Source organism: Dehalococcoidia bacterium, from assembly GCA_021295915.1.
In the GTDB taxonomy this organism is placed as follows: Bacteria; Chloroflexota; Dehalococcoidia; order Lucifugimonadales; family UBA1123; genus VXRN01.
Window position 1 is genome coordinate 1 of sequence record JAGWBK010000041.1, and the last position, 40802, is coordinate 40802.

Annotated in this window: 41 protein-coding genes and 1 pseudogene; 18 read left to right on the forward strand and 24 right to left on the reverse strand. The window is 60.1% G+C overall.

Annotation, left to right across the window (positions count from 1 at the left end):
• Positions 1-120 precede the first annotated feature (120 nt).
• The 8 genes from J4G14_11450 to J4G14_11485 form a co-directional block, all read right to left on the reverse strand.
• Positions 121-1590, reverse strand: a complete 1470-nt coding sequence (locus tag J4G14_11450) for an IS1182 family transposase (GenBank protein MCE2458410.1) — start codon at positions 1588-1590, stop codon at positions 121-123.
• Positions 1591-1758: 168 nt separating this feature from the next.
• The gene (locus J4G14_11455) at positions 1759-2913 is read right to left on the reverse strand and encodes an acyl-CoA dehydrogenase (GenBank protein MCE2458411.1); all 1155 of its coding nucleotides are present in this window, start codon (positions 2911-2913) and stop codon (positions 1759-1761) included.
• A gap of 189 nt (positions 2914-3102) precedes the next feature.
• Positions 3103-5262 carry a S9 family peptidase gene (locus tag J4G14_11460; GenBank protein ID MCE2458412.1) on the reverse strand — a complete coding sequence of 720 codons (2160 nt, stop codon included), beginning with the start codon at positions 5260-5262 and terminating at the stop codon, positions 3103-3105.
• 146 nt (positions 5263-5408) lie between these two features.
• The gene (locus J4G14_11465) at positions 5409-7862 is read right to left on the reverse strand and encodes a CoA transferase (protein ID MCE2458413.1); all 2454 of its coding nucleotides are present in this window, start codon (positions 7860-7862) and stop codon (positions 5409-5411) included.
• 109 nt (positions 7863-7971) lie between these two features.
• Complete coding sequence (locus J4G14_11470; protein ID MCE2458414.1) at positions 7972-8568, reverse strand: metallophosphoesterase family protein; 597 nt, start codon at positions 8566-8568, stop codon at positions 7972-7974.
• Positions 8569-8601: 33 nt separating this feature from the next.
• The gene (locus J4G14_11475) at positions 8602-9993 is read right to left on the reverse strand and encodes a glutamine synthetase (GenBank protein MCE2458415.1); all 1392 of its coding nucleotides are present in this window, start codon (positions 9991-9993) and stop codon (positions 8602-8604) included.
• Positions 9994-10148: 155 nt separating this feature from the next.
• Positions 10149-10955 (reverse strand): SDR family oxidoreductase, encoded by an 807-nt coding sequence (locus J4G14_11480; GenBank protein ID MCE2458416.1) that lies wholly within the window; start codon positions 10953-10955, stop codon positions 10149-10151.
• Positions 10956-10985: 30 nt separating this feature from the next.
• Positions 10986-11381 (reverse strand): DNA-binding protein, encoded by a 396-nt coding sequence (locus J4G14_11485; GenBank protein MCE2458417.1) that lies wholly within the window; start codon positions 11379-11381, stop codon positions 10986-10988.
• A gap of 222 nt (positions 11382-11603) precedes the next feature.
• Between J4G14_11485 and J4G14_11490 the strand changes: the two genes are divergently transcribed.
• From J4G14_11490 to J4G14_11515, 6 genes are all read left to right on the forward strand, one after another.
• On the forward strand, positions 11604-12797 hold the full coding sequence (locus tag J4G14_11490; protein ID MCE2458418.1) for a thiolase domain-containing protein: 1194 nt from the start codon (positions 11604-11606) through the stop codon (positions 12795-12797).
• Between the two features lie 62 nt (positions 12798-12859).
• Positions 12860-13282 carry a Zn-ribbon domain-containing OB-fold protein gene (locus J4G14_11495; GenBank protein ID MCE2458419.1) on the forward strand — a complete coding sequence of 141 codons (423 nt, stop codon included), beginning with the start codon at positions 12860-12862 and terminating at the stop codon, positions 13280-13282.
• An 11-nt stretch (positions 13283-13293) separates the two neighbouring features.
• The gene (locus J4G14_11500; protein MCE2458420.1) at positions 13294-14526 is read left to right on the forward strand and encodes an acyl-CoA dehydrogenase family protein; all 1233 of its coding nucleotides are present in this window, start codon (positions 13294-13296) and stop codon (positions 14524-14526) included.
• Between the two features lie 62 nt (positions 14527-14588).
• The gene (locus tag J4G14_11505) at positions 14589-15704 is read left to right on the forward strand and encodes an acyl-CoA/acyl-ACP dehydrogenase (GenBank protein MCE2458421.1); all 1116 of its coding nucleotides are present in this window, start codon (positions 14589-14591) and stop codon (positions 15702-15704) included.
• A gap of 147 nt (positions 15705-15851) precedes the next feature.
• Positions 15852-16052, forward strand: coding sequence for a hypothetical protein (locus J4G14_11510; protein MCE2458422.1), 201 nt, complete (start codon positions 15852-15854; stop codon positions 16050-16052).
• Positions 16053-16307, forward strand: a complete 255-nt coding sequence (locus tag J4G14_11515; protein ID MCE2458423.1) for a hypothetical protein — start codon at positions 16053-16055, stop codon at positions 16305-16307.
• A gap of 12 nt (positions 16308-16319) precedes the next feature.
• Here the strand turns inward: J4G14_11515 and pth are convergent, their stop codons facing one another.
• The 5 genes from pth to rnhA form a co-directional block, all read right to left on the reverse strand.
• The gene (pth, locus tag J4G14_11520) at positions 16320-16940 is read right to left on the reverse strand and encodes an aminoacyl-tRNA hydrolase (protein MCE2458424.1); all 621 of its coding nucleotides are present in this window, start codon (positions 16938-16940) and stop codon (positions 16320-16322) included.
• A gap of 338 nt (positions 16941-17278) precedes the next feature.
• Complete coding sequence (locus J4G14_11525) at positions 17279-17701, reverse strand: TIGR03618 family F420-dependent PPOX class oxidoreductase (GenBank protein ID MCE2458425.1); 423 nt, start codon at positions 17699-17701, stop codon at positions 17279-17281.
• Between the two features lie 27 nt (positions 17702-17728).
• Positions 17729-18898: an aminotransferase class I/II-fold pyridoxal phosphate-dependent enzyme gene (locus J4G14_11530; protein MCE2458426.1), complete on the reverse strand. Its 1170-nt coding sequence runs from the start codon at positions 18896-18898 to the stop codon at positions 17729-17731.
• On the reverse strand, positions 18895-19335 hold the full coding sequence (gene moaC, locus J4G14_11535) for a cyclic pyranopterin monophosphate synthase MoaC (GenBank protein MCE2458427.1): 441 nt from the start codon (positions 19333-19335) through the stop codon (positions 18895-18897). Before moaC ends, J4G14_11530 begins: the two co-directional genes overlap by 4 nt.
• Positions 19336-19404: 69 nt before the next feature.
• On the reverse strand, positions 19405-19893 hold the full coding sequence (gene rnhA / locus J4G14_11540) for a ribonuclease HI (GenBank protein ID MCE2458428.1): 489 nt from the start codon (positions 19891-19893) through the stop codon (positions 19405-19407).
• Positions 19894-20235: 342 nt separating this feature from the next.
• Here rnhA and J4G14_11545 point away from each other — a divergent pair, with 342 nt between their 5' ends.
• Complete coding sequence (locus J4G14_11545; GenBank protein MCE2458429.1) at positions 20236-21153, forward strand: enoyl-CoA hydratase/isomerase family protein; 918 nt, start codon at positions 20236-20238, stop codon at positions 21151-21153.
• A 311-nt stretch (positions 21154-21464) separates the two neighbouring features.
• A complete protein-coding gene (locus tag J4G14_11550; protein MCE2458430.1) occupies positions 21465-21686 on the forward strand; it encodes a DUF2283 domain-containing protein in 222 nt (73 codons plus the stop codon).
• Between the two features lie 14 nt (positions 21687-21700).
• Here the strand turns inward: J4G14_11550 and speB are convergent, their stop codons facing one another.
• The 4 genes from speB to J4G14_11570 are packed head-to-tail and all read right to left on the reverse strand — an operon-like array spanning position 21701 to position 23666.
• Complete coding sequence (gene speB, locus J4G14_11555) at positions 21701-22675, reverse strand: agmatinase (protein MCE2458431.1); 975 nt, start codon at positions 22673-22675, stop codon at positions 21701-21703.
• A gap of 19 nt (positions 22676-22694) precedes the next feature.
• A complete protein-coding gene (locus J4G14_11560; protein ID MCE2458432.1) occupies positions 22695-22991 on the reverse strand; it encodes a DUF2442 domain-containing protein in 297 nt (98 codons plus the stop codon).
• 9 nt (positions 22992-23000) lie between these two features.
• A complete protein-coding gene (locus tag J4G14_11565; protein ID MCE2458433.1) occupies positions 23001-23270 on the reverse strand; it encodes a DUF4160 domain-containing protein in 270 nt (89 codons plus the stop codon).
• Positions 23271-23666: a VOC family protein gene (locus J4G14_11570; protein MCE2458434.1), complete on the reverse strand. Its 396-nt coding sequence runs from the start codon at positions 23664-23666 to the stop codon at positions 23271-23273.
• 159 nt (positions 23667-23825) lie between these two features.
• Here J4G14_11570 and J4G14_11575 point away from each other — a divergent pair, with 159 nt between their 5' ends.
• Positions 23826-24326, forward strand: a complete 501-nt coding sequence (locus J4G14_11575) for a RidA family protein (GenBank protein MCE2458435.1) — start codon at positions 23826-23828, stop codon at positions 24324-24326.
• Positions 24327-24414: 88 nt separating this feature from the next.
• Here J4G14_11575 and J4G14_11580 read toward each other — a convergent pair whose 3' ends face one another.
• Entirely contained in the window at positions 24415-25581 is a 1167-nt protein-coding gene (locus tag J4G14_11580; protein ID MCE2458436.1) for an FAD-binding oxidoreductase, read from the reverse strand.
• A gap of 253 nt (positions 25582-25834) precedes the next feature.
• Between J4G14_11580 and rpsF the strand changes: the two genes are divergently transcribed.
• The 8 genes from rpsF to J4G14_11620 all read left to right on the forward strand — a co-directional run bounded on the left by rpsF (position 25835) and on the right by J4G14_11620 (position 32741).
• The gene (gene rpsF, locus J4G14_11585; protein MCE2458437.1) at positions 25835-26569 is read left to right on the forward strand and encodes a 30S ribosomal protein S6; all 735 of its coding nucleotides are present in this window, start codon (positions 25835-25837) and stop codon (positions 26567-26569) included.
• A gap of 30 nt (positions 26570-26599) precedes the next feature.
• Positions 26600-27013: a single-stranded DNA-binding protein gene (locus J4G14_11590; GenBank protein MCE2458438.1), complete on the forward strand. Its 414-nt coding sequence runs from the start codon at positions 26600-26602 to the stop codon at positions 27011-27013.
• A 116-nt stretch (positions 27014-27129) separates the two neighbouring features.
• Positions 27130-27588: a 30S ribosomal protein S18 gene (rpsR, locus tag J4G14_11595; GenBank protein ID MCE2458439.1), complete on the forward strand. Its 459-nt coding sequence runs from the start codon at positions 27130-27132 to the stop codon at positions 27586-27588.
• A 15-nt stretch (positions 27589-27603) separates the two neighbouring features.
• Positions 27604-28740, forward strand: coding sequence for a SurA N-terminal domain-containing protein (locus tag J4G14_11600; protein MCE2458440.1), 1137 nt, complete (start codon positions 27604-27606; stop codon positions 28738-28740).
• Positions 28741-28755: 15 nt separating this feature from the next.
• Positions 28756-30081 carry a homoserine dehydrogenase gene (locus tag J4G14_11605; protein ID MCE2458441.1) on the forward strand — a complete coding sequence of 442 codons (1326 nt, stop codon included), beginning with the start codon at positions 28756-28758 and terminating at the stop codon, positions 30079-30081.
• A gap of 122 nt (positions 30082-30203) precedes the next feature.
• Positions 30204-30503, forward strand: a complete 300-nt coding sequence (locus tag J4G14_11610; GenBank protein MCE2458442.1) for a hypothetical protein — start codon at positions 30204-30206, stop codon at positions 30501-30503.
• 215 nt (positions 30504-30718) lie between these two features.
• Positions 30719-31873 (forward strand): magnesium/cobalt transporter CorA, encoded by a 1155-nt coding sequence (gene corA, locus J4G14_11615; protein ID MCE2458443.1) that lies wholly within the window; start codon positions 30719-30721, stop codon positions 31871-31873.
• 82 nt (positions 31874-31955) lie between these two features.
• Complete coding sequence (locus J4G14_11620) at positions 31956-32741, forward strand: SDR family oxidoreductase (protein ID MCE2458444.1); 786 nt, start codon at positions 31956-31958, stop codon at positions 32739-32741.
• Between the two features lie 639 nt (positions 32742-33380).
• Here J4G14_11620 and J4G14_11625 read toward each other — a convergent pair.
• Entirely contained in the window at positions 33381-34571 is a 1191-nt protein-coding gene (locus tag J4G14_11625) for an AAA family ATPase (protein ID MCE2458445.1), read from the reverse strand.
• Positions 34572-34624: 53 nt separating this feature from the next.
• Here J4G14_11625 and J4G14_11630 point away from each other — a divergent pair, with 53 nt between their 5' ends.
• Positions 34625-34801 carry a hypothetical protein gene (locus tag J4G14_11630; GenBank protein ID MCE2458446.1) on the forward strand — a complete coding sequence of 59 codons (177 nt, stop codon included), beginning with the start codon at positions 34625-34627 and terminating at the stop codon, positions 34799-34801.
• 85 nt (positions 34802-34886) lie between these two features.
• Here the strand turns inward: J4G14_11630 and J4G14_11635 are convergent, their stop codons facing one another.
• From J4G14_11635 to J4G14_11655, 5 genes and pseudogenes are all read right to left on the reverse strand, one after another.
• Positions 34887-36119 carry a CoA transferase gene (locus tag J4G14_11635; GenBank protein MCE2458447.1) on the reverse strand — a complete coding sequence of 411 codons (1233 nt, stop codon included), beginning with the start codon at positions 36117-36119 and terminating at the stop codon, positions 34887-34889.
• The gene (locus J4G14_11640) at positions 36119-37348 is read right to left on the reverse strand and encodes a CoA transferase (protein MCE2458448.1); all 1230 of its coding nucleotides are present in this window, start codon (positions 37346-37348) and stop codon (positions 36119-36121) included. The genes J4G14_11635 and J4G14_11640 overlap by 1 nt, the downstream gene beginning before the upstream one ends.
• Positions 37349-37484: 136 nt before the next feature.
• A complete protein-coding gene (locus J4G14_11645) occupies positions 37485-38762 on the reverse strand; it encodes a hypothetical protein (GenBank protein MCE2458449.1) in 1278 nt (425 codons plus the stop codon).
• Positions 38763-38764: 2 nt separating this feature from the next.
• Entirely contained in the window at positions 38765-38980 is a 216-nt protein-coding gene (locus J4G14_11650) for a hypothetical protein (protein ID MCE2458450.1), read from the reverse strand.
• Between the two features lie 312 nt (positions 38981-39292).
• A pseudogene (locus J4G14_11655) lies at positions 39293-40601 on the reverse strand (DNA-packaging protein).
• Between the last annotated feature and the right edge of the window lie 201 nt (positions 40602-40802).

Below are 40802 nucleotides of genomic sequence, written 5' to 3' on the forward strand. Positions count from 1 at the left end.
AGCCTGTCTCAGAAGGCCGCAAATGGACTTGCCGGAGACCGGCATCGCGGCGAATTTACTCGCTATGGTCGAAAAGGGGAGAGGGAAGGCAGGGCACTCGGTTAGCAGTCGTGTTGGCGACTATCCCGTTGGCACGGTTTTCCCCTCGAGGGACCTGTAATCCGGCTTCCGGGCACGCCATACACGCCACAGAGTCCGCAGGTTGAAGGCAGTGGCCAACAGGGTCCATTCGGCAGTGACGTTGCCGACGCCTCGCAGAAGGAACCTACGTACTCCCTGCTGCTCTTTTATGATTCCGAATACGGGTTCCACCAGTTGCTTTCTCTTTTTGAACGCAGACTGAGCTTCTTCTGTGGCCATCCAGGCGCGATGTTGGCGCAGGGCAGCGTCATAGGGACTTATTGCCAAGCTCCGTCTGGGCGAACCACGGGTGAGGCAGGCTCCGGCAACTGGACACGCCTGGCAAGTGTCCTTGGGGGCTTGGTACATTCTCTTGTTCGTTTTCCTGGAGAACCTGCCGCGTACCAGGCTCAGCACCTGGCCCTGGGGACACCTGTATACGTCGCTGTCGGCATCGTAGGTGAACCGGTCCTTGTGGTAGGGATGATCCAGCGCCATTCCTCTGGGCGACTCCGGCATCGCCACCTGCTGGCCGCGGTCGGCGCATTCCTGTAGCGCCGCTGCCGAGTGATAGCCGCCATCGGCCAGGGTCAATGGCGACTTGACCCCTGTCATCTCTTCCGCCCTCTGCATCATCGGGGTCAGCCTGGCATAATCCGCCGGTTCGTCCACCAGTTCAACGGCCGTGATCAGCATGCCGGAGGTTTCCTGGCCGGTCTTTACTGGTGAAACCATGGCTTGGGCATTGTAAGCAGGACAGAAGCCCTGCTTCATTTTCATGAACCGGGCGTCCCGGTCCGTCAGGTTAATGCTTTTCGGTCCTTTTCGGTCCTCCAGTTGCTCCATGGCCTGGCGCACCTGCTCGCGCAATTTCCTCTTGTCGGCCAATTCCTCCGGGAGATGCACCGGTGCCCGGTCGGTTTCCCCTTCGTTCTGGTTCTCCAGTTCGGCTATGGCCCGGTCCAACCGCTCCAACAGCTTGGCCAGTCCCTTGGCATCGTAACTGCGGCAAGACGATGCGTTGGCTGGTACCTTGGTTCCGTCCACCGCCTGTACCGCCAGGTCCACCAACTCAATTGCCACTGCCGTTCGCACCGTTCGCTTGAGTAGTCCTCTCATTGCCTGGCGATGATCCTTGTAGAACCGCCACAGCGTGTTGTGGTCCGGGTGCTGCCAGCCAGTCAACCACAAGTAGGGTATATGGTCCCGGCAGGCCGCCTCCAGCTTGCGGCTGGAGCGTATTCCAGTCACGAAGCCAAACAACCAGACGCTCAGCAGTGCCTTGGGATGATAGGCCGGTGCTCCCAGCGGGTCGCCCTCTATATCCACACCGAGTTCCCTCCAGTCCTCGCGGCCCAGGGCGTCGACGAACTCGGCCACGAAACGGGCTGGATGGTCAAGTGGCAATAACTCATCAAGGGACGGCGGCAACAGCCAGGCTTGATCACGGGGCATGTCTCGAAGCGGCACTCTCTACACTCCTCTCACAGCGTCTCCCCATAGTGTACACCTCGACTTCTGAGACAGGCTGGAGGTTCTGGGTGGACGAATGCGGGCGAGACGCCCGCGCTCCGCAACGTGGCCGGATGTGGCGCACTTGCAGAATCGTTGCGGGCTCCAATTCCCAGAGCTGAAATCCTAGAAGATGCCTTCGGGCTCCAGGTCGAGGTAGTACTGGCCGGCGGTGTCGTAGTGGGTTGGGCGTCCCTGGATCTGCTGGGTGAGGGCGTGGGCGTCCTGGAATCGGCGCTGGATCGGGTTGACGGTGAAGATCGCGCTGGAGCCGCAGAGTGTGTAGGCGATGTCGACGACGCGGGCCGACTCGCGTATGGCGTGGGTACTTGCTAGACGTACTCCGACTCGCTCTTCGACCGTGAGGTCCAGATTGGTCTTGGCCCCCTGCCACATTGCGGCGGCGGCCTCGTCCAGATAGGCGCGAGCGGAGTTCCAGATTGCCTCGGCCTGACCGACCATTCGTTGCGTGGTCGACTCATATCGCATTGGCGACTCGCGTCCCTGCTGAGTCTTGCCTATTACGAGGTCTTTGGCAAAGTCGAGACCGGCTCGGGCATTGCCGAGTGCGACGGTCGCGAAGCCGGAGCAGAACAGCAGCGTAGTCGGAATGACGTAGAGCGGACCGGGCTCGCGTGAAGTGGCCGTTGTAGGATAGGAACGGGCCGCTGGAATGAACAAGTCCTCGATGGCGAATCCCTGGCTGCCGGTACCCTTGAGACCTCCGACCTGCCATATGTCCACGAGGTCGGCCTGGTCCTTGGGCAGCAGCATCGTGCGCATTTCAGTTGGCTCGGTCTCGCCGGGCCTGTATACCGGCGTCAGCGCGGCGAGCCATGTCGCGTGCGGATAGCCGCTGCTGAAGTTCCAACGTCCTGACAGGCGATAGCCGCCGTCGACGACTTCGGCCCTCGTTTGCGGCATGGGTGGGCCGTTGGTGACGACGTTGCGCTGGACTGTCCAGATCTCGTCCGCCGTTTCCGGAGGCACGCGCACGGAGTTGGTTGAAAAGACGTTGTTCTGGTTGACACACCACCCTGCGCTGGCATCGGCCTCGGCGATAATTCGGACGATTCTGCGGAAGTCGGGATGCTCGAGTTCGGCTCCACCCAGAGACCTGGGCAGAAGCAGCCTGAAGTAGCCGCGGTCGGCGATCTCGTTCGATACTTCGACTGGAATCCGGCGTTGCTCGGTGATCTCGTCGGTGACGGCCCTGATCATGTCGGCCAGTTCGTGTGCGCCTTCTATGTAGCTGTCAACGTCTGTTTGGAGTGTCGTCATTTTTGCCCTCACCCCAGCTCACTCCCCCAGGGAGCTAACAGGGGTTTGTATTCGACCTTTTCACCCTCACCCCAACCCTCTCCTCCAGGGAGACGGGTCTGTTGGTGGTACTTATGACTATGTGTGTACCTTTACATACGTCTATCAGCCCTGAGGGAGAGGGGGCGACGTGTCGGTATGACCGGGATTCTACAGGTTTCGCTGGAAGAAGTCGGTTATTCGCTCCTCCATGTAGATGCGGTCAGCCTGGCTTCGTGGCATGTGACGTTCGTCGGGGAACATCATGAGCTCGTAGGGCTTGCGGGCCTTGATCAGTGCGTTTATGAGCCTGGCGGTGTGCCTGAAGTGGACGTTCTCGTCGATCAGGCCGTGGACTATTAGCAGGTCTCCCTCAATGCTGTCGACGTGGGTCATGACGCTGCCGGACGCGTAGCCGTCAGGGTTGGACTGGGGCGTGCCCATGTAACGCTCGGTGTAGTGGGTATCGTAGCCGTCCCAATGGGTCACGGGGGCTCCAGCGACTCCCATCTTGAACACGTTAGAGGTCTTGGCAAGGCACATGAGAGTCATGAACCCGCCGTAGCTCCAGCCGTAGACGCCGACGCGGTCGGGGTCAGCCAGCCCGTTGTCAATGAGCCAGCGAACGCCGTCCACCTGGTCGCGGACTTCGATGTCGCCCATGTTGTGCTTGATGACACCCTCGAACTCCAGGCCCCGGCGTGCGCTGCCCCGGTTGTCGAGGCAGAACACGAGATAGCCAAGTGAGCGCAGGTACTGCGAGCGCATCGCACAGGTCATGGACCAGTGGTTGTTCACGACCTGGGCGTGGGGACCGCCGTACGTGTAGATGACCGTTGGGTGGGGGCCGTCGCCGAACTCAGGAGAGGGCCTGTACAACGCACCGTGGAGGGTTTCGCCGTCGCGGGACTCTATGCTGACGAGTTCCGGTGGGGTGAGAGCGAGTTCGTCTACCCTGGGATCGTCTGTCGAGTGGATGGTGTGGAGTGCCGAGCCGTCCTGCAGCGATCGAAGCGTTACCATCGGTGGCGTGTTCGTGCTGCTGAACGTGTCAACGAATCGATTGGAGGCGTGATCGAGGGTCACGATGTGGGTGCCGGCATCCTGAGTCAGGCGAGTAATCAAGCCGCCTTCCAGTGGGACGCTGTACAGGTGGCACTCAGTTGGCCCGTCCTTCGTGCCCGTGAAGTACACGAGCCCGGCGTCCTGGTCGACTCCTGCGAGGGTGTCGATGGCCCAGTCGCCTTCGGTGAGCTGACGGACGAGGTTGCCGTTGCTGTCGTACAGATACAGGTGCCGGAAGCCGGAACGCTCCGAAGCCCAGATGAAGTTGCCGTCCTTGAGAGATCGGAACATGTTGTGCAGGTTAATCCAGACGTCGGATATTTCGGTCAGCAGGGTCACACCCTGTCCTGTCGACGTGTCGAACCTGACCAGGTCGAGCCGGGTCTGCTCGCGGTTCTGAAGCTGAGCGCAAAGGGAGCCGTCGGGCATCCAGTCGACTCGGGCGAGGTAGATGTCGTCATCGTCGCCTAGGTCCATCCAGATGGGCTCTCCCCCAGTGGCCGGGACCACTCCGAGTCGCACTCGCGCGTTGGGGTCTCCGGCGAAGGGGTACCTGTGGTCTTCCTGGGCTGACGCTCCTGTGTCGTCCTTGCCCTGGTGGACGATGCGATAGACGGGGATGTGGGTCTCATCGACCTCTTCGAAGGCGATCTGTGAGCCGTCCCTGGACCACCAGAAGCCGTGCAGACGGTGCATCTCCTCCTGGGAGATGTACTCGGCCAGGCCGTTGGTCTTGCCAGTGCCTCTCGCGCCGTATGTCAGTTGGCGCGGTTCGACAGGCTCACCAGAGACCGGAGCGACGTAGACCTCCGCGTCTGTGACGTAGACAACCTGTGTGCCGTCGGGGGAAAGCTGCGGGTCCAAAGTTGGTCCAGACTCGGCAGATACGACTCGCCGAGCAGGAGCCTCAGGGCCATCTTTCACATATATGCCGGACTGTGCCGGGATAAGGATGACGCCGCCACTATCGGCCCACGAATACCTGACGATCCCCTGCCCTAACTGTCGCTGGCGTTGCCTCAGAAGCTGCTCCTCGATAGACAGGTCATCTGACTCGGGCTCGGCGGCTGCCTGGATGACTTTGGACTCGCCCGTCCGGGTGTCGAGTCCGTAGAGCTTCCTGACAGGACTTCCATCTTCGCCGTACAGGTATGTCAGCAGACTATCGTCCGGGCTGAACGAGAATGATACTGGTGCGGACATCCCCGGCGGGGGGAACTTGGCGATCTCTTCTACGGGGATTCTGGGGGGGTGGTCTTGTGGCATGTGTGGTGACCTGATTCTTATGACTTCAGGACGATGTCACAGGGAAGGTTACCTTGGACACACGTTCTGGATTCCCGCTTTCGCGGGAATGACGGGTTTGGACGTTGTGGGACGACCGCTTCACAGTCTGCTCATCACGGTTATCGTTATTCAATCTCTTCCCAGTCGAGGACTCGCTTTTCTCGCATCTTGAGGATCTGAGCGTCGGTGAATCCGAGTTCCCGGAGGATTGGGAAGGTGTGTTGACCGCGCGTAATGCCGCCTCCGGCGACGCACGGTGTCTTCGAGAACTCGAGGATCGGTGCGTAGCGCCAGAATTCGCCGTACTTCAGGTGGCTAACGTCGACCGTGAGACCTGTCTGTGCGACGTGTTCGTCTTCGGCGAAGAAGTGGTACATGCCGCGGTCTTCTGTCTGGACGCAGCCTATGTCGGCGGATGTCAGCAGCTTTTCCCACTCCAGCGCGGGGCGGTCGGCGAAAATGGTGGCTAGCTCGGACGCCAGGGCATCATCGTTGTCGTTTCGCGCGTCCGGCGTGATGAATCGTGGCTCTTCGAGAAGGTCCGGGCGGCCCAGGGCGCTACAGAGGCGGGGCCACTCGTCCTCGAAGGGACACGCCAGGAACACCCAGCCATCAGGGGTCTGGTATAGCCTGAACAGGGCGTTGGTACCGTAGCCGTCGGCGTCGATGACCGGCCTTTGAGGCCGGCCCTCGTAGTCGAAGAAGTCGTCAGCGTTGACGTAGGCGTTGGAGCCGATCATCGTGGTCTCGACGTACTGCTTATCGCCGTGTCGCTGGCGGCCGTAGAGTGCCATGGTTATCGCGGTGGCGGTGACCATCGCGGTGTTGGGGTCAGGGTTGACCTCGTTGGCGCGACCCAACTGGCGCGAGACGGAACGAAGCTCGTCCATTGTCATATCTGCGTTCTCGGCAGGGAGCGCGCCGTCGCTGATCTGGGCCATGACGCCACCACCAACTGCGCCCCCTATGGGATGCATTGCGGGGCGGTGGCTGTGCGGGCCGGAGGAGCCGTACCCACCGAGATAGGCGTAGACGGCGTCCGGTCTGAGCGCCCTGACCTGCTCAATACCGATGCCGACTCTCTCGGGGGCGCCGGGGCGCATGTTGTGCAGCACGACGTCCACGTTGGGTAGCAGACGGGTGAGTATGTCCTGTCCCTCGGCTGTCTTGAGGTCGATGGACAAGCCCTCAGTGCCGGCCATGGTCCGGTTAGAGGCGAGGCCGTTGTAGTGGCCACGCATCCAGTCGCCGGTCAGGGTCTCAATACGGATAACGCGCGCGCCCATTTCGGCGAGCAGCGATCCCGCGAGCGGGCCGGCGATGACTGTGGACATGTCCAGGACGGTGACGCCTTCGAGGGGGTGGGCTGGCGCATCAGCAGGTGTGTTTGTAGGGGCAGGTTTGAAACCTGCCCCTACCGCCGAAGGTGTAGAAGACAGCCTGGAAAGCACGTCGTCGGTGTGCTCGCCGACTTGGGGGGCCGGGCCCTGTATTTGCGGTTGGGATGCTTCCATGTGGAACAGCGGGCCAAGCTGGCGCATCTGTCCAACGGTCGGGTCGTTCACCTTCTTGACAGCACCGTTATGGACGAGCTGCGGGTGATCTAGCGCCTCGATGGAGGTCATGAACGGTTCGGCGGCGACGTCACCCTCGACGTTGATGAACAGGTCCATCCACTCTTCGAGGGTCTTCTCCTGCATCTTGTCGAGAATGAACTCGCGCATCTCCTCGCGTGGGTCGTCGTCGAGGAAGGGAGCCGAGGCGTAGCGGGGGTCTTCCAGCAGATGGCCCAGTCCGATCGCGTGAATCTCGGCGATGAAGAGTCTCTCCATCAGGTTGGCAAGCTGCAGCCAGCGCCCATCCTTCGAGCGCACAGCAAGGTACTGAATCGGCGCAGGCCTGGATGCGATAACCGTGGGATCGTCCGGGAAGTTTTCGGGGAAGTTGATCATCATCTGCCAGACTAAGAACTGGCTGAGGTCATAGTAGGTGATGGAGCGCAGCAGGCTGGTCTGGACGTGTTGGCCGACACCGGTGCGATCACGAATCATCAGCGCGGCCACTGCCCCGCGGACTGCGGCCATGGCCGCGCCGTGGCTGGCGACCTGCACTGCACCGTAGTTGGGCCCCTCGCGTCCGTTCTGTCCGGCGAAGGACATATAGCGGCCGGACTTAGCGCTGACGAGGGCCTCGTATGGTCGATAATGGGCATAGGGACCGGAGTCGCCGAATGCGGTGATCGACGTGTAGACGAGTCCGGGGTTGTCCGCCTTCAGGGTCTCGTAATCAACTCCCAGGGCGGCCGCATCGCCAGGTACGAAGCTCTCGACGACGGCATCGGCGGAGCGCGCGAGCGCCCGGGCTTGTCTGCGGCCCTCGGCTGTCTCAAGGTCGAGGACCACGCTCTTCTTGCCGCGATTCCACAAGAGAGATGCGGGATGTGAACGGTAGGGATCTCCGCCGGGCGGCTCGACCTTGATGACCTCGGCTCCGAAGTCCGACATCACCATGGTCGCGACGGAACCCGCCATACCCTGGCTGAAGTCCAGCACGGTGATTCCGTCAAATAACTGTGTCATGTGACCTCGTCCATTTGGAATTGTGAATTTAGAATGTCGAATGGTGAACAGGGCCGTAACGGCTCACTTTCTCACAATTCACTATTCTGAATTCACGATTCGAAAACTCTCAGGAGCCCTCCTGCGGGCTGACGCTGACGTGTCCGTCGCCGTTGCGGTGAAGCTCGAGGGCGATCTCGCGTCCAGGGTTAGGCCTTCCCTCAGTTTCCCCCAGTGGGAACACGCTGGCTTTGAGCTGATGCTGGGTCAACTCCAGCAGGCCGACGGTTCCCAGTCGCAGTTCCTTGTGGTGTGGGAACGTGATCGAGCCGCTGTTGATGAGTGTAACACCGTCGCGGTGTTCGAGACGCTCTTCGTGGGTGTGGCCTGCGATCATTATGTCGACCGGGCTTGGGAAGTACTGGCTGAGCACGGACATCGGTCGGAACTGGCCTTCCAGGCTATGTGTCATGCCGATTCGCCAGCCCTCTACGTCAAACACCTGCACGTCCTCGCAGCGCGAGTCCGGGATGGGATCGTTGTTGCCGGTGGAGCAAAGTACGGGGGCGAACTGTTCAAGCCAATCGAGTACGTAGGGAGCAGTGAGGTCGCCACCGTGCAGGATCAGGTCGACGCTGCTGAAGAACTCCGCCGGCTCGGGGCCGAGCTCTTCGAGTTGCCGTATCAGGTTGGGTAGGTGGGTGTCGGTGAGGAGTCCAATAATCATGCGCCGAAATATACTAAGTGGGAGGTTGGGCGGTCAATGTTGGGGACAGCGTTCTAATATCCGCTCGAAGTAGCGGGTGCGCTCCCAGTCGGTTACGGTGTTGCGATAAGCGCCCGCCTCGGTGGTGAAGAAGTGGGCGTAGTGAGCGACCACGTCTTCTCCGAATGCTGTGCGGGCGAGAGCGCTGTTACGGAAGCGATCGACCGCCTCTTCGAGGCTTCTGGGCAGCATCTGCTCTTCGGAGGCTGCGTAGACGTCTCCGATGTAAGCGGGTGGAGGTTCGATCTGGTGCTCGATGCCTGCGAGTCCCGACGCGATCACAGCGGAGTACGCCAGGTACGGGTTAACGTCGGCGCCTGGGATGCGGCACTCGATGCGAAGGCTCGGCCCCGTGCCGACGACTCGGAAGCCTGCCGTTCGGTTGTCCGGCGACCACGCCATTGCGGTCGGGGCCCAGCTTCCGGCCTGGAATCGCTTGTAAGAGTTCACGGTCGGCGCGTAGCACACCATCAGTTCGGGCACGTAGCGCATCCATCCGGCGAGGAACCAGCGAAACACGTCTGAGCAGGCGATGCCGGATAGGTCTCCGTCGCCGGGGAAGGCGTTGGTCAGCTCTCCGTCTGAGTCTGTCCATAGACTCACGTGGAGGTGAGAACTGGAACCCGCCTGCGAGGCGTCCGGCTTGGCCATGAAGGTGACGCTGCATCCGAGTTGGTCGGACACCTCTTTCACCGCCTGCTTGAGCACGAGGTGGCGGTCAGCCATGTCCAGGACCGGCGCGTAGCGGATGTTCAACTCGTGCTGTCCCCTGCCGAACTCCCCCTTGGTCGACTCGACGGGTACTCTGGACGCGGCAAGGTGTCGGCGGAACGTGCCGTTCAGGTCTTCGGTGCGTGATCCCTGCAGCAGGTTGTAGTCTTCAAGGTACCAGCCGACCTCGGCCAGGTCTCTATACCCGTTCCGGGCAGCCTCCATGTATGAGGTCCGATACTCGTAGTACTCAAGCTCCGAGCCAGCCATAGCCTCGAACCCACCTGAGCGCAGTCGCTCGATCTGTTTGCGTAGTATCGACCTCGGTGCTACGGCGACAGGCTCGTGTGAAGGTTCCAGTTCCGCGTCGCAGATTACCAGCGCTGTCCGGTCGAGCCATGACAGCTTGCGGACTGTCCCGAGGTCGGGAGCCAAGTGCACATCGCCGTAGCCGAGGTCCCAGTTGGAGAAGTCGTATCCAGCGACCGGCTCCATCTCCATATCCACTGCGAAGAGGTAGTCGCAGGCGTGAGTGCCGCCGGCCACGTCGGTCAGGAAGAACGAGGCGTCGAGGCGCTTACCCATCAACCTGCCGTAGAGGTCAGGGAAGCTGAGGATGACGGTGTCGATGGAGCCGCTGTCGACGGCTGAGCGGAGGTCGTCGACGGTCAGCATTCCGGGAACACTAGTCTGTTCCGAGGTCACGTTGTTTGCCTCCTGTTGGCTGGTACTGGCGCGTGCGGCGTCAATGTAGGTTACAGGATTGTTCTGAGTCCTACTTTTCACCCTCACCCCAGCCCTCTCCCGTCAAGGGAGAGGGGGCGATTCGTCTAGTTTGGGGCGCTGGTTAGGAGGAAGCCGCCGTCTACGGGGAGGGTTACGCCGGTGACGAAGCGGGCCTCGTCGCTGGCGAGGTATAGGGCTGCGTAGCCGATGTCCCAGCCCTGCCCTTCTACGGGGAGCGGTGTGGAGGTCTGACGCATCTCGCGGGCGTCGGGCGAACTGCTCTCTAGGCGGGGAGTCCACATCAGGCCGGGCATGATGCAGTTGACCCGGATGTTGTCGGCGGCGTGGTCGACGGCCATTGCTCTGGTGAGGCCGACGACGGCCGACTTGTTGACCGTATACGGGGCTGACGACCGCATAGCCTTGGGCCTGAGGGCCGTCACGGATGACACGTTGATGATCGAGCCGCCTCCGCTGTCTCTCATGCGGGGAACGGCGTAGCGGCCCATGTTGATCATGCTCATCAGGTTGACTGACATGCTGCGGGACCAGTCTTCGTCTGTAGCGTCCACAACACTGCCGGAGCCGCCTCCGCCTCCTACGTTGTTGTGCAGGATGTGAAGGCCGCCGTAGCGCTCGATAGCAGCATCGACGACGTTCCTACAGTCGTCGGGGTTGGTGACGTCCGCAGAGGCGGTCATGGCCTCTCCGCCTTCTTCCTGGATGATCTCGCGAGTCGCGTCGGCCCATTCGGGTACGGCATCCACCAGCACGACGCGTGCGCCTGCACGGGCGAACAGGATGGCGGCAGAGGCGCCGTTGCCGACGCCCTGTCCTCCGTAGGTGCCCGCGCCACTAACTATGGCGACTTTGCCGCTCAGACGGTTGGTTGGTGTGCTCTCTGTACTCATGGTGACAAGTCTCCCGAGACGCCGTGCGATCTATTCCTGTTCGAATACGTGGAGGTACATGAAGGCGCCGGTGAAGGTTGTCGCCTCCTCGCAGTGTCCTCCGACCATTTCGCCTGAGGGGCGAGCGGCGGCGAGGTGGATGTGGACGCGGATGCCGCCCTCGGGTAGGGGCTGGATGTAGCCGTCTGCGGTGACGAGTTCGAGGTTTTCGTCGATGACGGTCCTCTCGAACTCGGGGGAATTGTCATCGTCGAAGCCGCAGAGGTTGCGGAGTTTGAGCTGCCTGAGACTGCCGATGCAGGATGAGATGGCGGCCTCGCGGATGCCCTCTGAGAGGGCGAATTCTTCAAGGTCGGCGACGAGGTTCTCGCTGGCCTGGAAGCGTCGGTAGATGACGGGCGAGTTGGTTGGTTCCCATCTCTGCATGGCGTGCTCTCCTGAGGTGAAATCGCGGTTGCCGTATAGGTGGCTGAGTGGTGGGGCGAATATACAAAGTGGATGGAGAGGCGTCAATGTGGGGGCGGCTTGAGTTTCGTTGACGGTGTATTGGGCGTGTGGTAATTTTGGCCCACCCCCGTATCTGAGTACGGGGGCATGGTTTGACCATTGAGATGGGCGCGTCGTGGCGCGCGAAAGGAGCAACTGGATATGCCTCAAACCAGAGAGGCCGCGATCGTCGGTATTCACGAGTACCCGCTGAGGGTCGTTGGCCCCAACGTCAGCGCACTTCAGATCAAGGCCGCGTCGGCCGCCCGCGCGTTGGAAGACGCCGGGCTGAGCTGGAGCGACGTTGACGCTGTGTACGACAACGGCAGCCACCAGAACATTGGCGGGCTTGGAATCTCGGAATACTTCGGCCTCAAGCCGAGACTGATCGACAACACAGCGGTCGGCGGGACGTCGTACGAGTTCCATGCCAATCATGCCGCGACGATGATCGCTGCCGGCAAGTGCGACGTCGCTCTCATTACCTACGGCTCCACTGCCCACTCGGATAGGCGCCGGATCGGTACGGGCGGAGCTGCGGGAGGAGGCATACCCAACCCTGCGACGAACATGGAGGCGTCCTGGGGTCAGACGCTGATCGCCAACTACGCGATGGTCAAGAACCGGCACATGCACCAGTACGGTACGACCAACGAGCAGTTCGCTCACATCTCGATTGCGACGCGCAAGCACGCGATGCGAAATCCTGAGGCGGTCGAGGCTATGACCGACCTGGAGTTCGTGGGCATTCGCGAGCTGACCGTCGAGGACGTGGTGGACTCGCGGATGATCGCGTGGCCGCTGAGGCTTCTTGAGTGCTGCATGATCTCCGACGGCGGCGGCGCAGTAATAATGGCGTCCAAGGAGGTCGCCGCGAACTGCGCGAAGAAGCCTGTGTGGGTGATTGGCGGCGGAGAGGCGACCAAGTACCGCGAGAACGGCGGCGACATCACCGTCAGCGCGGGAGCGCAGTCCGGTCCGAGGGCGTTCGCGGACGCTGGTGTTACGCCAGACGAGATCGACGTGCTCATGGCGTACGACTCGTTCTCGATAACCGTCATGTGCATGATCGAGGACCTCGGCTTCTGCAATAAGGGAGAAGGTGGAGAGTTCGTCGCGCAGGGTCACCTGACATTCGACGACCCGCGCAAGCTCGCGATCAACACGGACGGCGGCGGACTGTCGTCGAACCACCCGGGAGAGCGGGGCATCTACCTGCTGATCGAGGCGGCAAGGCAGTTGAGGGGCGAATCCACCTCGCAGGTCGACGACGCGAAGCTGGCGGTTGCCGTGGGCAACGGCGGTCAGCTTGGGTCGAGGCACGCGACAGGCGTAACCATTCTCGCAGCCGACTAAGTCACGTATCACCCACTCCCCAGCGTCGAACCGCCGGGGGACTCACCAGGAGAATCAATCCAATGACAGAACAAGCACTGAGGCCACAGCCGAGATTCCCGGAGCAGGACACGGAGCCGTTCTGGGAGGCCACCAAGCGACGCGAGTTGACCTACCAGACGTGTGACGACTGCGACGAGGTGATCTTCTACCCACGCGCGCACTGCACCGGGTGTCTATCCGGCAACGTCTCGTGGAACGTGTCCGCCGGTAAAGGCGAGGTCTACACGTTCAGCGTGGTCATGCAGAACTACCACCCAGCGTTTAAGGACCTGGGGCCCTACGCGTTGGCGTACGTTGACCTCGACGAGGGGTTCCGCATCATGACCAATATCGTGGATGTCGACAACCCGATCGAGGACGTCAACTGCGGCATGAGGGTGGAGCTCACCTGGATAGACCAGGGCGAGGGCGAGATAGCACTGCCGGTGTTCAAGCCCGCATAGGGGCGGTTCCGATGGACTTTAGATTCACGCCAGAACAGGACGAGTGGCGACGGGAAGTACGCTCGACCATCGAGTCGCTGATCACTCCCGACCTTCGGGAGGAGATGGAGAGCGATGACGACGTAGGTCCCGGGCCTGCGGGCAAGCAGTTTATGCGCGAGCTTGGCAGTCGCGGGCTTCTCGGCATCTCCTGGCCCGAGGAGTACGGCGGACTGGGCCGGTCTCTCATGGACCAGTACATCTTCTCCGAGGAGGTCGGCAGCTTCGGCGGCCTGTACACCAACGGCACGGCGGTGAACATGGTCGGGCCGACGATCATGAACGTCGGAGACGACGAGCAGCGCGCCGAGTGGCTGCCCAAGATGCTCAGCGGCGAGGTCGAGTGTGCTCTTGGCTACACCGAGCCGGGAGCTGGGACCGATCTGGCCGGACTTCAGACACGCGCCGTCGTCGACGGCGACGACTACGTCATCAACGGACAGAAGCTGTTCACAAGCGCCGGGCACTTCTCGTCGCACGTGTGGCTACTGGCTCGAACTGACACCGAGGTCAGGAAGCACCGTGGGCTGTCTGTGTTCCTGGTGCCTATGGACTCGGACGGCATTTCCGTCCGTCCCCTGTGGCGCATGGACAGCGGGCGCACCAACGAGGTGTTCTTCGATAACGTGCGCATCCCACGCCAGAACCTGATCGGCGAACCCAACCGCGGCTGGTACCACGTCGCTATGGCGCTGGACTTCGAGAGGGTCAGCATCGGATCACGCTACACGGGTCTGATGCGCAGGCTCAACAAACTCGTCGAATACGCTAACGAGACCGAGATAGATGGCCAGCCGCTGTCACGCGATCCTCACTTCAGGACGCGGTTCGCGGAGATCGGCATGAAGCTGGAGACGGTCAGGTTGCTGTCGTACCGGACGGCCTGGATGATCGACCAGGGGATCGTGCCTAACTACGAGAGCTCTGCACTGAAGATAGTCGCGACTGACCTGATACAGGAGGTTGCTGACTTCGGGTTCGAGCTTCTGGGTTTGTACGGACAGCTCACGAAGAACTCGCCGTTCTGCATGCTCGATGGCGAGATGGAGCAGACATACAGGAGCGGGATCTTTCTGCGATTCGGCGGCGGCGCGAACGAGGTGCAGCGCAACATCATCGCTCAGCGAGGGCTGGGAATGCCGAGGGAAGGCTCAGAACCCAGGCAGGACCTCAGGTCGCCGCAGGCCGCTGCGGGCAGGACGTAGGTTAGGAGTGGTGGAGAGTAGTGAGGAGCTACACTTACGAAACTCTCTGCTAGGGACTACTAATGGATCTGTCGCTTACGGAATCGCAGCAGAAGCTGAAGGACACGGCCCGGGAAGTGTTCGAGGTCGAGTGCCCGACCAGCTTGGTGCGGGCTATGGAGCAGGACGACCGCGGCTATCCCGCCGATCTGTGGGAGCGCATATCTGGTCTCGGATGGTCGGGGTTGCCGTTCCCTGAAGAGCTGGGAGGCTCGGGCGGGACGCTCACCGACCTGGCGGTGCTTCTCGAGGAGTTTGGACGCTCGCTCGTGCCTGGACCGTTCTTCAACTCGGTGGCTGTCGTCGGTCTGACACTGCTGGACGCAGGTACTGACGCGCAACGCACAGAGTTACTGCCACGAATCGCCGATGGATCGGTCATCGCGACGGCGGCGTTGCTGGATGCGAACGCCAGGTATGGGCCTGATTCTGTCTCCATGACTGCGGAACGACGCGACGGAGGGTACGTGCTCAACGGCACCAAGATGTTCGTCGAGTACGCCAACTCGGCGGACCTGATGCTGGTACCTGCGAGGTCTGATGGCGGCGTGGTGCTGCTGCTGGTCCCGGCGTCGGCGGACGGCATCAGCCTGACTCGCCTGGACAGCATCGCTCGAGACCCGCAGTTCGCGGTGGAGTTCTCGGGCGTGTTTGTGCAGGACGGAGTCGTGGGTGATGCCAGCCAAGGTAATGAGGCGCTCAAGCGCGCGCTCGACAGGGCTGCGCTGCTCCACTGCGCTCACTGTATCGGGGGTGCGCAACACGTCCAGGAGATGACCGTCGAGTACACCAAGCAGCGGGTGCAGTTCGATCGTGCAATCGCCACGTTCCAATCAGTGCAGCACGACTGCGCTGACATGGTGATCGCGATAGACTCGGCACGGCTTGCGACCTACGATGCGATCACCAAGATCGAGGATGGCCAGTCGGCGGACAAGGAGATCGCGCTGGCGAAGTCGCTGACGAACCACGCCTACAAGTGGACGACGCTGACGGCGCAGCAGATACACGGCGGCATCGGGTTCATGGAGGAGTACGACCTCCAGCTATGGACGCGAAGAGCCAAGGTGGCGGAGCTCAAGTTCGGCGCATCGTCGGGGCACGTGGAGACGTTCGCACAGCAGATGGGGCTGAAATAGCTCGGCTCCCACTCTCATTCGATAGTCTTGGAAGACCTCAAAGTTCATCTGCGCCTTTCATCGATCTCGGAAATCAGCGACAATTGAAATGCTAGGTAGTTCCTACTGTCGTTCATCAGTCGACACCCAACAGGGAGAGCGTCCACCATGACCAACGTCACAGAGATTCAAGAGGCAATCCTGGCTCTTCCTGAACCGGACTATGCTCAACTCAGGCAGTGGCTCAGCAAGTTGGACTGGGACAGGTGGGACCGACAGATAGAGGCGGACTCAGAAGACGGGAACCTGGACTTCCTGATCGCCGATGCTGAGGAATCCAAGCGACAGGGCACGCTACAGGAACTCTAGGTGCATCGGGCTACTCCCCGCTTCTGGCGATACTTCGAACGCCTACCCGAACCAGTTCAAAGACTCGCGAGGCGCAATTTCGAGATTCTGAAAGACGATCCCAGATATCCGTCCCTCCAATTCAAGAGAGTTGGGCGATTCAGGAGCGTTCGAGTAGGCCTTGCGCACAGGGCACTGGCAGTCGAAGACGGTGAAGACTTCGTTTGGGTGTGGATTGGTAATCACGACGACTACGACAGGATGATCGAGTCATAGTCGGCGAAGGAGCTAGTTGAAGCGGCCCATTGCCCTGTCTATGCCGTCTTCCATCAGGCTGACTATGGCCTGGGATGCCCTGTCGATGGCGTCGTCGACCTGCTGCTGGTCCTCGGACGACATCTCACCCAGGACCCAGCCGACTCGGTCGGTGCCGGGAGGGGGCTGACCTACACCGATTCTGAGACGTGGGAAGTCCTGATTACCAAGCGCAGAGATGATCGACTTGATGCCGTTGTGTCCTGCGGCACTTCCCTGGGGTCTCAGCCTGAGCTTGCCGGGGGGCAGCGCGGTCTCGTCGTATACGATCAGCAGTCTGTCCTGCGTAGTGCGTAGGCGCGCGAGCAGGTAGGCCACGGCGTCGCCGCTGCCGTTCACGTGGGTGCGCGGCTTGGCGAGGGCGACGGTGCGCCCCTCTATCTTTCCAATGCCGAGTCTCGTGGTGTTGTGCGCGCGGCGGAGCTCAATCGAGTGCCTTTCGGCAAGCAGGTCGATGAGCCACCAGCCAGCGTTGTGGCGGGTCCTCAGGTAATGCGGCTCGGGATTGCCGAGGCCGACCACTATCAATTCCGGCGTCTCAAGCTGGCCCTTGAGTCTGCGGTTTCGTTTGAAGAGGTTCTTGAGGAGGGTCAATCTAGTTTTCCGTTATGCAGATTCACTAGTGTGGCAGCCTGTGGTGCCCTCTACAGTAGGCCTTTGTGTTTCCGGCAAAGGTCGGAATCCAAGCGGGTGCAGTTGGGATCTATGAGATTGGGAACAAGCAGCATTTTCGCCCTCACCCCAACCCTCTCCCCCAGGAGAGGGGGTTCAGTGGTAGGTGCTCATGCTTGTCTTTCAACCTTTACCTACCCCTGTCTACCCCTGTCTACCCCCAGGGAGAGGGGGCCGTTGGCTGGCACTCACAATTGCCTGTTTACATTTGCATGACTCTTTCAACCCTGAGGGAGAGGGGCCTAGGCACGGGCGAACGTTTAGCGTACCAGCCCGTAGACGCGCTCGGGCTTGACGAGCACGATTACGGCATCCTGGTCGATCATGGCCTGGTCGTACTCTTCCCAGTCGGGGTGCTCGGTGTGGCTGCATGCCATGTACACCTTGCGGAGCAGGACGCGCATCTCCTCGGCGTCGGTGTTGTGGTAGTCGATAAGCGTAGCCTGACCCTCGACAGAAGCCCACCCACGCCAGTCGTCTCTGACCGCGAGCACTGTGCAGTTCGGGTCACGGCGGAGGTTGCGGATCTTCTGTGAGCGCGGATACACCGATACGAATGCCGCGTTGCCCTCATACGCGCCGCATACCACGATGCTGGAGTGGGTCGCGCCGTTGGACCTGCGTGTCGCGATTACGCCTCTCTTGTGTGTCTCGAAGAACGGTACTACGTCGTTGAAGTCCATGAGTACTCCTTTTGGTGGCTGACAGCGCTACAGGGTGCTGAGCGCCTGGTCGAGGTCGTCGATTATGTCTTCGGCGGACTCGATTCCGCAGGACATGCGGATGAGTCCGTCGGTTATTCCGGCTGCGGCCTGCTCGTCCGGGGTGAGAGACCTGTGCGATGTCTTGGCCGGGTGGGAGATGGTGGTGCGGGACTCACCGAGGCTCGGTGAGAAGGGAATCGCCTGGAGGGAGCGGACAAATGACGAGGCAGCATCGCCTCCACCGTCCAGTTCGTACGAGACCATGTGGCCGAATCCACCGTCTAGGATTGACGAGGCAAGCTCGTGCTGCGGGTGATCGGGCAGGCCCGGGTAGTGGACTGCGGCGACCCTGTCATGGTCGGACAGGTAGGTGGCGACACGCATGGCGTTCGCACAAGATCGTTCGACGCGCATGGGCAGGGTACGAATGCCTCTCACGATCAGCCATGCTGCGAACGGGTCCAGTGTGCTGCCCAAGATGCGGTTGGCTCCCTTTATCTCCATCGCCACGCCGCCTGTCACGTCCGAGTGCCCGCCGAGGCTCTTGGTGGCGGAGTGCATGGTCACATCTGCGCCAAGTTCGAGCGGACGGAGCAGCAGTGGCGTCGCGAGTGTGTTGTCCACGATCACACGGGTACCACGACCTGACGCCAGCTTAGAGATTGCCTCGATATCTGCAAGTCTGAGCAGCGGGTTAGTAATCGACTCGACAAGTAGTACCTTTGGGCCGTCCATGATTGCGCTTTCAACCTGGTCCAGGTCTGCCATGTCGACAAATCGCGTCGCTATACCAAGTCTTGGCATGTACTGGCGCAACATGGCGTTGGTGCCGCCGTACAGTTCGCTACCTGCAATGATCGTGTCACCTGACTCGACGAGCGACAGCAGGGTGACAGCTATCGCTCCAAGGCCGGAGGCGAATCCTACGGAGTCGTCGGCGTCTTCAAGGTCAGCCACTACCCGCTCGAGAATAGCCACGTTCGGGTTGGCGTCGCGGGAGTAGATGAACCCGTCCTCCCTGCCCTCGTAGATGTCGTCGACCTGTTCTAGGCTGTCGATCTCGAAGACAGAGTTCTGGTAGATGGGCGCGGTGAGCGGCCGCGTGACTGACGGCATGTCCGAGCCCGCGGCGGCGCAGATCGATTCGATTGACTGGCGCGAGAGTCGGCGGTTCATTCGGACTCCAGGTCCACGTCCCCGCTCTGACCGCCCGTCTTGCGCGCGAGCCGCACCGACTCGATGCTCATTCCGCGGTCGACCGACTTGCACATGTCGTAGATGGTGAGCGCGGCGATGCTTACGGCAGTCAGCGCCTCCATCTCGACGCCTGTCTTGCCGGTAGTCCGCGCCGTGGCGGTGATGTCGACAGCACTGTCGGCCGAGTTGAGGTCGAAGTCGACGCCGATCTTGTCGATGGGCAGCGGGTGGCAGAGTGGGATGAGCTGCGATGTGTTCTTGGCGCCCATGATGCCGGCAATCCGGGCGACTGCTAGCACGTCTCCTTTGTCGAAAGCATTGGCCTGGATGAGCTCAAGTGTCTTCGGCTGCATGACGACACGTCCCTTGGCGACGGCTTCTCGCTGGGTGTCGGGCTTCCAGCCGACATCGACCATCTGGGCGTTTCCGCTCTGGTCTACGTGGGTGAGCCTGGTTTCGCGTGCGTCGTTCAACGGGTCATCACCTTAGATGTTCATTAGCGGGGTAGCGAGCTTCTCGTATTCCTCGTCAACGGCTAGGTCATCTCGCCTGGAAGCCGCGACGGCAAGCTTGTCGGCCAGTTCGTTGCCCGGGTTGCCGGCATGGCCCTTTACCCACTGAAAGTCAACGTCGTGCCTTTCAAGTTGCTTCAGGAGTCTTCCCCACAGATCCGGATTGACTGCTTTGTCCTTCTTGTTTCGTCGCCATCCATTGGCCCTCCAACGTACGGCCCAGCCCTTGTTGACGGCGTCGACGATGTAGCGAGAGTCGCTGTAGACGGTAACCTCGCAGGGCTGTTTCAGGGTTTCGAGTCCCTTGATTACGGCCAGCAACTCCATCCTGTTGTTGGTTGTGGAGCGAAAACCGCCGCTGAGTTCGTTGCGGTGTTCTCCAAGCTGGAGGACGGCCCCAAATCCTCCGGGACCTGGGTTGCCTGAGCAGGCGCCGTCTGTGTATAGGGTAATACGCTTCATAGTTTCGGGGACAATTGTACAGCAAGTGGAGGTGTGGGCCATGGTGATACGGAGAGCTTGAGAAGCCTCTACACTACCCTTTCACCCTCATCCCAGCCCTCACCCTGAGGGAGCTGACAGGGGTAGGTAAACTGGCAATTCGTTCGTCCTGAGCTTGTCGAAGGACATCCCCATCCCCTGGATTCCGGCCTATACCTACCCCTGTCAGCTCCCTCAGGGAGAGGGGGCTTGTGCAGAGGCCTCCTTTCGAGGGAGTGACGAGACTGGCCCTGTACTAGCCTCGTTGCTTTGATGCTTACGGGTCAATAGAATCCGACCACACATACAAGAAAGGGGAAGAAAATGCCCGTTGACTTCGAGAAGAAAGACAAGATCGCGTATATCACGATCAACAACCCGGCGAAGGCCAACATCCTGGACAGGCAAATCTCGCATGAGATCGCGGAGATATGGAAGGAGGTGTGGGACGACCGGGATATCCGGGTCTCCATCCTGACCGGAGTCGGAGACAGGCACTTCTGCGCGGGACACAACCTGGCATCGAGGCCGGACGTCACCGCAGAAGAGCGAGAGCGGCTGCGGGCCGAGGGCGTGTTCTGGCCCCTTAGCGGTACGGTGAACGGAGCACTCATCGGGGCTGACGGCAGGCTCGGCGATCACTATCCACAGGTATACAAGCCTGTGATCGGGGCGATCAACGGCTGGGCCGCCGGAGCAGGGTTCTACCTGATGCTCACGTCCACAGACATCAGGATCGCCTCTCGGGAGAACGCGCGGTTCAAGTTCGCGCTGCTCAGCCAAGGCTGGGTCGGCGGAGGCCCCGGCGCGACTTATCTCACCCGGCAAATCTCGCACGCCGACGCCATGAGAATCCTGCTGATGGACGAGCCGTTCGACGCCGAGGAGGCGCTGCGGATCAACCTCATCAATGAGGTCGTACCTCACGACGAGCTTATGAGCCGGGCCGAAGAGCTTGCCGACTACATTGCGGGCCTTCCGCCATTGGCAGTTCGGATGATGAAGGAGCTGGTGCTGCGATTCCGGGACATCCCTGTTACAGAGGCGTGGCGCGTGCAGACTCTCATGAACGCGCTGCTGACCCAGATGACCGGTGACGGCGACGAGGGTCGGGCGGCATTCCTCGAAAAGAGGCCACCGAACTTCACGGGATCCATCCGCCGGAAGGGCGAGGTGTTCGAAGAGGCCACGCCCGAAGAGCGTGCCAGGCTGGACGAGATACGGAGGGACCTGCTGGGGTAGATGACTCCCCAACTCGCATTTCTCGATTACACCGGAAGGCTGATCAGGTACCCGATCGAACGTCAGAGACACGTCGCAGAAAGACATCCCGAAATGTCCGAGCAGTCTGGATTGATCTAGGATACGCTCGCAGCGCCCGATGAGGTCAGGCGATCAACGAATGATCCCGAAACCGTGGTGCTATACTATCGGTGGTTCGACAATACGCCTGTGGGACCCAGATATGTAAGGGTGATCGTCAAGCTACTTGACCACGATGCATTCGTGCTGACAGCCCACGTTACCGACGACATTCGGAGAGGTGAGTTAGTATGGGCACGCGAATGAATGTCCGCTACGATAGCGATGGCGACATGCTGGAACTATGGTGGAAGAACGATCCCGGTTACTACACCGCTACGTCAGACGATCGTGTAGAGGTACAACTGGACTCGGAAGGTAACGTACAGGGTTTTCTGATTTGGGGCCTGTCTAACACCGAGTCGTCTATATCTGTAGAACTACCCCCTCAGGTACTGGCAGAAGGTACCTGAGGGATGAGCAAGATCTAGTCTTTCGGCGGGAAGATCTCGGTCAGGAAGTCTATGATCAGCCTTGCGGCGACCATGGACGTCAGGTCGGCGTGGTCATAGGGGGGCGCCACTTCCACCATGTCAAAGGCCACCACTTTGTGGTTCCTGGCGAGATGGACCAGTGCATCGCGTAGTTCCTCGTAGTAGAGGCCCCAGACTTCTGGCGTGCCAGTGCCGGGTGCGTGAACCGGGTCCAACACGTCTATATCTATGGTGACGTACAGGTTCTCGGACTCTGGCACGAGGTCTATCGCTGCCTCGGGCCCAAGCTCCTTGAACCTGCGCGTGGTGACGACCAAGTTGCCGTCAGCGATCGCCTCGTCGTAGACCTTACGGCTCTCCTTGCGGATGCCGATTGAGCTGATGTTGCGGACGAACGGCATCTCGTGGCAGCGCCTAATCGGGCTTCCGTGGGTGTAGAGCACACCCTGAGTCTCGTGAGAGTAGTCCATGTGGGCGTCAAAGTGGACGATGTCGAGAGGCTCGAAGTTCGAGAGTCCGCGCACGACAGGGAATGTGATGGCGTGGTCGCCGCCGACCACCACGGGCATCGAGTCTTTCGAGACGACCTTCTCGACGACGTTGGTCAGCTTCTGAAAGTTGTCGAGCACGTCTGAAGGGACTACGGTGATGTTGCCGCAGTCGGCCATCGTGACGCCCTTGAGTAGCTCGGTGCCTCGGTCGGAGTCGAAGTAGCCTGCGGCATCCTGGTCGAACTGCATGCCGCCGTAGCCGACGTACGAGTAGCCTCGGGCGTCGCGCACAGCGTCGGGCCCGAAGCGCGCGCCCGGCCGTCCGAACGTGCCCTGATCGAAGGGCATGCCGACGAAGGCTACATTGGCGTCGAGCGCGTCGAGGTCAGCGAGCAGAGGCGAGTCGAAGAACGTCCGCGATCTTGCCCTAATGTCTGGCCAGCGTTCTTCCTGCCCTGAGCGTGTCTCAGAGGTCATTGTTAAGCCTCCTCAGTAACTAGCTAGACACTGGAGACCAGCTTCGCGCAAGGTCTGCCATCGCCTCAGAGTGTTCTGGCCAGTCGTGAAGTACCGCCGGATCGAAGTCTGCCCCGTTGGGCCAGACTAGGGTATGGCATTCAGAATCTACGGCGACCTTCTTGAACACGGCCTGCTCTCTTAGTTCACCATACACCTCACCCTTCAACAACGGCTCGAAGTCTATGTCCTGTGAAGTCTGGTCATCGAACCTCACTCGTAGAGTGTACCTGTCCAGATATTCAACAGAAGCTACTCGATGAATTGGGTGCTCCATAGTCGACTCCTAGCTCAACGGCTCAATACGATTCGCCCTTCGCCCCGACTGAATCAATTCCCAATTGACTTGCAGTTCATCCAGGCGAATTACAGCCCATGCCTCTACAAGGCGACGTTGGCGTCGCGGGAGACTGCCCGCAATCAACTGCACATGATCCACGGCGTAAACCGCGGCAGAGTCTTGATAATAAGCGTGAAAGTGCGGTCGGTGGTGAGGGCCCCCAGATTCAGGATACATACGTATGAGAATACCCAGGAAGCGGGCAATCTCAGGCATCTACACCAGTACGCCGAAGCCGGACTTGGTGCAGATTTCGATGCGGTTGCCCTCGGTGTCTTCGATGAAGAAGACGCGCTGGCCGTCATGCCGGGTGGTGATGTCGGTCGTCTCGACGTCGTGGGCGTGCATGTACTTCTGCGCCTCTTCGATGTCCTCGACCTCGAACGCGCCGTGGTGGGATGGCACTGAGGGGGCGACATCGCCCTCTATCAGGTGCACCATCGTGCCGCTTGGGAGCTGGAGCCACACTATGTGGTCGGAGTCGACCATGCTGGGTATCTCTTTGACGCCCAGAACGTCTACCCAGAACCTGGTTGCTCGCTCCTTGTCCTTTACGCAGTAGGTGAGGTGGTTGACTCTTCGCAGCCTGATGGTGCCGATCATGCCTGACATCGTTGCATCCCTCCAATGTGGCGTTCGTAACGTTTGGCGACATGATAACAGGATCGGTGGCATGTGGCCGGTAGGGTCAGGTTTGAGACCCGCCCTACATCAGATGGTGTGTCGCGCCTACACGACTGCCTGTGATGTACAATCCGCCGTGCGACCTAGATGGTCCCAATGAGCTTTGAAGAGGAGACGAGCATGGCCGAGATCGAAGCTAGACTGGCGGAACTGGGAATCGAGCTGCCGGAAACGCCGCCGCCGATTGCCAACTATGTACCTGGGGTGCGGACCGGTAACCTCGTGTACCTGTCAGGGTTGGGGCCAGCGAGCCGAGCCGATGGCACCATTCCGGCTGGCAAGGTCGGGAGAGACCTCACCACCGAGGAGGGTTACGAGGCCGCCCGTCTGACCGGCCTGAACATCATTTCGCGCATGAAGGGCGAGGTCGGGGACCTCGACAAGGTGCGTCGGGTGGTCAAGCTCCTGGGGATGGTGAACTCCGACCCCTCGTTTAACCAGCAGCCTGCGGTGATCAACGGGTGCTCGGACCTATTGGTAGAAGTGTTCGGGGACAAGGGGCGACACGCGAGGTCGGCAGTCGGCATGGCTGGACTGCCTAACGACATCCCGGTCGAGATCGAGGTCATCATCGAGGTGGACGACTGACAGGGTTACGAGAGACTTGCGTCAGTCCCGACCCGGGGCGGTGACGGGGGTCTCTCACTCCTAACTACTCTCCACTCACTTCTCATGGCTACGCCAGCACCTGCATGGAGTAGCGCGAGCGCATGTGACGGCCCTGCTCGAAGCGGTCGAGTCCAAGCTGGGATATGTCGATGCTGCTGGCCTTGCCATCCACGATCAACTCCGACATGACCACTCCGATCATGGGGGAGAGCTTGAAGCCGTGTCCGCTGAAGCCGACCGACAAGTAGAGCCCCTCTATCCCATCGACGCGGTCCAGAACAGGGTGCCAGTCCGGCGTGGTCGTGAATAGGCCACTCCAGCCTCCTCGGAAGAGCGCCTGTGACATGCCGGGCATGCGACGGGTGAGCTTTTCGAAGGTCTGCTCGACCATGGACATGTCCACGCCCTGGTTGTAGCTATCGGGATCGGCAGGCTCGTCCTCGCCCACGCCTACCAGTGTCAGATTACCGAGATCCGGCCTTGGCGACATGTCGTTAACGACGTCGCCGATGATGGGGTGGTCGGGCACTATGTCCTGGGGCCTTCTGAGCATGATGACCTGGTGCCTGATGGGCCTGAGACCGGCATCCACACCAAGGGACTCGAGGAACGCACCAGACCACGGGCCAGCCGCCACGACGGCGATGGGAGTCTCGATCCGGCCTTCGGCAGTAAGTACGGCGGTCACTCGGTCGCCGGTGATCTCGATACCCGTGGCAGGGGAGCCTGCCAAGACGCGGGCTCCCCTGTCGCGGGCGGCGTTGGCGTAGCCGGTGGTGACCGAGTACGGGTCCGCATAGCCGGAGTCGGGTTCGTAGGCGAACGACTCGCCATCGAACGTCTCGACCATCGGAGCGATCTCGCGGACGTCCTCTGCGGTCACGATCGAGGTATCAACTCCGACGGACCGCTGCATCGCGACGTTGCCCTCCATTGCCTCCCTGTCCTCGGGGCCGACGATGACGAAGTAGCCTGTCTTCGTGTAGCCGGATGGCATCCCGACCAGGTCATAGAAGTCTCGGAACAGGGTGAGGCTGTCCCACGCGAGGCGTGTGGTGACCTCGTTCGAGTAGTGCATTCGCAGTATCGCCTGCGACCTGCTGGTGGAGCCGGACGCGAGCACGTCGCGTTCGAGCAACACGGTGTTGGTCACACCGCGCCTCGCGAGGTTGAAGAGGATGCTGCATCCCATCACTCCTCCGCCGACGATTACCGCGTCTGCTGTTTGTGGCATTGGAATCTCCTACGATCGACTGTGTCTCAACGGGTGCGCGTCCCTCGTACATTCATCCCCAGTTTACAACCATCGGGTACATTGGCGCGTCGGTGGCGACCCGGATGGTACAACCATCGAAGCAGTCTGACCGTTCCAGAAACTTGTCCGCAGAACTCAGTTCCCGTGGTGCTTTTCGTTCGTTGTTGCTCGTTTAGGGCGCGTGCTATACTTTTCTGGATATCCCCTCTCCCAGGTTTCAGGAGTATTTGGTTTGACTTCGGTACGGATGCGCGACTACGAACTGGTAATGATTCTCAGCCCTGAGGCTACTGAAGCCGAGGCGTCTGAGACTGTCGATAGAATAACGAGTCTCATCTCTGATGGTGGTGGAAGCGTCTCCGATCAGGACAACTGGGGTATCAGGAGGCTTGCCTACCCGATCCAGCGGTTCATCGAAGGCAACTACTTCATCGCCCGGTGCAAGATGGACGCGCAGGCAGCCGTGGAGCTGGACAGCACTCTGAACACTTCCCAGGATGTGCTCAGACACCTGGTGTTCAGGCTCGACCAGTCCGACATCGCCGCCATGGAGAAGCAGGCTGAACGAGAGCGTGCAGCCAGAATGGAAGCAGAGCGGCGGGCCAACGCAGAACGCGAGGCCAGAGAGCGCGAAGAGGCTCGCAGGCAGGCCGAAGCCGAGGCGCAGGCAGCCGAGTCAGCTGCCCAGGAAGGGGCTGAGGCTGAAGAGTCGGCTCCGGTCCAGGCCGAGGCCAGCGCTGAAGCAGAAGCGCCACCAGTCGTAGCCGAGGCTAGCACTGAGGAAGAGGCGGCTCCGGCCGTCGAGGCCGAGCCTGCAGCGGCAACTCCAGCAGTGGCTGAGGCCAGCACTGAGACAGAGGCAGTAGCAGAAGAGGCGGAGGAGACTTCACCCGTCGAGGCCGAGGCAGCAGCCGTGCCATCCGAAGATGCGTCCACTGACGAGGGCGAGTCCAAGGAAGGCGAGTAGCAGTCGCTGCGCCATCGTAGGAGCTGAGCTATGAGCATGAACAAAGTTCTGATCATCGGCAATCTGGGTTCAGACCCGGAGATGCGCTACATGCCGAGCGGCGATCCTGTAACCAGCTTCTCAGTCGCTACTAACAGGCGATACAGGACGCGAGACGGGGAGCAGAGAGACGAGACGGAATGGTTTCGCGTTAACGCGTGGGGAAGGTTGGCGGAAATCACCAACCAGTACTTGACCAGGGGCAGCAAGGTATATGTCGAAGGACGCCTTCAGAGCCGTTCCTGGCAGGGCCAAGATGGCCAGACACGATTCAGCAACGAAATACGGGCGAGCGAAATCCAGTTCCTGGATCCGAGGGGACAAGTTTCCGGAGACCCAGGCGGACAAGGGGCACCACCATCACACGGCGGGCCTGAAGAGGATGCGGACGACCTGCCCTGGTAACTAACTAGAACAAACACAATCGACTCACCCCGGCGGTCAGTGGGCACTTTGCCTCCGCCGCCGGCCCAGCAGAATCCAGCAATAGTCAGAGCGACGTAAATATAAGGTGAGTGAACATGACTACACAGACTAGCGGACCACCATCAACCGGCCCCAGGCCAGGCGGCCCATCGGGGCCGAGGCCCGGAGGCGCTCCCGGTGGCAGACCAGGGGGAGCGACGGGCTCGCGTCCTGGCGGAGGACCCGGAGGACGACCGGGCGGCGGTGGCAGACCCGGTGGTGGTGGACGACCAGGCGGACGATTCGGCGGCGGCAGGCGCGGCAGGCCCCGGTACTACAGCCGGCGGAAGATCTGCGGCTTCTGCGTAGACCACATCGAGTTCATCGACTACAAGGACACCGACCGGTTCCGCAGGTACATGACCGACCGCTGGAAGATCGAGTCTCGCCGCAAGACCGGTGTTTGCTCCAAGCACCAGCGCGCCCTGGCGACCGCCATCAAGCGCGCCCGACATTTGGCCCTGATCCCATTCAGCCCTGACCACGATGGTCCTTCCATGCGTTGGTCGAGGTAGAACGCTGCACTTAAAGTGGTTGACGAAGCTCAGGAGGTACCGTCCAGGCGGACGGTGAGAAGAGACAGCCGCAGGATCGCGGCGGAGCGCACTCCAGAGGAGCGACGCCGTCGTCGTATTGCGCTCATAATCATCGGCGTAATGCTGCTCGTTATTACGGGCATCATCGTTGCCGGCTACGTCATGATCTTCGTACTTCCTCCCCAGCAGCTTGTCGTTCGGGTAAATGACGTGGTCTATACCCGCGGCGACATGGTGAAGCTGCTCCGGCTCAGACAAAGATCGATGGAGTTGGCGCAGAGCCAGCAGTTACGTACCACCGATGACGTCTTCGAGGCGCTGCAGCTTATCGTCGAGAACGAAGTGATCGCACAGGCTGCGCCGTCGGACGGTATATCGGTCTCGCGCGACGAGATAGACAACTCGATCAGGGCAAGGATCGCTCCCTCAGCGGACGAATCCCTGGGAAAGTCGGACGCGCAGATCGAGCGGGAGTACCACGAACGGTACCGGCAGTTCCTGAACCAGGCACAGGTCAGCGAGGCTGAACATCGCGACCTGGTGCGGAAGTCGATCCTAAGGGACAAATACCGGCAGTTCCTTGGCGACCAGGTTCCAGCGTTCGCCGAGCAGGTCTACCTGCACCGCATCGGGATGGGACAGAACGACGAGATCGACATCATGCAGACCAAGCTGAAAGACTCGATCGGCGACAACAAGAGCCCTGAACACATACGTGGCGTCGTCCGTGCGATAGCGCGCGAGTTCTCAAGCGACCCGGATACGTACCAGTCTGCTGGAGACATGGGATGGACTCCACTAGGGATACTCGAAGACTACGAGGACAAGTTCTGGGAGTTGGAACCCGGTGTGCTCTCCAAGCCCACCCCTAACGTAGATAATCCCCAGCAGGTATTCTTCTTTGTGGTCTCGGAACGTGACGGCAACCGTGAGGTCAGCCGTCGCAATCGTGAGACACTGAAGACGCGCACTCTGCAGATATGGGTCAACCAGGAGCGTCAGAACCACGACGTGTATGCCACGTTCAACTCTGACATCTACGCCTGGTTCGTCGAGCAGCTCCGAATCAGTGCTTCGACGACGCCGACTCCAGTCAGTGACCCGATGCAGAACATTCTGAGCGGCCTCTAAAGTGCATGCCTGATGGTGACTAGAGACTCCATTGGAATCGGTCTGCTCGGAATGGGTGTTGTGGGTGGCGGTGTCGCACAGATCATCGAGCAGAAGCAGCCCCACCTGAGCAACATGGTTGGCTGTCCTGTCGAGCTCAAGGGAGTCCTCGTTAGAGACCCGTCGAAGTCCAGGTCGATAGATCTTCCTGAAGGGTTGATCACGACCGATCCGTCGAGTGTCCTGGACAACCCCGAAGTCGACATACTCGTCGAGCTTATCGGCGGCGAGGAGCCCGCGCGCGAGTACATATTCAAGGCGTTGTCCAGAGGCAAGCATATCGTGACAGCCAACAAGGAAGTCATGGCCAAAAGCGGCTTTGACATCCTGGGATATGCTCGTAAGCAGAGGGCAAGGGTGCTGTTCGAGGCCGCCGTCGCAGGCGGGACCCCAATCATCGCCCCGCTGACGAGAGACCTGGTCGCGAACGACGTGGTCACGATTCACGGAATCATCAACGGGACGACGAACTACATCCTGACCAGGATGGAGCAGGACGGGGCCGATTTTGGCGACGCGCTGGCGGAGGCGCAGAGGCTCGGTTACGCAGAGGCTGACCCTACCAATGACGTCGAGGGTATAGACGCAGCCTACAAGCTGGCGATACTCGCCACACTCGGCTTCAGGGAGCGTGTCACCGACGACGACGTCTTCCACGAGGGCATTACTCGCCTGACAGCAAGGGACTTCCAGTACGCTCGCGAACTTGGCTACGCGATCAAGCTGCTGGGAATAGCTTCCGCAGACGGCGGGGCACTCCACGCCAGGGTCCACCCCGCGTTCGTACGCGAGGACGCGATGATAGCCAACGTAGATGGCGTTCTCAACGCGGTCGAAATCCAGACCGACCTCGCCGGCAAGCTGCTGTTCCACGGTGCAGGGGCGGGTGCGATGCCGACAACCAGCGCGGTGATCGCGGACATCGTCGACATAGCCAGAGACATCAGCGCGGGGGTCGACAACTTCGTCCAACCGGAAAACGGCGGTCAGGGGAACGAAGAAGACCCGGATGTCGCGAGTGGCGTCAGGCCAATCTCCGAGCTGGAGACGAGGTACTACATTCGGCTGACGGCAGCAGACAGGCCGGGTGTGCTGGCGCAGGTCGGAGGTGTGTTCGCAGAGCACAGCATCTCCATTGCATCGGCGATCCAGAAGGAGACCGACGAGGTCGCGCAGCGCGCGGAGATCGTGCTGATGACCCACCGGGCGAATGAGGCCGCAATGCAGCAGGCAATCGTCGAGCTGGAAGCGCTGGAGACGGTTGCGGAGATCGGCAACCTAATTCGCGTCGAAGAGTGGTAGTCTTTCTTCTGGAACTCCCTTCATAGTTGGCGATAAGCTATCTGGGTAATCCCTTAATGTGAGGTGAGTTGCCCGTGCCTGCCACGTACTACACCTGGAAGCGTTGAAGTACCTGCCGAAGAGTGAAAGCGGAGCTTTCGCAGGCGGGTATCGAGTACGAAGAGCGCGACTTCTTTGCTGAGCCGTTCACGATTGACGAACTCAGGCAAATGATCGGTCCCAGACCCATCTCGGACTACTTCTCCTGGAGATCGCCGTCCTTCCGCAAGATGGGGCTGAACCGTGACGACCTCCGTGACCAGAAGCTGATCAAACTCATGGTGGAAGAGCCCAGGCTGATCCGGCGCCCCCTGATCATGACCAGTGACGGCGAGCTGATCGTCGGCACCGATAAGAAGGCGATGGCAGACCTGACGGGCTGAGAAGGGCATTTGGTCTCTTCTCCCCGGGGCTGACAAAGGTAGGCATTTTCAGATCGTCATTCCTGTGAACGCCGGGATCCAGGGTATGGGGGATGTCCTTCGACAAGCTCAGAGCCCGTCCCGGACTTGATCCGGGAACGTACGAATCGTCAGTTCATCTACCCCTGTAAGCCCATCGAGGGAGAGGAGGCTCTCACTCTTCGGAGGAGTATGCCATGCCTTACAGAAGCTACTTCCTCACACCTGAAGGAAGCGTCGAGACGGAGCTGTCAGAGGTCGCCATCCAGGATGCCCTGGGGAGCGGCGAGGGCAGCCTGTGGCTGGACTTCAACGGCCCGAGTGTCGAAGACGGCGAGTTCATGCGGCGCGTGTTCGGTCTGCATCCGCTGGCCGTGGACTCATGCCTGGATATGACGGACCAGGTCCCGAAGGTCGACAACTACGACGGCTACATCTACATAGTGGCCCGGGGAATCGACTACACGGTTGACACGCGAATCCTGGCCACCACTGAGATGGGCATATTCCTGGGGCAGAACTTCGTCATCAGCGTACACCCAGGATTGCAGTACAGCATCGAGTCAGTAATCGCGCTGGTGGAGCGTGACGGTCTGCCACTGAGACGCGGCTCGACCTTCCTCACATACATACTCCTGGATGCGCTCGTCCAGAACCTGGTTCCCGGCGTCAACGGACTGGAGGACTGGGTGGACGACATAGAGGACTCGGTCATCGAAAGGCCCGACCCAGACGCACTGGAGGCGATCCTTGAGCTTAAGCGGTCAAGTTTCCAACTGCGTAGAGCCATTGGCCCCCAGCGGGAAATGCTCAACAGGTTGAGCCGGGCCGAGTTCGCCCACGTAACGGGCGATGCGCTGCCGTACTACCGCGACATCTACGACACCATCCTGAGGATCGACGGCCAGAACGAGACGCTCCGAGACCGAGCGGACACGACACTATCTGTCTACCTCTCACTTGTCGCGAACCAGCAGAACGACCTGATGCGAGTCCTCGCAGTAGTGGCCACCGTATTCATGCCGCTCAGTCTAATTGCCGGCATCTACGGCATGAACTTCGAGTACATCCCGGAACTGGGGGTGCGCTGGGGGTACTTCGCGGTGCTGGGAGTGATGGCGACCGCGATCGCGGCCGTGCTGTGGATCTTCTGGGCCAGACGATGGATCTCCCTGGGGAGAAGGCATATGGAACGGTTCAGACCGACGTCGGTCGCACCTGAACGACTACAGAGCTACGTGAGCAAGATAGATCCGAGGCGGATTGAACCCGGAATCATCGACCCACGCAGGCTCGACCCTCGGAGATTGGACCCGCGCAGGCTCGATCCGAGAAGGCTGAGGTCGGACTAGAGTCGGAATCCCAGTGACTCTTGCAGTATGATTGGGCTGGACCGTACTCGCGGTACCGAGTTTCACATGGGGGAATGACATCATGCTGGCAGACCTTACCGGAAGAGTCGCGTTGGTTACCGGCGGTGGCCGGGGAATTGGACGGGGCATCAGCCTCGCACTGGCCGAGCAGGGGGCGGACATTGCTGTCGCCGACCTGATTGAGAGCAACGCTGCCGACGTTGCCGAAGAGGTCAGACAGCATGGAAGACGCGCCGCGGCGATGGCGATGGACGTGACCGACAGATCGTCAGTCGAAGCAGCGGTTGCGAGCACGCTCACCGACCTTGGCAAGATCGACATATTGGTCAACAACGCCGGAATCGTAGGCGCCGGCGGCATGTGGGAGAGAGACTCCTCCTCGGATGAGGACTGGAACGACACGTTCCAGGTTAACGTGAGGGGCATCGTACGGGTCACTGAGGCAGTTCAGGGTCACATGGTCCAACGCGGCTCCGGTCGAATCATCAACATCGCCTCGATCGCGGGCAGGCAGGGCAGCCCGGATATTCCTCACTACTCGACGTCCAAGGCTGCGGTCATAAGCTGGACTCAGTCCAACGCGCAGCAGCTTGCCAGACACCGGATAAACGTCAACGCGATCTGCCCCGGGCTACTGTGGACGCCGATGTGGGAGGCGATCGCCCAGAGGCGGTCGAGGATGGGTTCGACCCAGACGCATACGGAGGTGCAGGGAATGCCTGGGCGTGAGCTGTTCGAGACGGTTGTCGATCAGACGATGCCCATGAAGCGGGAGCAGACCCCGGAGGACATAGGAAAGCTCGCGGCGTTCCTTGCCTCTGACGACGCGAAGAACATCACCGAATGAGGATGAACTAATCTGATCCTTTTGTGCGTCCGGGTGCAAGTTCCCCTAACCGCCTGATTGCGCGCTCCAAGCTAGATGCGTTCCGCCGAGCAAGCTCTGGATTCCAGTCCTCATGAACGAATCGGCTAACTTCGGTATTGTAGTCTGGACCTACTCGGTTCGTACCGGGTCCACTTTGAGGAACAATAGCTGTGCGAATCCTGCGACTTCTACTTCGTCCTGCCAATTGGACTATTCGACGCTTTGGGTCGATTTCGTTTTCGGGAACGCGCGGAACTATGGCTTCCGAAATTCTCAACCAATCTGCACAGCCCGGTCGGTCTGCCAGGATCCAAGCCTCAACTTCCATCACAGCGAAGCGCAGCAACAACCTATCCGAAGTGTAGAGACCGGCTATCCAGTTGGCTAGCAGTTTAGGAGGGCAAGGGTCGGGACGATCAGCATCCGTTACAACAAATACAGGCCCAATGTGCTCGGCAATCGCATTACAGGACTTGATGCGTCGGCGCAGATCGTCCCTACCTGATAGACCCAAGGCTGGCTCCCTAATGTCCACATCAGGCAAGTAGTCGGACACTAGTCTGCGAGCGACAGCCTCACACAAGACATCTTCGGCAGCTATCGTAAGAAGCACAGAAGCTAAACGCGCAAGCCCAAGTCCATTGGTATCTGCCAGCTAGGACTTCGAAACGGCGCTATCTCGCCTGGCATCACACCCGCTTCCAGCGCCTCGCGCATTCTTGGGTCGTCTGAGAGTACCTTAAGAATCGACCCTTCCTTTTCGGGTTCTATATAGAGTACCTCTCGCCCGTCTATCCCACTATCACTCAGCATGTCGGAACTGTGGGTGGTAATGACAACCTGCCTACTTTCACTCCGGCGTCGTCCATCGCGGCGACGTCGAACTGTCCGACTTAGCCGGTGTATTGCAGCAGGTAGCCGCATTACTATATCCCGGTTTAGGGAAATCTCTGGTTCCTCTAAGAGAAGGAGCCCTCTACTGTCCAGCAGAGACCACATAAGCCCAATCAGCCTGAGTGTTCCGTCTGAGAACTGATCCTCACGCTGCCATGCTCCATGTTGACGCCAGTTTTCGAATCTTGCCTTCAAGTGCGGTTGACCTGTCCTACCGTCTCTGTCGAAGTCAATCTCCTTCAACTGCGGAACGATCCCAGCAATCGCATCCTGGATCTTTTTGAGACGGCTCTTACGAGTGTTTGCATGGGTACCGGCGATTCTCTCCAAGAATCCCTGACCAAATGGGTCGTTTTCTAGGCGGTTGCCACCGATTTCCGATCCGTGGCGCACAAGTTGAGGTACCAAATGCATGTAGGTGACAGCATCGAAGAAATCGGCAATAGGACGGAACTCTTTATTGACGTTTATCTGTTCAAGAGCTGTTGCAGTAAGTCTTTCACTGTCTGCTTTGTCTTCAGCGTCAGGCCGATTGAGGATGCAAACGCCCTTGTGATAGACAACCTCCTCCTGAATCAAAACTCTCCGATTGCCCGACCTTTCGGCAGTGAATGCGAGTCGATAGACCCATTCGGGCGGAGTATCCACTTCGGGACTGAGGTGTACTTCCATGCTGACGAAACTGTTAGCTCGAGCAGAAAGGCAGCGAAGTGGCCCAACGCCCCCACGACTCGATACAGCAGTCCTTAACCCGCCGGCCTCCCGTTTGGACACATCTCTGAGAAAACGGATGGCGTCTAGGAGATTGGACTTGCCCGAAGCATTGGGGCCAATGATAAACGCACGTTCGCGTAGCGTTACGTCAACTTCGGTAAAGTTGCGCCAATTCGCAAGTCTGAGGCGGGTGATAATCACATTGTTCCCAAAAGATAGTCGCAATCTGGATAGATTGTATCACTGTGCGGTGAATGCCTGGGCGTGAGCTGTTCGAAACGGTTGTCGATCAGACGATGCTCATGAAGCGGGAGCAGACCCCGGAGGACATAGGAAAGCTCGCGGCGTTCCTTGCCTCTGACGACGCGAAGAACATCACCAATGAGGATGAACTAGATGACGCCTCCTCTCCCTTGACGGGAGAGGAATGAGGTAAGGGTGCGACGCATAGGGCGGTTCCCCCTCATCCTAACCTTCTCCCACCAGGGGAGAAGGGATATTGGAATCACATTCTGATCAGATCACTCCGTTGGCGCGGAGGCGTTCGATCTCGTCAGGAGACATCCCGAGGTCTTCGCCGTAGACGGAGTCGTTGTGCTCCCCTACCAGCGGACTTCTAAAGGTACGCCAGGGGGTGCCGTTCAAGGTGTACGTCTCCCCCAGTTCGGGATGCTCGACCTCGGCGAAGAAGCCCCGGTCTTCAGCGAAGTGGGCGTCGTCGAGCGTCTCCTCGGGTGACCGGACTATGGCCCATGGGAACTTCCGACCCTGGGCGCCTCGGTAGATCTCCTCGGCAGTGTGCGCGGCAATGAATTTCTTCACGACGACAAATGCGTGATCGACCTCGGGGCCGGCCCTGAGGCGCATGGCTGCCATGTCACGATAGTGAGGATCGGTCAGATCCTCGGCCATTCCGGCTTCGTCCATCCACCTGACCAGCGTCAACCATTGGTCCAGGCTCGTGAAGACCGCAAAGACGTTGATGTACCTGCCGTCAGATGTCGGGCAGAGCGTCTTTGGCGTCGGCTGTACGCCGTGGTGTCTGCCGGTCTGACGCTTGACCAGTTCCTTGGTGTAGATGTACGTGGGCATCGCGGCCTCTGTCGTGCATGAGCAGGCCTCGTGGATGGAGGCGTCGACGTGCTGGCCCTCACCGGTCATGTCGCGCCAGTTCAGGGCCATGAGGGTACCGATGGTGGCGTAATTGCAACTGATGATGTAGCCGTGTCCGCCACTCGGTCTGATGGGAGGCGCGCCAGGCAGGTCGTCATAGCCACAGCTGTGCATTACGCCGCCCATAGCCATCGCCACTAGGTCCGACGTCTTGTAGTCACGGTACGGGCCATCCTGGCCGAAGCCGGTGAGCGAGGTCATCACCAATTCAGGGTTGACTGCGCTCAGGTCCGAGTAGCCGAGTCCAAGAGAGTCCAGATACCCCGGATCGAAGCTCTCCAGCAGCACGTCGGCATTTTCGACCAGCTTCTTGAGAATCTCTTGGCCTTCGGGCTGTTCCAGGTCCAGGGTCACCCCTTCCTTGGCGGTGTTGAATGCCCAGAAGTGAAGGCTCTGGTTGGGGTCCTGCACGTCGTTTCTGAAGGGGCGAATGTTGCGGGCGGGTCCGCCTCCGGGAGGCTCTATCTTGACGACCCTCGCGCCCATCTCTCCCATCAGCTTGCCCATGTACTGACCCTTTTCATCGCACAGATCGAGTACCGTGAGGTCGGAGAGCGCTCCCTGGGTGTTGCTCATCAGATTGCCCCCTCGACCATCAGGTCGGTAATCTGCTCTTCAGGTATGCCGAGAAGCTCACCGAAGACTTTCTGCGAATGCTCTCCAAAGAGCGGCGACGATCGCTGAAGCTCCCACGGCGAGCGGGAGAGGCGCATCGGTTGGCCTTCGTACTCGGTGACGCCGAGTTCGGGGTGTTCGACCTTGGGCAGGAACTCGCGGTGCCTGAGCTGCGGGTCGTCCTCGATCTTCTCCTTTGGCGTCTGCACGGCCCCCGCGGCGATACCCACAGCCTGGAGCTTGTGGAGCACCTCGTGCGGCTCGCGCTCGACGGTCCAGGTCTCAATGAGACGGTCAAGCTCGTCCTGGTTGTGGTATCGGCCTTCGTTGGTGGCGAAACGCTCGTCCGAGGTCCACTCCGGCGCGCCTATTGCATCTACAAAGGACCGCCACTCCTCGTCGTTGAAGATGGTGATAACGCACCAACGGTCTTCACCCCTGCAGCGGTAGGTGTTGTGGGGAGCGACCTTGTAGTTCGGCGCCCTGTTTCCTGGAGGATTTCCCTCTCGCCTGAAGCTGCGGCCGTTGACGGTCTTGTCGAGGATGGCCGGGCCTGTCAGGGCCATTCCAACCTCAACCTGCGACAGGTCGATCCACTGGCCCTCTCCGGTGCGGTTCCTGTGGTGAAGTGCATTCATGCACGCCAACGCACCGTAGAAGCCTCCCGTGTGGTCCATGTAGGAGAACCCCCATCCTGCGGGGTCCTCACCGGGAAGACCGGACATGTAAGTGAGCCCGGACAGCGCCTGCGCGGTGGGCCCCCAGGTTACGTACCTGTTGTCACGACCCGTGTGGCCGAAGCCGGACATGCTCACGTAGATGATGTCAGGTCGAATCTTGCGTTGCGACTCGTAGTCGAGTCCCCACCGCTTGAGGACGGTCGCGCTGAAGTTCTCGACGACTATGTCTGAGACCGAGATGAGGTCGTGGAGGAGTTCCATTCCGCTGGGGTGCATCACGTTGATGGTAACCCCGAACTTGTTGCGGTTCAGGTTGTTGAACAGACCTCCCATGTTGGGGCTATCGGACCCCGGGGGCGCCATGGAGTTTCGCGTGTAGTCCATAGTCTGCTCGTTCTCGACTCGGATGACTTCGGCCCCGAAGTCCGCGAGAATTCGCGTGCATGTCGGGCCGGCTACGATCCAAGAGAAATCGACGACCCGTACCCCCTCAACCGCGTGTTTGCGCATGTGACCAACTCCCCTGGCAGCTTGATTAGCCAGAGAATCCTATAGCTGAGTTGAATCGTAGTCAACAGATGGAAGGGAGGGGTTCCGTTCCGTTGGGGGTGATGACTATTCGTAGCCTTCGGCTTAAAGGTACGTGTCATCCCCTGATTCCCCCTTGGTTGCAAAGATGAGGGGCCCACAAGACCTGATGTAGAATCTGCCCCCAAAACTCTGCGACTTTGCGAGTTTTCCCGGGCCGCTGTTTCATAGGGGTTTCCCCCTCAACACTAGCCCACAACTTAGCCTGACTTCTCAAGTAGGCGGGCAATTCGGGGTGTTCGATATTCCGGCAGGTATAGCCGTTACCTGTCAGGCTCCAATTCCCTCGCCCGTCGACCCAAACTGTCAGGCCATTGACTGCGGTTTCGCTTGTATATGAACCTGACATTGACGGCCCTTTGTAGTGACCATTCCAGTCAACGGGCCTGAAGTCATTCTGGTTACTGGCATACGCCTCGACAACTGACCTGAAGAAGTCACGACAGGAATCGAGCCCTTCGTTCGGCCAGTCCCATCTCGAGTCTACTTCTAGCACCCAGTCTTGAGGACGCTCAATCTGAAATCGTGACCCGGGCACAGGCTTCCACGTCATGTCGGGGGAAACGTTTTGACCCATATTTGCATCGGTAAATCGACCAACAAAGCCACGCCAATCTTTCTGCCAACACTGCGGACCGCGTTTGAAACCGGCATCTGTCATGGCCTGTTCCACAGACAAGCGCTCCGAGTAGGCCAACCGCCCCTCATAGAATGACTCAGGGAGAACGCTCACCCTGGGAGAGTCCTGGTGAAACGGCTCGAATGGTCTCACCAACCATCGAGCATCCTCCAACAGCATCTCCTTCAGGTGTTTCCTGGTCACATCCCAATGTTCGTCAGCAACCCTCAGCTCCAACACAGACAATCTCGCTGCGCGGTAGTCAAGACGGGCCGCCTGATCCTTTCTGTTGGAGTACCAGACTTCGATTCCGAGACGCTGCCCGCCGGCATTGGTGAGCAGCACGTCAATTCTTCTCGGGGTGCTCTTTCCTGGGATAGATACGGCCTCCTCGACATCGCCGCATACGGGTCGAAACTGAGAGGATTCTCCATGCCAGCGGGGTAAGAACAGGATCTCTCTCAGATCTGCCAATTGAGTCTTGATGTTCGCGTGGACTGCACTCTCCCAACACTTCTCAAAGTCAGCCGGAACAGACTGATGGGCGAAGTGCGCGCGCTTGCCATCTATGCTCGCCTGTCGATGAAGCAGCGATGCTTTGCAGTCTGGATTCAGGCAGGTTACGTTGGCCTTTAGGCCTTTACCATCTTGCCCGTCATCTGGAGTCACGATTCCACGAGTTGGGTGTTTCGCATAAGGTATTGTAAGTTCCTTCATAACTACGTCACCCCCAACGGAACGGAACCGGCCAGTGCCTTTTCTTCCTCAATTTCGGCATCTGTAATTGGTGGCTTGGGTCTGCCAGTGAAGGTCTCATTGGCCGCGAAGGGCGGATCGATGGCAATCAGGTCGATGCACTCGTTGTTGAGCGAGCGCAAGAACGGCAGATTGTCCATGATGGCCAATGTGCGGTTCTGCATGTTCAGCTGGGTCATTGGTGGGCCTCTAAGTCATGCATGGAGAGTGGCGGGGTGTCTGGTAATGATGGTAGGTATTTGGAACATTTGTATCAATGCGAGATGGGTACCTATTGGGCTCGGATATTCACCCTCACCCCAGCCCTCTCCCGTCAAGGGCTGAGAGGGGTAGGTAAACTGGCAATTCGTTCGTCCTGAGCTTGTCGAAGGACATCCCCATCCCCTGGATTCCGGCTGCGAATACCTACCCCTGTCAGCCCGTCAAGGGAGAGGGGGTGTGTTGGCCAGGTTTTGTGAGAGTGCGGGCGGGACGCCTGCACTCTCAGTGTGTCAGACCCATATTCTGGTGATTGGTCGGTTGATTAGGTGGGAGATGGCCCAGACTAGTGCGTCCATGCGGTCGGGTGAAACGTCGGCAGGACCCTTGGGGGTCCAGGTGCACATCTGGTCTTCGAGGTCAGGGAACGTGCCTACGTGGTGGACTCTGCCCTGCTCGTAGAGGGCGGCTATCGGTTCGGCGCGGGCGTACTTGCCGCGACTGGCGGTCACGGCGCGGAACCTGAAGATCTTTCCGCCTGACGCGGTGCGCAGCACCTCCTTGACCAGGTCGCCTCCGTCCTATGATCCTGTCCGCGCTGTGTTTGTCGTAAAGGGCTATCGCTCGCTCGGCCCACTTGCTGGGACTCATGCGATCTGAGCCATCGGCCAGGATGTAGCAGTGCTTCTCGGAGTCCACTCCGGCGACGACGATTCCGGTCTCGCTGCTGCGTGGGTTGGAGGTGACCGATGGGTCTATGGCGACGACTACTTCCACGAGGCTTTCGGGGGCGCGCTCGACCCTTGAGTCGTCTATCCACTCTCTGTCCCAGAGTGCGTCTTCGGACTGGTCCAGCAGGTCTGCGTGGATCTCCTGTCTTCCTACTCTCGTGCCCTCATACGTGGCCCTGATGTGTGCGTAGAAGCTGGGGGGGAGGTTGTCCTCGTTGTCGTAGGTGGTGCCTCGTGTGACTATCACGTCTGGGCGGGCTACGAGTTCTCTCAATAGGGCGATGGGCTTTGGTGTGGTAGTGACGACACAGCGGGGGTCGGCTCCGAACCTGAGAGCGAAGGCCAGGGTGTCCCAGGTATCGCGGGGATACTTCCACGACGCGAGCTCGTCGCACCATGCGGCTTCGAACTGTTGGCCTCTGAGCTGGTCGGGTTCGTAGCTCGAGTAGATGAAAGCTGTGGCCCCGTTGGGCCACGTGAGCTGCTTCTTGGAGGACTCGTACTCCGGCATGGCCCAGGGTGGACTGATGCTGAGGATGCCTGAAGGTCCCTCGATCATGGTGTCTCTTATCTCGGCGGGAGTGCGTGCGACGAGGGCTATCCTGCCTGCGCGGCCTGACTCGACCTGAGCGCGCACCCACTCTGCTCCGGCGCGTGTCTTGCCGAAGCCTCGTCCGGCGAGGAGTATCCAGGCGATCCAGAGTCCGTCGGGCGGCCTCTGGTTGTGCCTGGCTATCAGGGGCCAGGAGTATTCGAGCTTTGTGCACGCGCCTTCCGGCAGGCTACCTTTGGCGGCCTGGATGGTGTCAAGACGAGTATCGTCGACAGGCACCGCGCGGAGACGAGCTATCAGTGGGGATGTGTCTGACATGGTTATCGGGCTCTGTGGTCGGTGTTGGAAGTCTGGCGATAGCTAATGACCCCGACGGGGTCACAAGCGGGGATGGAATATCTGGAACGAGGATGAGGGGATGCCGGGATTGTAGTACGGGCTGCTGCGGTCGTCTTCGGGATAGTAGATTGGTCCGTCGTGCAGCTTGCACCTGGGGTGTCCGCAGTTGACCAGCCTGAA

What these genes read in the sequence shown, in the direction of transcription:
- J4G14_11455 (MCE2458411.1), bottom strand. Translation starts at nt 2,913, where the DNA reads ATGACGACACTCCAAACAGACGTTGACAGCTACATAGAAGGCGCACAC.
- J4G14_11460 (MCE2458412.1), bottom strand. Translation starts at nt 5,262, where the DNA reads ATGCCACAAGACCACCCCCCCAGAATCCCCGTAGAAGAGATCGCCAAG.
- J4G14_11465 (MCE2458413.1), bottom strand. Translation starts at nt 7,862, where the DNA reads ATGACACAGTTATTTGACGGAATCACCGTGCTGGACTTCAGCCAGGGT.
- J4G14_11470 (MCE2458414.1), bottom strand. Translation starts at nt 8,568, where the DNA reads ATGATTATTGGACTCCTCACCGACACCCACCTACCCAACCTGATACGG.
- J4G14_11475 (MCE2458415.1), bottom strand. Translation starts at nt 9,993, where the DNA reads ATGCTGACCGTCGACGACCTCCGCTCAGCCGTCGACAGCGGCTCCATC.
- J4G14_11480 (MCE2458416.1), bottom strand. Translation starts at nt 10,955, where the DNA reads ATGAGTACAGAGAGCACACCAACCAACCGTCTGAGCGGCAAAGTCGCC.
- J4G14_11485 (MCE2458417.1), bottom strand. Translation starts at nt 11,381, where the DNA reads ATGCAGAGATGGGAACCAACCAACTCGCCCGTCATCTACCGACGCTTC.
- J4G14_11490 (MCE2458418.1), top strand. Translation starts at nt 11,604, where the DNA reads ATGCCTCAAACCAGAGAGGCCGCGATCGTCGGTATTCACGAGTACCCG.
- J4G14_11495 (MCE2458419.1), top strand. Translation starts at nt 12,860, where the DNA reads ATGACAGAACAAGCACTGAGGCCACAGCCGAGATTCCCGGAGCAGGAC.
- J4G14_11500 (MCE2458420.1), top strand. Translation starts at nt 13,294, where the DNA reads ATGGACTTTAGATTCACGCCAGAACAGGACGAGTGGCGACGGGAAGTA.
- J4G14_11505 (MCE2458421.1), top strand. Translation starts at nt 14,589, where the DNA reads ATGGATCTGTCGCTTACGGAATCGCAGCAGAAGCTGAAGGACACGGCC.
- J4G14_11510 (MCE2458422.1), top strand. Translation starts at nt 15,852, where the DNA reads ATGACCAACGTCACAGAGATTCAAGAGGCAATCCTGGCTCTTCCTGAA.
- J4G14_11525 (MCE2458425.1), bottom strand. Translation starts at nt 17,701, where the DNA reads ATGGACTTCAACGACGTAGTACCGTTCTTCGAGACACACAAGAGAGGC.
- J4G14_11530 (MCE2458426.1), bottom strand. Translation starts at nt 18,898, where the DNA reads ATGAACCGCCGACTCTCGCGCCAGTCAATCGAATCGATCTGCGCCGCC.
- moaC (MCE2458427.1), bottom strand. Translation starts at nt 19,335, where the DNA reads ATGGTCGATGTCGGCTGGAAGCCCGACACCCAGCGAGAAGCCGTCGCC.
- rnhA (MCE2458428.1), bottom strand. Translation starts at nt 19,893, where the DNA reads ATGAAGCGTATTACCCTATACACAGACGGCGCCTGCTCAGGCAACCCA.
- J4G14_11545 (MCE2458429.1), top strand. Translation starts at nt 20,236, where the DNA reads ATGCCCGTTGACTTCGAGAAGAAAGACAAGATCGCGTATATCACGATC.
- J4G14_11550 (MCE2458430.1), top strand. Translation starts at nt 21,465, where the DNA reads ATGGGCACGCGAATGAATGTCCGCTACGATAGCGATGGCGACATGCTG.
- speB (MCE2458431.1), bottom strand. Translation starts at nt 22,675, where the DNA reads ATGACCTCTGAGACACGCTCAGGGCAGGAAGAACGCTGGCCAGACATT.
- J4G14_11560 (MCE2458432.1), bottom strand. Translation starts at nt 22,991, where the DNA reads ATGGAGCACCCAATTCATCGAGTAGCTTCTGTTGAATATCTGGACAGG.
- J4G14_11565 (MCE2458433.1), bottom strand. Translation starts at nt 23,270, where the DNA reads ATGCCTGAGATTGCCCGCTTCCTGGGTATTCTCATACGTATGTATCCT.
- J4G14_11570 (MCE2458434.1), bottom strand. Translation starts at nt 23,666, where the DNA reads ATGTCAGGCATGATCGGCACCATCAGGCTGCGAAGAGTCAACCACCTC.
- J4G14_11575 (MCE2458435.1), top strand. Translation starts at nt 23,826, where the DNA reads ATGGTCCCAATGAGCTTTGAAGAGGAGACGAGCATGGCCGAGATCGAA.
- J4G14_11580 (MCE2458436.1), bottom strand. Translation starts at nt 25,581, where the DNA reads ATGCCACAAACAGCAGACGCGGTAATCGTCGGCGGAGGAGTGATGGGA.
- J4G14_11590 (MCE2458438.1), top strand. Translation starts at nt 26,600, where the DNA reads ATGAGCATGAACAAAGTTCTGATCATCGGCAATCTGGGTTCAGACCCG.
- rpsR (MCE2458439.1), top strand. Translation starts at nt 27,130, where the DNA reads ATGACTACACAGACTAGCGGACCACCATCAACCGGCCCCAGGCCAGGC.
- corA (MCE2458443.1), top strand. Translation starts at nt 30,719, where the DNA reads ATGCCTTACAGAAGCTACTTCCTCACACCTGAAGGAAGCGTCGAGACG.
- J4G14_11620 (MCE2458444.1), top strand. Translation starts at nt 31,956, where the DNA reads ATGCTGGCAGACCTTACCGGAAGAGTCGCGTTGGTTACCGGCGGTGGC.
- J4G14_11630 (MCE2458446.1), top strand. Translation starts at nt 34,625, where the DNA reads ATGCCTGGGCGTGAGCTGTTCGAAACGGTTGTCGATCAGACGATGCTC.
- J4G14_11635 (MCE2458447.1), bottom strand. Translation starts at nt 36,119, where the DNA reads ATGAGCAACACCCAGGGAGCGCTCTCCGACCTCACGGTACTCGATCTG.
- J4G14_11640 (MCE2458448.1), bottom strand. Translation starts at nt 37,348, where the DNA reads ATGCGCAAACACGCGGTTGAGGGGGTACGGGTCGTCGATTTCTCTTGG.
- J4G14_11645 (MCE2458449.1), bottom strand. Translation starts at nt 38,762, where the DNA reads ATGAAGGAACTTACAATACCTTATGCGAAACACCCAACTCGTGGAATC.
- J4G14_11650 (MCE2458450.1), bottom strand. Translation starts at nt 38,980, where the DNA reads ATGACCCAGCTGAACATGCAGAACCGCACATTGGCCATCATGGACAAT.